The organism is Pseudoalteromonas sp. DY56-GL79 (assembly GCF_041414765.1).
GTDB lineage: Bacteria > Pseudomonadota > Gammaproteobacteria > Enterobacterales > Alteromonadaceae > Pseudoalteromonas > Pseudoalteromonas piscicida.
Window position 1 is genome coordinate 1 of record NZ_JANHZS010000034.1, and the last position, 57,671, is coordinate 57,671.

Here is a 57,671-nt window from a genome sequence, read left to right on the forward strand (position 1 = left end):
ACATTTCGTTGTTTCGAGGGATGTGCATTCTAAGCATTCCCGATTTTTTGTCAACACTTAATTTTGAATTTCTTTAGAAGAAGTTTCGAACTTAAGTTTTACTTGACGCTAACTTGTTGCTGCTTTGCTTTTCAGCGTAGCGCCCCGTGTCAGTGGGGTCGCATTATAGGGAGATCCAATTTTAGTGCAACTCTTTTTTTTAAGAAAGTTGCGAAAAAACGTTTGTTCGAGCAAAAATAAAGCGAAACGTCCATAAACCGCACTAAATGATGATTAAATGGACTTTCACAATGTCATTTTATGGCTGCTTTATACAGTTAACGCATTATCTCACGCTAGCACCTCTATATACGTAGCACTGGTTCTCCTTAGATGTTTACGTGATTGGCTCATCCACACTCACCATAATCGTTAACTAAGAGACCCTCGTAACCAGAGGAGTTTATTCACCAAGTTTTAGCTAATCTGCACATTTAAATATGCCCAGTCAAAAGCTTGAACTTAGATAGTGCTTGATGGGAGGTTAATTTTGTAGAGTTTGAGTATTATGGTGTGGATCTATTTGCTTATGTTCATCTACATCTTTACTACAATAAGCTGTGGTTTAAATCTAAGACTAGAGGTTGTACTGTGCGGGTTATGAAAAAGAAAAAGCCGAGCTATGCTCGGCTTTTTTTGTGTCTTTAATAAGACTAATTACTCTGCAGACTGCGCGTCTTCTTGAACTTCTTCAGTCGCTGGGCGATCTAGTAGTTCAATGTAAGCCATTGGCGCGTTGTCACCTGCACGGAAGCCACACTTAAGAATACGAGTGTAACCACCTGGACGATCCGCGAAACGAGGACCGATCTCAGTGAACAATTTACCAACTACTTCTTTATCACGCGTGCGAGCAAACGCTAAACGACGGTTTGCTACGCTGTCAGTCTTAGCCAGTGTGATTAAAGGTTCAATTACACGGCGCAGCTCTTTTGCTTTAGGCAAAGTAGTTTTGATGATTTCGTGCTTCACCAAAGAACCAGCCATGTTGCTAAACATCGCTTTGCGATGGCTGCTGTTACGGTTTAATTGACGACCACTCTTACGATGGCGCATGACCCTATCCTTCTAACTAAACTAATATAGTAACTTAGATTACTCAGCTAGACTTGCAGGCGGCCAGTTTTCTAGGCGCATACCTAGAGATAGACCACGTGAAGCTAGCACGTCTTTAATTTCAGTTAGAGACTTCTTACCAAGGTTTGGTGTTTTCAGAAGCTCAACTTCAGTACGCTGTACTAAGTCACCGATATATTGAATTTGCTCGGCTTTCAGACAGTTTGCAGAACGTACAGTTAGTTCTAAGTCATCAACTGGACGAAGTAGAATCGGATCAAACTCCGGCTTCTCTTCTTTCTCTTCTGGCTCAGAAACATCACGTAGGTCTACGAATGCATCTAATTGCTCAGCAAGGATAGTTGACGCACGGCGGATCGCTTCTTCAGGATCTAAAGTGCCGTTCGTTTCCATATCGATGATTAGTTTATCTAAGTCTGTACGCTGCTCAACACGAGCTGACTCAACCGAGTACGCAATACGCTCAACCGGGCTGAATGATGCATCTAGCAACAAACGGCCGATTGGGCGCTCATCGTCATCAGAGGATAAACGACTAGACGCCGGTACATAACCGCGACCACGCTCAACACGAATGCGCATGCTGATTTCGCTATTGTCAGCAGTTAAGTGACAAATGACATGCTCAGGGTTGGCGATAGTCACATCTCCGTCGTGCTGGATATCAGCCGCAGTCACAGGGCCTACACCAGACTTAGTCAGGGTAAGGAAAACTTCATCTTTACCTTCTAGAGATACCGCTAGACCTTTAAGGTTTAACAGAATTTCAATGATGTCTTCTTGTACGCCTTCTTTCGCGCTGTACTCGTGCAATACGCCGTCAATTTCAACTTCTGTCACAGCACAACCAGGCATAGATGAAAGAAGTATACGACGTAGAGCATTACCTAGTGTGTGGCCAAAACCACGCTCTAGAGGCTCTAAAACTACTTTAGAACGCGTTGAGCTTACAGCGTCGATATCGACTAATCTTGGTTTTAGGAATTCGGTTACAGAACCCTGCATTTTATCCTCTCTTAACTCTTAACTTTACTTCGAGTAAAGTTCGACGATTAGTTGTTCGTTAATGTCCGCAGACAGATCAGAACGCTCTGGTAGACGCTTGAAAGTGCCTTCCATTTTCTTACCGTCAACTTCAATCCAAGTTGGCTTTTCACGTTGCTCAGCCAACTCTAGAGCAGCGATGATACGCGCTTGCTTTTTAGACTTCTCGCGAATTACTACTACATCTTCAGGAGTAACTACGAAAGAAGGGATATTAACAACACGACCATTAACCATAACCGCTTTGTGGCTTACTAGCTGACGCGCTTCAGCACGTGTGCTCGCAAAACCCATGCGATATACAACATTGTCTAGACGTTGCTCTAGAAGCTGTAACAAGTTTTCACCTGTGTTACCTTTAAGGCGAGCAGCTTCTTTGTAGTAGTTACGGAATTGCTTTTCTAGTACACCGTAGATACGACGAACTTTTTGCTTTTCACGTAGCTGTAAACCGTAATCAGATAGGCGACCTTTACGTGCGCCGTGCTGACCAGGTGCTGTTTCTAGTTTACACTTAGAGTCAATTGCTCTTACGCCGCTTTTAAGGAACAGGTCAGTACCTTCACGACGACTCAGCTTGAGCTTAGGGCCCAAATATCTTGCCATGTTCTTTCTCCTAACCTATTGTTATACGCGACGTTTCTTCGGTGGACGACAACCATTGTGTGGAATTGGCGTCACGTCAGTGATGTTAGTGATACGGTAACCAGCAGCATTCAATGCACGAACAGCAGACTCACGGCCTGGACCTGGACCTTTGATGAATACTTCTAGGTTCTTAAGACCGTACTCTTGTGCAGCAACACCTGCACGCTCCGCAGCAACCTGTGCAGCGAATGGAGTAGACTTACGAGAACCACGGAAACCTGAACCACCCGCAGTCGCCCAAGAAAGAGCATTACCTTGACGGTCAGTGATGGTCACAATCGTGTTGTTGAAAGATGCATGAACGTGAGCCATGCCGTCAACAACCTGCTTTTTGACCTTTTTACGACGAATTGGTGCTTTTGCCATAACTTACCCCACCTTATTTCTTGATAGGCTTGCGAGGACCCTTACGAGTACGCGCGTTAGTCTTAGTACGCTGACCACGTAGTGGTAGCGAACGACGGTGACGTAAGCCACGGAAACAACCAAGGTCCATAAGACGCTTGATGTTTAGTGTAACTTCACGACGAAGATCACCTTCAACAGTGTACTTGCCAACTTCTTCACGAAGGATGTCAAGTGTTTCGTCATTTAACTCGCCGATTTTAGTAGTTTCAGCGATACCTGTCGCAGCTAAGATCGCCTTAGCGCGAGTTTTACCTACACCATAGATGCTTGTTAAACCGATAACAGCATGCTTATGATCAGGAACGTTAATGCCTGCGATACGGGCCACTAACATATCTCCTATAAATAAACTTGATTATCATCTTGCTGGAAAGCCCGTATAGGATACCCAACCGACATTCAAGTTTTACCAAAGAAACAGGCTAAGTAAAGTTACTCAGCCTGCACGACTTAATTTGCTTAGCCTTGCCTTTGCTTGTGCTTTGGCTCACTGCAGATCACACGTACAACACCTGCACGCTTGATTACTTTGCAGTTACGGCAAATTTTCTTAACGGAAGCACGTACTTTCATTACTCAACTCCGTAAACTGACCTTAACGGCCGTAGCCTTTAAGGTTCGCTTTTTTCAGCACAGAATCATATTGATGTGACATCATATGAGTCTGTACTTGTGCCATAAAGTCCATGATGACAACAACGATAATCAGAATCGATGTACCGCCGAAGTAGAATGGCGTTTGCCATGCCATAGTCATAAACTCGGGCACCAGACAGATAAAGGTTATATACAAAGCACCTGCCAATGTCAGGCGTGTCATCACTTTATCAATGTATTTAGATGTCTGCTCACCTGGACGAATGCCTGGAATAAAAGCGCCAGATTTTTTCAGGTTATCTGCTGTCTCACGCGGGTTAAACACCAACGCAGTGTAGAAGAAGCAGAAGAAGATAATAGCCGCAGCTAATACCATCGCATACAGTGGTTGACCTGGAGTCAATACTGCTGAGATAGCTTGTAGCACATCAGCGACCGGACCTTCACCTTGGCCAAACCAGCTTGCTATTGTACCAGGGAACAAAATGATACTGCTAGCAAAGATTGGTGGAATAACACCCGCCATGTTAACTTTTAGTGGTAAGTGCGTGCTTTGAGCAGCAAATACCTGACGACCTTGTTGACGCTTCGCATAGTTTACAACGATACGACGTTGACCACGCTCGAAGAACACAACTAGATAAGTTACAGCGAATACGATTACCGCAATCAATAACAATGCTAAAATATGCAGATCACCTTGGCGCGCCATTTCTGCTGTCGAACCAATTGCAGACGGCAGGTTAGCTACAATACCAACAAATATTAGAACTGAGATACCGTTACCGATACCACGCTCAGTGATTTGTTCGCCCAACCACATAAGGAACATAGTTCCTGTGACTAAGCTCACTACAGCTGTGAAATAAAAGCCGAAGCCTGGATTCACAACTAGGCCTTCCATCATGTTAGGTAGACCAGTAGCGATACCTATCGATTGGAATGTAGCAAGCACAAGCGTACCATAACGCGTATACTGGCTGATTTTCTTACGCCCTTGCTCACCTTCTTTCTTAAGCTCTATCATCGCAGGATGTATGTGCGTTAATAGCTGCATAATAATCGAAGCCGAGATGTACGGCATAATACCTAGCGCCAATACCGATGCACGCTCAAGCGCACCACCGCTGAACATGTTGAACATCTCAACAATGGTGCCCTTTTGTTGCTCGAAGAATTCGGCAAGTACAGCGGCGTCAATCCCAGGGATTGGCACAAAAGAGCCCAGACGGTAAATAATGATAGCACCCAATACGAATAGTAATCGGCGCTTCAGTTCCGCAAGCCCACTTTGTGCACTTTGCATATCTTGACCTGGTTTAGCCATAGCGTACTTCCTTAGTCTTCTACCTTGCCTCCGGCAGCTTCGATAGCTTCGCGTGCACCTTTAGACACTTTCATGCCTTTAACGGTAACAGCGCGTGAAACTTCGCCAGATTTTACAACTTTTACGAACTGGATGTTCTTTTTAACGATACCAGCTGCCTGTAACGCGTTTAGATCTACCACATCGCCTTCAACTTTAGCGATTTCGAATAGATTCACTTCTTTAGACACAAGAGACTTGCGTGAAGTGAAACCAAACTTAGGTAGACGACGTTGCATAGGCATTTGACCGCCTTCGAAACCAACGCGTACTTTACCGCCAGAGCGTGACTTTTGACCTTTGTGACCACGGCCACCAGTCTTACCAAGACCAGAACCGATACCACGGCCAAGACGCTTACCAGCTGTTTTTGAACCTGCAGCAGGTGAAAGTGTATTCAAGTTCATCGAATTACCCCTCAACCTTAACCATGTAAGAAACTTGGTTGATCATACCGCGAACTGCTGGCGTATCTTCTAGCTCAACAGTGTGGTTGATACGACGTAAACCAAGGCCACGTAATGTAGCTTTATGCTTCGGTAAACGACCGATTGAGCTACGTACTTGAGTTACTTTTACTGTGTTTGCCATGGTGTCTTACCCCAAGATTTCGTCAACGCTAAGACCACGCTTCGCAGCAATACCTTCTGGAGAATTCATATTCTCTAGAGCTGCGATAGTTGCGCGAACGATGTTGATCGGGTTAGTTGAACCGTATGCTTTAGATAGTACGTTCTGTACGCCAGTTACTTCTAGTACTGCACGCATCGCACCACCTGCAATGATACCTGTACCTTCAGATGCAGGCTGCATGTAAACTTTAGAACCCGCGTGGCGACCCTTGATTGGGTGCTGTAGCGTGTTACCTTTAAGTTCAACAGTGATCATGTTACGACGTGCTTTTTCCATTGCTTTTTGAATAGCAGCAGGAACTTCACGTGCTTTACCATAACCAAAACCTACTTTACCAGCGCCATCACCAACTACTGTTAGTGCAGTGAAGCTAAAGATACGACCACCTTTAACCACTTTAGACACACGGTTTACCGCGATTAGCTTTTCAGCCAATTCAGGCTGTTGTGCTTTTGCTTCTACGTTAGCCATTGTCTACTCCTAGAATTGCAGACCGGCTTCGCGCGCAGCATCAGCTAGCGCCTTCACACGGCCGTGATATTTAAAGCCACTGCGATCAAAAGCGATTTTTTCAACGCCTTTGTCAGCTACGCGCTCAGCGATTGCTTTACCAACTGCTTGAGCCGCTTCGATGTTGCCTGTGCCTTTAACTGTTTCAACAATTGCTTTTTCAACAGTAGAAGCAGCAGCCAGTACATTACCCTCAGCATTGATTACTTGAGCGTAAATGTGACGTGGCGTGCGGTGGATAACAAGACGTGTTGTGCCTTGTTCGATAATATTTCTACGAGTGCGCTTAGCACGACGTAGACGAGCTGTTTTCTTATCCATCGTCTTACCTTACTTCTTCTTAGCCTCTTTACGACGCACGTGCTCATCAGCGTAACGTACACCTTTACCTTTATAAGGCTCTGGTTCACGGTATGAGCGGATGTTAGCAGCTGTTTGACCAACTAACTGCTTGTCTGCGCCTTTAACAACAATTTCAGTCTGGCTTGGAGCTTCGATAGTGATACCTGTTGGGATCTCGAAGTTCACTGGGTGAGAAAAGCCAAGGGTTAAATCTAATGAATTGCCCTTAACTGCCGCACGGTAACCAACACCTACTAGCTGTAGTTTCTTCTCATAACCATCGTTAACACCAACAATCATGTTGTTGATTAGCGCACGTGCAGTACCAGCTTGAGCCCAAGCATTAGCAACTTCACGAGGAGCTGTAGTGATAACGTTGTCGTTTAGTGAAACTTCAACCGCATCGTTGATTGTGCGAGTTAATTCACCGTTCTTGCCTTTAACTTTGATGTCCTGGCCGTTAATTGTAACTTCAACACCGGCAGGAACATTGATTGGAGCCTTCGCTATACGAGACATAGTTCCCCTCCGATTAAGCTACAAAGCCAATGATTTCACCACCAACGCCAGCGGTACGCGCAGCGCGGTCTGTCATCAGGCCTTTAGAAGTTGATACGATAGCGATACCTAGACCACCCATTACCTTAGGTAATTCGTCACGTCTCTTATAGATACGTAGACCAGGGCGGCTAACACGCTGGATGTTTTCGATTACAGCTTTGCCTTCGAAGTACTTAAGTTCGATAGTCAATTCTGCTTTTACGTCACCAGATACTGCGAAGTCAGTGATATAACCTTCGTCTTTAAGTACCTTAGCTACAGCTACTTTCAGCTTTGAAGTTGGCATTGAAACAGATACCTTCTTCGCAGACTGACCGTTACGGATACGTGTGAACAAATCCGCAATTGGATCTTGCAAGCTCATGTCTTACTCCCGTGATTCTATTACCAGCTAGCCTTTTTAAGGCCAGGAATTTCACCGCGCATCGCTGCTTCGCGAACTTTAATACGGCTTAAGCCGAACTTGCGAAGGTAACCATGAGGGCGGCCCGTGATGTTACAACGATTACGTTGACGTGAAGGGCTAGAATCGCGTGGTAAAGACTGTAGCTTTAACACTGCATCCCAACGCTCATCATCAGATGCATTAACATCGCTGATGATAGCTTTTAACGCAGCACGCTTTTCAGCATACTGAGTAACTAATTTAGCACGTTTTACGTCACGTGCTTTCATTGAATTCTTTGCCATAACCCTACCCTTACTTTTTGAATGGGAAGTTGAACGCTTCTAACAACGCACGGCCTTCGTCATCTGTTTTCGCAGAAGTAGTGATTGTGATATCCATACCGCGAACGCGGTCTACTTTATCATAATCGATTTCTGGGAAGATGATTTGTTCACGTACGCCCATAGAGTAGTTACCGCGACCGTCAAAAGACTTTGCGCTAACACCGCGGAAGTCACGAATACGTGGCATCGCGATAGAGACTAAACGCTCTAGGAAATCCCACATACGCTCGCCGCGTAGGGTTACTTTACAGCCAATTGGGTAACCTTCACGGATCTTAAAGCCAGCAACTGATTTGCGTGCTTTAGTCACTAGAGGCTTCTGACCAGAGATTGATTCTAGGTCTGCTACTGCGTTTTCTAGAATTTTCTTGTCAGCTAGGGCTTCGCCCACACCCATGTTAAGTGTGATCTTTTCGATCTGAGGGACTTGCATGACAGAGCTGTAACCGAACTTCTCTTGAAGCTCTTTTACCACTTTGTCTTTGTACACTTCATGCAGTTTCGCCATCGTCTACTCCAACTATTAAATAGTTTTACCGGTAGACTTGAAGAAACGGACTTTTTTACCGTCTTCAAATCTAAAACCTACACGATCCGCTTTGCCAGTTTCGGCATTGAAAATCGCTACGTTTGATACGTCGACTGACGCTTCTTTCTCAACAACACCGCCAGCTTGCTGTAGTTGTGGTACAGGCTTCTGGTGTTTCTTGATGATGTTAACGCCTTCAACAAATACTCGGCCAGTTTCAGTAACAACTGAAAGCACTTTACCGCGCTTACCTTTGTCTTTACCGGCTAGTACGATTACTTCGTCATCACGACGGATTTTTGCTGCCATGATCGACTCCTTATAGTACTTCTGGTGCTAGTGAAACGATCTTCATGAACTTTTCAGTACGAAGTTCACGAGTCACAGGGCCGAAGATACGAGTACCAATAGGCTGTAAGTTATCATTTAAGATAACAGCCGCATTGCTATCGAAACGGATTAAAGAGCCGTCTGGACGACGTACGCCTTTTTTAGTACGCACTACTACTGCGTTTTTAACATCACCTTTCTTCACTTTGCCGCGAGGAATCGCTTCTTTAACAGAAACTTTAATGATGTCGCCAACCGCTGCGTAGCGACGGTGCGAACCACCAAGGACTTTTATACACTGCACTTTGCGAGCGCCGCTGTTATCAGCAACGTCCAGCTGAGTTTGCATTTGGATCATCTTAATGACCTCCGGTGTAGTTACAACTCGCCTAGATTTCGTTCAAAATCAAGGCATTTAGGTTAAATTCCACTCAAAAAACTGTGATTATGTCTTTCAAGGGCGGGCAATTGTATCAGCAATGTCGCATCAAAGATAGTTCAATTTTTAATTAATTTAACGCGTTAACATGACGTACCGATTATAGTTTGAGGATATGGCGGCAAGCAATCGAGAATTCAACCACTTGCGCAAATATTAAACAAAGTTTACAGCGGAAATTTTATTTTGATTATTGTTTAGGCATATCGCTTAGTAGGCTGTGAACAAGAATTTATCACCCTTTTCTCACAAACAAGCTCAAGCTTTGAGCAAACAACCATATAGAGCGACGAGAAGATCTTAGAAAAAGTGAAGTCGAGATAAATCTCGACCTACGGCTCTCTTTTGCTTTTGATGTAATCACCCACATTGCTTACGGTGTCTAACCAATAACCATTTTTCGGGTCCTGTAAGTAAGGAATAAGCTGGTCTAACATTTTGGTATCGACGGTGTACATGCCTTTTTCGCCCACCTCATGTCCAGCAAGAATTATCCAACTGTTATTTGCCCTAAGGTGCTCCAGTAATCCTTTTAGCTCTTCAAAACTAACACCGTCCATTCTCACTCCTGTGAGTTGCGCAAAGTCAGTATAAGTTGGGTGATTAGCGGTTTCATCTAACCACGTGCGGCCACTGTCAAAATGCGTCGCAATCACCGGCACATAACTTTTAACTTCAGCGCCGCGACCAACAAAGGTATTACCGCAAGGGTAAGCAAAGCTTCTGGGGGTTACGCCCAAATGCTTTTCAATATATTTTGTGGTGCTTACCACATCGCGTTCTATGTAAGCCAAATCAACCTGTTCCAGCCCTTTGTCCTTTTCCCTTAGCCATGCAAAGTTGCCCGTACATAAATGTTCGCTGGTGTGATTACCTATTTCATGCCCCTGCTTCACCGCGGCTTGCCACAATGCGAGCTTTTCCTTCACCTGTGGTGGCATAACATAAAATGTGCCTTTCACCTTATGGCGATTGAGTAGCGGCACTCCCACATCAACTTGGCTTGGCCTTGCATCATCAAACGTAAGGCTTATTGCGTTACGAGCGTTATTGGGGTAACTAAAGATTTGGTTGCTATCAGCCGCTATACTAGACGTATTCACGAACAGAGCGCTTACCATCATGGCAGCCAATCTGAAGTGAGAAACTAAATTAGAAGATAACTTTGCCATTTGCTTTTCCTTATTGTTATTTATCCTTATAACCTATATGAGGCTGTGAGTATGACAAAGTGTTAAATTTTCAACTTGTTATTTGCGACTAAGTCCAACGCAAATGGTACTAATTTAATATTTTTAGCGATACACTAACCCCAATAACTAAAGAGAAAGACAGCGCTGTGTTGAAGTTAGAAGAATACTATCAGGACGTGATCTTGCTCGCCGAAGGCGGAATGAGCAAAGTGTACCTTGCTACCGACAAAAAATTAGGCCGCCGAGTGGCGGTAAAGGTGATATCACTAACTCAGCACACGCAATCAGATGCACTCAACGAAGCCCGCCTGTTAGCGCGTTTTAACCATCCAAACATAGTACAAATTTATGATGTCTTTGAAAGCGATGGCCAAATGGCTTTGGAAATGGAGTATGTGCAAGGTGCAACTCTACAGCACTACACAAAAACACACATATTAACTACTGAGCAAAAAGTCGAACTATTAAGCCATATTGCCGATGGCCTGGCCTCAGCTCATAGCCAGAATATTCTTCATTTAGACTTAAAACCTGGCAATATACTGGTTAATGAACAGAGCATAGCCAAAATTGCCGATTTTGGTATTTCACAATTAGAAGACAACCAAGCCTCTCGTCCACATACCAGTTACGGTAGCCTCACAGCAATGTCACCAGAGCAACTTCGTGATGAAACACTAGACAGCCGCAGTGACTTATTCTCATTTGGAATAATTGCTTATCAACTGTTAGCAGGACATCACCCTTACTTCGAACAAGCTGACGATGGCAGTGACAAGTCTATTGCTGAACAGATCAAGTTCCAGCCATTAAAAGCCAGTGCTAAACGTATTTTAGATATCCCCCCTGCACTGGCACAGCTTATTGATCGCTTATTGCAATACGACAAAAACGCTCGCCCAAGTAGCACCAATGAAGTCAGTCAGCAGCTAAAGCAAATTTTACACGCCTTTAGCTACGATAATAGCGAAGCGACTCTGTCGCTTGAACAAATCGAACTACGAGATAGAGCCAGAGAGAAAGCCAAAGCACGTAAAAAGCAACTAGGTATTGCAGCACTTTTCACCTTTTTAGTGTGCCTAGCCGTAGGTGGATACTGGTATTGGCAGGAAACCAAACCCAAGGTTTATATTGCAGCGCTACCGATAGAGTTTATTGGACAAGGTGGTATACCAAACTCACACAAACAGATAGTAAAGCAAGCAGTTGAAGACGCCATCTATCAGTTTCTCATTACCAGTAAAGACTATGAACCTGTGTCAAAGAAAGAAGTAGAGCAAACGCTCGCGTCTTTAGGCCAAACAGCGAAACCATCTGATATTTCTAGGTCTTTACAAATAGATAAGTTATTCATTCCAACAGGTGAATGTAATAACTACAGCTGTACCATCCAACTAGAATTGATAGGCAAATCGGGGAAAGTCGTTGAGTTTTCAGAGCGGATCACTGTGATAAATACGCAAATTTCTGCAACGTTTATTTCGGTCTCGCAAACGTTATCCAAAGCGCTCAAAACCACTGATACCTCAGAGCAATTAATAGACGACAATTTTAATAAGGCATATTCAGCCCTGATAGAACAATTACATCAAGAAAACTCTGTCAATATCAAATTAATCGATCAACTTAGGGAATTCATTAGAACATACCCTAAGCACTTTTCCCTCTACACAACTTATACCAAAGGTAGCCTCAGATTATACAATCGAACTTTAGAAATGAAGATTATAAATGAGTTGCAAGAAGTCTTAGATTCAAGCCCTAAAGAATATAAAAAGACTTTAGACTACCTAGCAAATAGAACCTCGCTACTTCTGTTGCTAAACAAGAAGGATGATATTGAGAAACTGTTGAGCAGCTACGAAGGTGGCAATAGTAACTCATATGAATTACTAAACCTAAAAGGTAGCATATATCAAAAATTAGGCCGCTATGACCAAGCGAAAACAGCATTTAATAAAGCATATCAGCTCAAACCTACCTTGGTTGTGCTAAGGAACCTAGTGAAAATACATGCTATATCTGGAAGCTTCACTGAAGCCCTTCATTTCGCAGATAAAGCACTATCAATAACTCAAAAAGATCATCAGCTCATCAAAATTACCGCAGATATTTCACTAATCACAGGTAATCTTAATAGGTCAATTGAACTCTACGAGACGCTAGTAAAATCTGATAGTAATAACGCAAACTATTTAACAAACTTGAGCACGGCCTTGAGTTTAATAAAGGAACAAGACTTATCCCTAGATTACGCAACTAAGGCATATCAGATAAATGAGCGAAGAGCTGATATTGTACTCAACTATGCTGATGCCTTAGCTCTAGCTAACAAAAATGCAGATCTCACCTACATGAAAGTGATAGAACTTTTAGACACCCCAAATAAACCAATTGATAAGTTAATAAAAGCCCAGGCTCTGGCGCATCTCGGTTATAGTATTGAGGCGCTAAAATTGATTCAACTCGTAGAATTAGAAGCTCCAGAGTTATATGAGCTGCCTTTTGTAAGCGCCCTTATCATGACCTTAATTGGGGATGAGAGTTCAGCAATTATACAAATAGAAGCTAGCTTGGATTCAGGCTGGGCAGTACAGTTTTTTAATTTGAAGTGGTTTGATCCGTTGTGCGGAATAGTTGAGTTCCATAACCTGCTGGAGAAGCACAACTATTCAGAGCGCTGTAGCGCTCTGAATTAGAGTTTTAGTTTGGCTCTGTATCTTCGATAACAATCGTTGGATCTTGAGAGAAATAACGCACAGCACCATTTGCGGAATCATATTGAGCAACAAGTCTGAACTCAATTTTCGAGTTGTTATTCTCTACGAGTGTAACAACTCTCGCATCAGGGTTAGCTGAAAGCGCTTCGATATCATCTTCACTTAGCGTATTCGCAACATTCAATGCTTCAATCTTCACCTCAACCGTAAACTCATCTTTTAATTTGCTTTTAAGGTTATAATTGAAATTGTCTTGCGCCTCAGTAAAAAAAGTACCATTTTCAGCAAAGCTCCAGCCAGCTGTATCAGGCTCGATCTTATAGGTTAGAACAGCAATGTCACCCTCGGCTAATTTAAGCTTGACTGGCTCATCGTCATTTGAAAATATCCAGTTACCCTCAGCTTTTGGTGTCACCGTGTATTCGAGTTCGAGTAAAGTAGGTGTACTCATTCTTTTATCCTTCGTTTGTTTGTAGAGCTATTTGCATATATCTAAGCATATGAATAGCAATAATTCTATTACAGTTGGTTACAGCTTATAGGCGTAAGACAGTTATAAGCTCTCTATAACTACATATAGATAATTAACTCGGACAAATATAGAACAAGGGCTGCCATCGGCAAGCCCTTGTTAAGCTGAAATTGATTTAAAACAAACAGATGAGCTGTTTATTGAAACGTCATAAAGATCTATCCACCAAACAAACCTTTAAGTTTGTCTTTTACCTTATCCTTAACCTTGTCTTTGGCTTTGTCTTTTGCCGCTTCTTTTAGGTCTAGGCTAGTTTCAACTTTGTGGAATGGACCTTTGATCCGCACCGGAATTTTAAAACCGGTACTGTCATCGCTACTGGCTTGCCCCTCAATGGTATCAACAATTCCAGTCACCACACGGTAATCAACTAAAGTTTGTGGTAAATCAACGGTGCCCTTGCCTGTCACTCGTAGTAACGGGCTTGCCAACGAGAAGTCATCGTTTTGACCTACGCCTTTGGTAAAGACAAAGGTGCCAGTCATGGCTGAGAAGTCGGTTTTTTGATCCGGATCGAAATTGGCATTGAGTCCTTGCGATACCGAAGAGAAATCGCCTTTGAGCATCTCTTTGCCCTTACGGATCATCTCAGCAAGGTTTGCGCCTTTTACGCCACCATCTTTGAACTCAAAACCTAATTTACCACCTAGAGCATTCACAAATTGCTTTTGACTAACGCCTTGTGTGTTTAACGTCCAATTAAGACTACCTTTACCCAATACTTTGTCAAAGCCAATGGCATCAGTCAGTAGTGGCTCGGCATTAATTGCCGTTAACGCAAAGTCAGTACTGATGCCATAAGGTTTTGTTGCCGCATTTACAACAACCTTACCTTTACCCTGACCTTCATAGGCTTGGAATTTATCTAGGCTCAGTGTCGCCTTACCTGAGTTAAGTACTAAGCTGATTTGGTTTTCGCCAAGCTTAATTTCTCTCGCACGTAGCCCTGTTGAGGTGATCTTCACATTCGCATTGAGGCTATTAAGTGCTGACAAATCAATTGCAGTGTCATCCCACACGATAGGCTGTGCTGGTGCGCCTTCTGATTCAGGTTGCGTTTGTGGTTTTTCCACAGGTTCTGGCAAATAAGGGTTAAGATCTAACATGCCAAGGTCAACACTCGCGGTAATATCAGGCTTACCTGAGAGGGTGACTTTGCTTTGACCTTTTATTACCAATTCGTCCAAGGTCGCTTCTAAGGCATTGAGAGTAAAGACTTGCCCTTGCATCGTCATTTTAGCGTTTAGGCCAAAGTCGTTGAACGCATTTTCTTTGGCTTTTAGGTCAACGCCCTGCCACTTAGCTAGCGCTTTTACCGAGTCGCCAGTCAAGGCTAATTGACCGCGAATGGTTTTACCTTGCTCTGCAATTTCACCTTTATAGTCAAGGTTGAACAGCGCTGATTTTACTTGTTGTTCAACATTAAAGGTTTCACCTTCTACCGCCTTTGCTGGATTATCGAGTGTAGTAACTAGGTTAAAAGTTTGACCTTGAAAAGTCAGCTTACCGTCGACTTCTAGTGGTTGGTACAGTGACGATAGCATCACGCTAATGTCTAAATCAGTTACCTGATATTCAGCGCCTGTCACACCATCAAGGTAAGTCACCGAGCCACCATAAATCGCCACTTCGCCAAGGCTAACATCTAAGCCTTCCGGTAACTGCATATTACCTTGTGAACTGGTTTGCGCCGTTGGCGCGTTTTCTGCACTGGTGGGTAGCAACTGCCAGTTAGCATTACCTTGTTTGTCGGTTTCTAGAATAATTTTAGGATTATTGATCACAAAGCGCTCAAGCTTAGCTTCACCAGACAGCGCACTTAACCACGGAATATGCACGGCAAGTTGCTCCATGGCAAACATATCTGGGCGACTGCCCGTTGCCATGTTGGCAAATCGCACTTGGTTTAGCTCAATGTGTAGCGTTGGGAAAATACCGATGTCAGAGTCGCCATCGATCGACAGTTTTCTACCTGTCACTGACTCAACCTGTGACGTGACTTGGTCAATAATTGCCTGTTTGGGGATTAAAAACGGGGCTGCGATAACAAGAATAATAATAAGCGCGACAATGGCGCCTACGATTTTAACTAGCCGGTTCATTGCTTTTCCTTCGTAAGGCTTGGTTCTCTTTATGATAACGGCTGTAGTCGAATATACCATGAATAAAGGCAAATAATTTGTACTGAGCGATTGCAACCTTTTGACTAATCGGTATGATCCTCGCCCTTGCCAGTTTTTAGCGTCATTAGCTATATTTTACTGGTTGGTTTATTAATCAAACTTGGAGTATCTAACCCGCATGAAGAAACTGCTCATATCACCGTCAAACATGGCCTTGGGCGAACAAGAAAGTCAGATTTATCAAAATATCCTCAAACAGGCCACAGAGATCAGCCTTAATCTGATGGCGGTTAAGGTGGAAAATCACCCTGAAGATTTTCTTGGTTGGTGTTATGAACTGCTTGATGTGGCGAAAAATCGTATCAATTTTGATTTACTGGATGACCATCAATTACCCACAGTGAAAAAGCTACAAGATCTGCTCATCGCAGCGATTAGCTTTTTACAACTCAAAACGTTACGCATTGCGCCTTGGCCTATGGTGGCCGCATTTATTGCCAGTCACAAAGAAGTGATTGCACTAGATGAGCAATTAAAACTGATTGAATACCTTAAACCAATGCGCAGTACTCCACTTAAAGACATGATCAAAGAAGATCGCCTTGCCTTTAGCGGTAAGCATGCTGCAAATTTAGATACCAGCGTGTATCAGTTTGACGTAGAGTGGTTTGCCTCCACCAAAAGTGCAAAAGGCTTTCACCAGTTATTAGACGACCTTCCGGGTGCTTTTGATGAAGCGCTAGCCGCAATCCCGGCAGAAGGTGACGTGACGCTCGAGCATTACCAATCATTTATGGTCGGGTATTTAAGTGCCTTTGCTGGCAGCGAGGAAAAGCCAACGCTTGCACCTGCCACTCGCCTATTAGCAATGCGTCGCCCTGATGTGTTCACGCCAATAACCTCGAGCAAGCTTGACGCTTTATGCCAAGCGCTTGGTGTTGCTAAACTTAACAATCGCGATTTTGAGCGTTACTGGACCGATGTCGTCAGCACCATTAAAGCAATGCCATGGTATACGATGGCCGCTCCTGTGGATGAGTTTGAAACGCAACTTGCTGAAATTAAAGCGCTGCTACCATGCCTGTTTTATTACGCGGATAAAGATACCGCCACTAACTCCAATTACTTTAAGCTACTGCATAAACCTCAGCGCAGCGGCACCAGTGGTGGCAAAAAAACAGTACGCCGCGGTAAAGAGTCAGCAGAAGTGTTAGTCGACCGCGCACTCGCGGATGAGTCTATTCCAAAGCATATTCGCACCAAACGTGACTCGATAGTCGCTGAAGTGGAAAAAGGCCGCAGTGTTGATGAAACCATCAGCCTAATGCGCACCATCTTTGGATAACTAACCTAAACTTCAATAACGGCTAGCGCAATCCATAGCTTGCATTAATATCGTGCAAGCTGTGGTACTTTGCACCAGCTATGTGCAACATTTATGCAAATCACTCTGTCCTATTTTCGAAACTTAGAAATTAAATTCCTATATTTTTAATAACATAGAATAAATTCTCCGCTATTTCCTGACATTGGCCTCCCCCTTGCACTTACTCTTTGCAGAAAATGCAATGACAACAACCGAATAATAACTCTGCGCTCAATGGGGAAAACAGAATGAAAAACAAACCTTTACTTATGCTACTCGGCGGCCTGACTGCGTGCTTTTGTGTCTCTGCTCAGGCGGAAGTAACAGCAAATATTGCGGCAAGCTCAAATTATTACTGGCGTGGTATCACCCAGACTGATGACGGTGCAGCGGTGTCTGGCGGCTTGGATTATAGCAATGAGTCAGGGTTTTATGCGGGCACTTGGGTCTCTAACATCGACTTTGGCGACTCCGCTAGTTACGAAATGGATCTCTACGCAGGTTACGCTGGCGAAATCAAGGGCATGAGTTTTGATTTTGGTTATATCCACTACGCCTATCCCGATGCCAGTGGAGATATTGATTTTGGCGAGATTTACGCCGCGCTTGGCTGGCAATACTTTACGTTTAAACTCAGCCACCTAGCCACAGCGCAAAGCGACTCAAGCACAGAAGAAGACATGCTATATGCCGAAGTGTCGGCCAGCTTCCCCATTTTTAAAGACAGTGAATTAACTCTACATATTGGTCGCTCCAGCGGAGACACAGTGCTTGAGTGGACAGGTGAAGACGACGCTTATATGGATTACGGGGTGAGTTTATCTACGCAAGGCTTTACCTTTGGATTAGTAAAAACCGACTTAGACGGTGGCGATGATATAAAAGCATACGTAAGTTATGGATTAGATTTTAATCTGTGATGACCAAAGGTGAGCGGTCCTGTGACAGCCGCATCACCTTATTTTTTACTTGCTGCAACACGTGGGGCCGAAAGGCCCTTTTTTATACTTTATATTATTAGTAATTCAAAAGTTTCCAAGCAAGGCTTTCACCGTCTCCCTCAGTACTCAGCAGCTTGTTTTATAAATCAAAACAGGAACTTAATCCTTTTGCTCGATTGAACTAAATTCTAACCACACCTAATAAAGACTTAAGATAAGTGAAGCGCGAATAAGCTGTTCAGCAGTGAAGAAAACAAAAAGTTTACACTTAAAAAAACAAGCGATAACATTCAGACCCCATTTTAGGAAAAAGGATATTAATTAAATGAAATCATTAATAGCTACCGCTTTTGTGACTCTCGCATTAACGTTTGCCCATAGTGCACTTGCAATGTCGTGTCATTGCAAGTCAGGGTCATGACAGTTGATCATGGCTCTGATGGCTCTATCAGCTTCTCGTGTTCAGGTGGTGGCCAAATTCAGTGTGTTTTAAATCCTCCAATGAATATAGACTAAAACTATCCCATATAGCGCTGCTATATGGCATATAAGGATTATGATGAAAGTAAAATTAACCTTAGTATTGTCTCTTGCTATTGCTATCAGTGCAGGTGTTTATGTCTTGAGCTCTGAGACAAACTCCCCCATGACGTCAATTAGCCAAAATACTGAAATAGCACCCTGCCTAAACTATTCACCAAGTGTATCCAGTACAAAAATAGCAGTCTCCAGTACTCAAGAAAATAAGATTAAAAATGATCCCCTTGATTCAGCTACACAAACAGAAGTAGCAGTTCAAGAAAATATCACGGAACGCGCAGCCCAACCACTAAGTCTAGTCAATTTCAATGCGCAATTTATCAATAATAACACACAGCAAGAAAGTCTTTATCGGTCTCGCTTAGAATCTTTCTTTAGGGCTGATACCAATGAAATACTCAAACAGATGAGCCTTGTCGAGTACTCAGATTTAGCAAATGACCGTGAAGCGAAACTTCAAACTTTTATACAAGCACGGTTAGAAGCAGTTCATATACTAGATGAAACATTCAAATGTGCAGCAAGAGTTTGTATGTTAGAGCTTGTGGTCAGTTCTGATAGCAATACTGATGTGCTCAGCAATATGTCTGAGTTCGATAAAAACTATTCATTTCAGAGCAAACAAACAAACGAGTATGGAGAAACGATTTTTAAAGGGCTATACATTGCAACCGATGATCCCAGCAAATTGACATTAACAGACTAACCTGGGATTCGGGTTACTACTGTTTTTAATAAAAAGTTTTAGTCCTAACAGCAATGAATTCACTTTCAAAAAGTTTTAAGCATTTTTCAGAATGTGTATTCACATCAACGATCCGGTGTTGGTGAGATTAATTAACGATCTGTCAACTTTATCGCCAACACCTATTTTCCAACGTTTACTGTTCTACCCTCTATCAACAGCGGCATTTGAGTATAGCTGTACTTGCTTAATCGTACAGTCTATCCTCAATAATTCTTAAGGCGCTGATTTATGGTACGCTATGCCCGGTAGACGCCGACCAAATGCGATACCACTGCTCGCGACTCATGCTAAGTGACTGTGCAGCAAACGCGCTGGCAACTCGAGTAATATTTCCCGTTCCAAGCACAGTGGCAGGTTTCGATGGATGCATGGCAAGCCATGCGTAGATCACTTGATCAATTTCAGTGCTACCAATCTCTTCACCCACTTGCTGTAGCACCGCACGCAGGCGTTTGGCTTTTTCATCTTCACTGGAGAATATTCTGCCCCCTGCCAGCGGCGACCACAGCATAGGATTCATGCCTAGTTGTTGGCACTGATCAAGCGTGCCATCGTCAAGCGCTTTCATCTCATAAGGTGAAAACTCAATTTGGTTGGTCACTAAAGCGAAATCGAGTCTCGATTGCAATAAACCAAGCTGGCTGGGTGTAAAGTTCGAGACCCCAAAATGCAGCACATCGCCGTTTTGTTTGAGGGTATGAAACGCATCGGCAACTTCATCAGCATCCATCAGATAATCCGGGCGATGGATCAACAGCACATCTAGCCTATCCGTGCCGAAATGCTTTAGTGACTGCTGCGCTTGGGCAATGATATGCGCTTTACTCGAATCATAGTGGTTCGCCTTTCCTGCTAATCCCAAGCTCGGAAATGCGGGCTTAATGCCACATTTAGTGATGATCCGAATGTGCTCTCGAATACTGGGCTCAAGCGCTAAGGCTTTGCCAAACTCCGCCTCACACTGATACTCACCGTAAATATCAGCATGATCAGTATCGCGTATTCCAAGCTCAATCGCTTGCTTTAAAAAGCGTAAGTTTTCTTGCGGCGTAATTTGCCAATCTAATAGCCGCCAAAACCCCAATACTAATGGGTCAAGTACGCGGGTGTTTGCGTTCATAACGTAATTCCTACTTGTGCAACCACTTGCTTGGCTTTCTCGACAGCACTTTCAGCCGAGTCTGAGCGCGCTAACGCCACACCCATTCTGCGCTTGCCACTCACCTCTGGTTTACCAAACAAACGAATATCCGTTAGTGGCTCTGCAAGCGCCTGTGCAAGATTGTTGAACTGTAATTGTGTTGATTCCCCTTCGACAAGGATCACGCTAGATGCTGATGGCCCATTGAAATGAATAGTGGGAATAGGCAAACCTAAAATTGCCCGAGCATGCAGCGCAAACTCACTTAAATCTTGCGAGATAAGCGTGACCATACCGGTATCATGTGGCCTTGGTGAGACTTCGCTGAAGTAAACTTCATCACCCTTAATAAAGAGTTCAACGCCAAACAGACCCCGACCGCCCAGTGCTGCCGTGACTTTTTCAGCCATCGCTTTGCTGCGCTCTAGCGCGAGTGCTGACATCTGCTGCGGCTGCCAGCTTTGCTGATAATCACCGTCTTGTTGCACATGTCCAATTGGCTCACAAAAACTCGTACCATCGATATGGCGTACGGTTAGCAGCGTAATTTCGTAGTCAAAATCAACAAAACCTTCCACAATCACTCTGCCCTGACCTGCACGCCCACCTTCTTGAGCATAGTGCCAAGCCGCTTCGATATCCGCGGCACTTTTAATCACACTTTGCCCTTTACCTGACGAGCTCATGATAGGCTTAACCACACATGGCATACCGATACGCGCGACAGCAGCATTAAAGTCTGCCAAGGTGTCAACAAACTGATAGGGTGAAGTAGCAAGCCCAAGCGTTTCAGCGGCAAGACGGCGGATCCCTTCACGGTTCATGGTCAGTTGAGTCGCTTTAGCGGTTGGCACCACCGTGTAACCTTCAGCCTCTAATTCCACCAACTTATCCGTCGCAATGGCTTCGATTTCCGGCACGATATAATCAGGTTGCTCTTGTTCAATAATCGCTTTGAGTTTTTCACCATCCAACATAGACAAGGTATAGCTGCGATCTGCCACTTGCATCGCTGGCGCATTGTCGTAGCGATCTAAGACAACCACTTCAGCACCTAAGCGCTTAAATTCGATAACGACTTCCTTTCCTAACTCACCGCCACCGCAGAGTAATACTTTGCAAGCAGTTGCCGAAAAGGGCGTGCCCAGAGGTTTGATTTTCATGATGATTCCTTGGTTGGTTTGATGCCCCATGGTAGCGACTTTTTGTCATATGCAAAAGCTGAGAAGACGGTAATCCAACTCAAAATCACAAAATACACATTTCAAACACATTCTTTACATATTGTACACAAAGAGCATTTTTATATTTAAAGGATTACTTCAATGACCGCCCAGTCTCCTATTGATTACAGCACTCAGCCGCAGATCTTATTAACGCAAGCATTCAGCCAATATGCCAATAAAGTTGCACTGGTATTTAACGGCACGCAAGTCACCTATAAAGCACTTGAAGAGCAGGTAACACGAGTCGCCGCGAATATTCAGCAACAAGCGAATCTGAGCCAATCTCAATCGCCTTATGTGGCACTATATCTCGAGCGCGGCATTGATATGGTCGTGGGGATCTTAGCGGCAATCAAATCAGGATTGGGTTATATCCCTATTTCCACTGAGGCACCCAAAGCTCGCTGCGAGTTTATTCTTGAAGATAGCCAACCGGCGCTTATCGTCACCCATGGGCATTATCAAGCGCTGCCACAATTTGGCCATACACCTCAAGTGTTGATCGAATCTCCTGCAACGCAAGCCTTTGTTACTCCTGATTATAAAATGAGTGATATTGCCTATGTGATCTACACCTCGGGCACCACTGGCACGCCAAAAGGCGTAGAAGTACCTTACCAAAATTTACTTTATTTAGCCGAGTCACAAATTGGCCGCTTTGAACTAGACCAACTTGACCGCGTTATGATGTTTGCCTCTTATATTTTCGATGCCAGTGTATTTGAGCTGCTCGTGCATATCATGTTGGGCCAAACTGTATTTGTAACGACAGAAACCGAGCGACGTGATGCCAAAGCGCTAAGCCAATTGATCTCAAAAAATGCCATTCAATTTGGCGCTATTCCTCCTGCATTGCTGGCTTTGATGGACCCCCAAGATTTGCGCTCTATGCGCAAATTAATCGTCGCAGGAGAAACCCCAAATCTAGAAATGCTTTCTCGACTTTCAGAAGTCACGCGAGTGTTTAACGGTTATGGTCCTACCGAATATACCGTGTGCACCTGCGCCAATGAATATACCAATGCCGACTCCGAATTTAATATTGGTCAACCTTTTGTGAATACCAGACTTTATGTGCTAGATGAGCAATTGCAACAAGTAGCCAATGGCGCTATCGGTGAGCTCTATATTAGTGGTGCAGGTTTAGCAAAAGGATACTTAAACCGTCCTGAGCTCACAAAATCTCGATTTATCGCAAACCCCTATTATCAAGCAGAAGTCGACCCTCTGCACTTCGCTAGACTTTATAAAACTGGCGACTTAGTAAGTTTTGACGGTGATAATTATCATTTTGTTGGTCGTAATGACAACCAAATTAAGCTACGTGGATTTCGTATTGAGTTAGGTGAAATAGAAAAAGTTGTTGCCCAACATGAGGCAGTAAAACTTGCAAGCTGCCAAGTAGTACAACGAGGTAATGCTAAGTTCTTGGTGGCATTTATCGTTCCTCATAGTGAACCTACAGCAGACCTTGGACAACACATCAGCCAGTTAGCAGAAAAGCTACTGCCAGACTATATGCTGCCTGATCACTATCAATGTTTAGACGCATTACCCATGACCGAAAACGGGAAGGTAGATAGCCGCGCACTCGCTAATTACGAATTAAGTAGCCAACAAGACCAACCGCAAGATCAGCTTAGCCAAGAACAACAAGCTTTTTTAGCGCAGTTTCAAGGTTTCTGTTTGCCAGGTCTTGGCTGGCAACAAGATTTTTTCCAACAAGGTGGAGACTCCATCTCCGCAATCAACCTTAGCAACCAGTTATTTCAGCAGCTCGGCTTAAGCGTGCCAACACATCTAATCTATCGCTATCGTAGTGCTGGACAAGTATGGCAAGCAATGCAAACTCAACACTTTGAAACCATTGCGATTCCAAAGCGCGGTGCTGATTTTGAGGAAGTCGCCCCGCTATCACTGCAACAACGCGCGATTTGGTTTTTAGCCAAAGCCGATCCAAGCGATAAAGCCTATCATGCAAAGTGTACGATCACATTCAGTGGCGATTTAAATGTACCTGCACTACAAGGTGCATTACAAGATATCGTTGATAACCATGCGATTTTCCGTACTAGCTACGACTTACATGAGCCGCTGCAGTATATTGCAAAGCACTACCAGCAAGATGTGCCTTACTTTGACTTTAGTGAGTATCAAGAAGCACAAGCATTAGCTGAGGTCGACAAACTCGTTAATGGTCATATGAATGATATTTTTGCGATTGACCAATTACCGCTGGCACGCTGGGCAATTGTAAAAATTAGCGAATCTAAACATGTACTTATTCATATTGAACATCACTTAGTACATGATGGTTGGTCTTCTAACATCTTCCTTGATCACCTATTTAGTTGTTATAAACAGCGCTTGAATGGCGCAAGCCAAGGTACTTTGCCAGAAATCACACAATACGCCGATTACGCAGCCTATCAGCATCAATGGTTGGGAACAGAGCAAGCCGAGCTGCAACGTCAATTTTGGAAAGCACAACTTCAAGACGCACCGAGCCGTATTAACTTGCCTGTTTCTCGTCTCGGCGAAACCGCAACCGAACGTGGTCGCGCACACCGGGTTAAACTGCCTCGTTCGCTATGGAACAATTTAAAAGCCTACAGCCAAGCGCATCAGATCACGCCATTCGCCGTTGCCCTTGCGGCATTAAATATTGTCCTTTCGCGCTTTAGTGGCGATGAGGATATTTGTATTGGTTCTGGCGTTGCAAACCGAGGCTACACCAATGTGGATGATACCATTGGGATGCTCGTCAGCACCGTAGTGGCGCGAGTTCAGCAAACACCAGAAATGTCTGTTGAACAACTGGTACAGCATTGTTTTGAAGTCAGTAACGATATGCTGGCCAATCAAACCCTACCATTTACTGAAGTCGTCGCGGATGTAAACCCTGAGCGCATCAAAGGCGTTAACCCGTTATTCCAGATCTGTTTTAGCTTCCATGATTCACCACTGCCAGAGCTTACGCTTCCGGGGTTAGATGGTATTGAGTATTTCGAGGCGATCAGCAGTCAAGCGGCGAAGTTTGAGATTAATATCGTGGTGCTTACCCGTATGGGGCAAGATCAGGATGATTCGGTCACTATGTTATGGGAGTTTGACCTAAATCGCTACGATCCTTGGTTTATCGATGCCTTAAGTGACAACTTTAGTCATATTCTCGCGCAACTTATCAGCGTTGATGGGCAATTACCACTTGAGCAGTTGAGTTTACAAAACCATATTGAGCGCGATGTTCAAATAGCGCAGCACCAAAGCCAAGATTTGCTGTCACTATTTACGCATCACGCGCAGTCTCGCAACCAGCAAACTGCACTTATCACCAGTCAAACGGAGTTAAGCTATCAGGAGTTAAGTACTCGATCAGACAGCCTTGCTGCACATATTCTTAAGCAGTATGGCAAGCTTGAGTATATCGGCCTATATCTGCAGCTCGGCATTGACACAGTTGTTGCTATGCTTGCCATCATGAAAGCTGGCGCCGCTTATGTGCCGCTATCGCCAAGAGCGCCAGCTGCCCGCAATGCTTTTATTATTGACGATGCTCAGCTCAAGTTAGTATTAACCAACACCATAAGTCAGCAAAGCTTGAGCGAAAATGAGCAATCAAATTGGCCACTGTTAAACTTGGATAATACATTCGCGCCTTGCGATATTGCACTTTGCCAACCGTCGCCTGATTCTGCAGCCTACATCATTTACACCTCAGGTACGACGGGACAACCTAAAGGCGTTATTCAAAGCCATAAAAATGTTGCGCGCTTGCTATCTGCCAGTCAACCGCTTTACCACTTTAATAGCGAAGATACTTGGGTGCTTTATCACGATACGATTTTTGACTTTAGTGTTTGGGAAATATGGGGAGCACTGTGTCATGGCGGTCGGTTGTTTATTCCAAGCTACGAAGAAGCAAGAGACAGTTTTGGTTTTGTAAAGCAGTGTGAGCAATTTGCTGTCACCGTGCTTAACCAAACTCCCAGTGCATTCTATAATTTTAGTGACGTTGCCATTTCTGCGGCGGCGTCGCTCGATAGCCTTAGCACTGTGATCTTTGGTGGTGAGCAGCTCAACTACGATAAACTGGGTCCTTGGTGGCAACGCTTTGGTCAGCGTATTCAATTGGTCAATATGTACGGTATTACTGAAACCACGGTACATGTCACCTATCAACCTTTGCACCCTAACATGAATACCCAGATTGCTGACATTGGCGTGCCGCTCAATGATATGCAGGCTTGGGTGCTGGATAGTCAGCTACGTCCCGTACCTGTGGGTTGTCCTGGAGAGCTGTTTATCTCTGGTGCAGGTTTGGCGATTGGGTATTTGAACCAACCAGAGCTGAGCGCCACTCGCTTTTTCGAGCTAACGCTCAATGGCAAACTCACCCGCGTTTACAAAACCGGTGATAACGCCAGATTATTGCCAAGCGGTCATTTAGAATACCTAGGTCGTTTGGATAACCAAGTGAAGATCAGGGGTCATCGTATCGAGCTTGGTGAAGTCGAATCCCAATTGCTAAGCTGTAGCGGTGTTAAAGAAGCCGCAGTGATCACCTATACACGCCAAAATCAAACGGCGCTAAGTGGCTATGCTGTGATGGAAAGTCATGCTTATTTTGACGCCGAGCAATTACTTAACCATCTACGAACGCAGCTGCCAGCATATATGGTACCGGATAGCATCACCCAACTCACGGCGATGCCACTCACCGTAAACGGTAAACTAGATAGCAAAGCACTACCGCTACCGCAGATGTCATCATCAAACCAATACGCCGCGCCGCGCACAGTGCTTGAGCAGACGCTTTGCCAAATTTGGCAAACCACATTAGAACTGGAACAAGTCGGTATCCATGATAATTTCTATCGTCTAGGTGGAAACTCCATCTTAGCGGTGCAGCTCGTGCGCAATGCCCATAAATGGCATCAGATTGCCATCCCGCTATCAGCGATCATTGCCAACCCATCGGTTGCAGCTCTGGCACAATACCTAGACACCATAGAGTTGAGTGATATCACCCAATCTCAAGACGCACCTGCCACCACCTCTTCACAGGTGATGGAGCTATAGTCATGGAGTTAACATCTTTACTAAACGACCTTCACGCGCAGCAGTTGCGCGTGTGGGTGTCTGAGCAAAATACCTTGGCACTGGGATATGAGGGTAACGTAGCGCCAACTTTGCTCACGGCACTCAAAGCGCATAAAGCTGAATTATTGGCGCTACTAAGCGCCCACCAGATCTGCTCCGAAGCAGCCTTTTTAAGTTGGCCATTATTAAAACCAGTGCCGCTTTCCAATGCCCAGGCAAGGTTGCTGTATGTAGACAAACGTGCACCAAAGTCCTGTGCTTATCATATTCCAATGTTGGTTGAGCTGAATGATCCAGCGCAGCAACAAGACATAATCTCGGCACTAGCACAGCTGCTTGTCCATCACCCTATACTCACGAGTGTGATTGAAACCGATGCTGAGCATTTTAACTGCCGAGCAACCTTACAACCTCTTGCGGTCGAGTATCACTGTGCAACCACTATGGCTCATGTACAAACACTGGTAAGAGAGCACATTCACACGCCGTTTGATCTCCATACTCAAGCTCCCTTTAGAGTCTGTATTATTGAGCTTGAGCAAAGGCATTTTATGCTTTTCCTTTGGCATCATATCGTCTTTGATGCTTGGTCAATGCGAGTCATGTTGCGCGATCTGGTTAGCTTGCTACAAGGAGAAAGCATTAAGCCATTAAGTTATTTTGACTTTGCCAAGTGGCAACAAAAGCAAGAGCAAAGCGCTGCACACAGTTATTGGCAAACGCAACTTGCAGGCGCTCATGCCACACAAATTGCACCGCTGTTCGCTACACAAACACACGAAACCGAATCGCTCACGCACTATTTTGCACTTTCACCACAGCAAAGTCAGGCATTGCGTGCCCTAGCAAAATCATTAAATACCACAGTGTACAGCGTGTTGCTTGCCCATTACTGTTATATTTTGGCACTGCATAGCGGTGAAACAGACATCGTGATTGGTGCGCCATCGGATAATCGAGATCACCCGCAAACGCAAGAAATGATTGGCTTTTTTGTCAACACCATAGTGCTTAGAGTGAAGCTAGATTATCGCCAAAATTTTGCCAGTCTCGTGCAGCAAGTTCATGAGACTGTGCGCGCCGCAAAACAATACCAAAGTTATCCTTATGATCAACAAGTTGCCTGTTTGAGTGAGGGCAAACACTCACCTCAGCCAAGCCTGATGTTTAGTGTACAGAGATTTGCCAGCGAGCTTATGGACGAGTTTGCGTTACCATTTTCAGCGGTTGATGCTTTTACTAACGAGTCTTTATATAACCCGATTAAATGTGATTTCCGTCTGGCATTTGATGATAGCAATACAAATCTGCAAGGACAGATAAGTCTTGATCCCAATAAGTTTGATGATGCATTTGCACAGCAATTTGCCCACACCTATCAGCAATTATTGGTACAGCAGGTAGAGCACAGCGACGTCGCTCTTGAGCAATTATCAACTTCTCACACTGGTACAACACCACCAGCGACCACCCTTAAGCAAACTCCAACCCTATCGCTATATCAACAATTTTTAGCCTGCGCCTCAGCAGCTCCAGATGCACCAGCATTACAAAGCAACGATGAGGTTATTACTTACCAAACACTCGCTGCGCGTGTTCAGCACCTGATTGTGCAACTCCAAGCACAGTTAACCCACGAGCAAAGCCCTGTGGTCGCGCTGATGTTTGAGCGCAGTCCAGAGATGATAGTCGCCATATTAGCAACACTTGGAGCGGGTGCTGGATATCTACCGCTCAATCCAGAGCAAGGCCAAGCACGTAGTGAGTTTATGTTGCAAGACAGTGGTGCCAACCTGCTACTTTGTCATCAAGCAACCTTGAATACGGCTATGTGTTTTAGCGCAATCACAAATGTGCAAAACATTGACGAGTTAGCACAACAACCAGCTCCTGTTTTCAATTCAGCTCAAGCACACTCACCGTGCCATTCATCACTTGCATATATTATTTATACTTCTGGAAGTACCGGCAAACCAAAAGGCGTTATGGTAGAACAGCGGCAAGTTCAGGCTTTGGTTCAAAGCGCAACTGCGGCTTACAATTTTAACTCAAGTGAAAAAACACTGAGTCTGGCTCCGTACTTTTTCGACGCGTCCGTAGAGCCACTCTTTTTAACACTGCTCAACGGCGCTTGCTGGGTGATCATGAATGAGGCAAGTGCAAACTCGCCAGCTATGATAAGCGATACGCTCGTTAACCAACGGGTCAGTCACTTAGTTACAGTTCCGGCATTTTTAAGTGCCATCGGCACGCCGCCCCAGCATCATGCACTACAGCGTGTGATCACCGGTGGCGAGCCTTGTGACCGCAATCTCATGGAGGCATGGACGCCTCTTCTTCATATTGAATATGGTCCGACCGAAACCACGGTAACCGCAACAGCAAACCACCAGCCGCTACAATCACGCTATTTCAATAATATTGGCGCACCGCTGGCTCATGTTGATATTCAGATCGTTGATGCCAACCTCAAGGCGCTGCCACCCTTTTGTCAAGGAGAGATCCTGATTGGTGGCGCGAGTGTCGCACGAGGCTATGTTAACCTTGCAGAGCAGACGGCATCGCGCTTTATTAACTGGCACGGAACACGTATGTATCGCACGGGCGATCAGGCGCGGTATCTGACAAACGGCGAGATCCAATTTTTAGGACGTGCCGATGAGCAGGTAAAAATTCGTGGCTATCGCATCGAGCTACAAGAAATAGAACACTTACTTAACCTGCACCCGCAAATCAACCAAGCTTGCGTCAAAGTACAGCAAAACAACCATCTCATTGCTTATTTCACTGGTGAGCAAACCCTCTCTCACACCGAGATTGTGAAGTGGCTACAACCACAATTACCAGATTATATGCTGCCAAGTGCCACGTGTTGGCTCGAACAATTGCCTGTGCTCGCCTCTGGTAAAGTGGACAGCCGCAGCTTACCAAGCGTCGCACTAGTATCACAGACACCATACCGAGCACCACGCACGCCATTAGAGCAGCAGCTTTGTGCTCTATGGCAGACGCAGCTTGAGGTTGAGCTAATAGGTATTGATGATGACTTTTTTGCCCTGGGCGGCCATTCTCTAAGTGCAATGACATTGGTCGCTAAAATGCACACTATCTGTAACGTTAACATTAGTTTGAGTCAGTTTTTGCAAAGCAAAACGATAGCGCAACTATTATCACAACAAGCTAGCAACGCCTGCAAGCCTTTACCGATCGCATCAACATCGCAATCACTTGATGAAATCATCGTGCCCGCGCAGCAGCAAGCGATGCTCACCAGCGAGCAATTAGCAACACAATCTGGCGCTTTTCATATCCCCTTACAGCTAAAATGCCAAAGTGGGCTACAACAGCAAGCCTTACAACACGCAATCTATCAACTGGTTGAGCGTCATGCTATTTTGCGCACCCGCTATACTCAACAGCAACAAGGTCGCTGGGCATATAAAGATGAGCAAGGCGTGCCAACATGCGAAACTCTAATAAACACGCCGCATAGTGAATTTATCGCTCAGACATTTGACCTTGAAAATGATGCGCCGCTGCGGCTCGGACTGTATCACCAAGATGATGAATTTGGCGTGTTACTGGTATTTCATCACATAGCCTTCGACGGCTGGTCTACACAAGTATTGTTGGATGAGCTGAACACGCTGCTATCGGGACACACGCTTACCCCAACCTCACTGCAATTTCGCGACTATGCATATTGGCAATCAACACAACAATACGACGAAGCCGCAGCATTTTGGCAGCAACACTTGATTGATATTGATGTCACCCCATGGCCAACCGATGAGCCAAGACAGGCTTTGTTTGATCATCAAGGTGAAACATTCCCCTTTACCCTCTCAGCAACACTAACTGCTGAGTTAAGGGGGCTGGCAAAATCACATCAGGTATCTATGTACAACATACTACTGTGTGCTTTTCAGCTCGCATTATGTGCTTGGGATAGTCGTGAAAGTATTGTCGTTGGCTCCCCCACTGATAACCGCGACTCGGCATTTAAAGATACACTCGGTTACTTTGTTAATACCTTACCGATGCCGCTGCGTGTCGACTTAAATAAGAGTTTTTCTGACTACCTAAGACAAAGCCAAACGCTGTTACTTGCGGCAAAATCTCACCAACAATTGCCATTAGAGTCAATTGCCGCGCAACTTGGGTTGATCCGAGAGGTGGGTGTATCGCCACTGTTCCAAGTGTTTTTTACCTTTGATCAGTTCTCACTACCAACAGCGCAATATCAACATTTTGAAGTCGCCAGCGACACCGCCCAGCAAAACCAATATCACCCAGCCAAGTTTGACTGGAATTTGGTGATTAAAGATATGCCAGACCAACTGATTGGTCAGCTTATTGTTGCTCGCAGTCGTTATCACTCTTCCCGCTGCCAACAATTTGTGCACTTTTTCTGCCGTTATCTTGAAAATCTCTGTCAGTACAACGAGAAACCTTTACTGCAATGTCCTTTAGTTAGTACTGAGTATCTACAGCAAGTCATCTCAGAAACTCGATTATCACAACCAAATGACGCTTTTTTAGTGCAATTTACGAAGACAGTAGCAGCATATCCAGAACGCACTGCATTAAGCTTCGCCGAGCAAACCGTGAGTTACCGCGAGCTAGACTTGTTTTCTGATCACTTAGCAGCACAGTTGGTTGCAACCAATGACGAAGGCTCGCCAGTTGCACTTTATTTTGATAAAGGTATAGAAGCCCCCATAGCAATGCTAGCGGCGCTAAAAGCGGGCATGCCCTTTGTCTCACTCTCAGCCAATCATCCAGTTGCTCGTCGCCAAGAAATTATGGCAAAAGCGCAGGCAAAACTGCTCCTTAGTCGCACACCACTCAGCTGGAATACATTGCCAACACTGACTTTTGATGTACAGACACTACTGCAAAGTGATCAACTACGGCCATTCTCAGCCAACAATCATGCAACAGACAAACTGGCTTACCTCATTTTTACTTCGGGGACGACGGGAGAACCAAAAGGGGCGATGCTGTCTTATCAAGGCCTTGCTAACCTCTGCACCGAGAAGCGCAACACCCATAAATTAGAGGGAAATACTCAGGTAGTCACCAGTCAATATGCTGAATATGTTTTTGATGCCTGTATTTGCGAAATATTCCCAGCCCTAGCAGCCGGCGCCAAACTGGAAATCATTCCAGAGCCAATACGCAAAGATCCACAACAGCTGTGCCGCTATCTCAAAGCTAAGCAGGTCAACGTTGCGTTTATTCCTACGGTATTTATCAATCAGTTTCCAAAGTGGATTGCGGATATTAACTTAACCGTATTGTATGCCGGTGGTTCTCGTTTAGACCCAGTCAGCCACAAGTTGGCAGAGCATCATTTCAATGAATATGGATTAAGTGAAACAAGTGTCACCGCAACACTTAGTGAAGTACACCCCAATACACCTATCACTATTGGTAAGCCTATTCGTAACACTCGATGCTACGTGTTGGACCCTTTTATGCGGATTTTACCGGACGGCGCGTTGGGTGAGTTATACATCGCCGGTGATTGTGTCGGTTTGGGATATTGGCAGTCACCAAAGCAAACAGCAAAACACTATATTGACTATCACCTTCGCTGTGACAACAACCACTTTTCTGACGAAAAGCTCTACCGCAGCGGAGACTTAGTGCGTAAAAATCAGCAAGGTGAATTCGAGTTTGTTGCCAGAGCTGACAAACAGTGGGATTTACACGGTCACCGCGTCGAGCCAGGCGAAATCGAGTATAAACTCAAAGCGCACCCAGATGTTGACCATGCCGTTGCACACTTACATTTAAGTGAAACAGGCAAAGTGCTGTTGGGTTATGTCGTACTTAACGCCAACACTGAGTGTGATGTAAACGACCTTCGCCAATGGTTGAATCAACAGCTCCCAAGCTATATGCAGCTCGCTGCGATATCACAGATTGACGCACTTCCAATGACAGTAAATGGCAAACTTGATACCACACAGCTCATCATTCCAACGCTGCAAGATAGTATTACCTATATCGCGCCAGAGACGGAACTACAACAACAACTCGCCAATGCTTGGCAACAAGTACTTGAAATCTCTGAGATTGGCCTACAACACGACTTTTTTGCTTTGGGTGGCTCATCCATACAGGCAGCACAAGTTACCGCTCTGTGTAGTCAAGCGCTCGGCAACGAAATTGCCGTTGCGACCTTACTGACTTACCCACAACTTGACGCATTTGCCACGCAAGTAGAACAACAGCTAAACGCGCTCGCCAGTAGCGAAGACTGCGAATTTGAAATGGAGTTATAACGCATGATCGAATCATTTATTTATGAACTAAAACAAAGTGGGATAAGCGTTTGGCAGCAAGAGGATAAATTAAAAATTGCTAGCAACGTGAATTTACAAGGCCAAGCAATTGTTGAGCAGTTAAAACAGAATAAGCCACAATTGTTACGCTACCTCACAAGGCAAGGCATAGATAGCAAAACTCGTTTTGATGAACTGTCTATCTTGCCATTGGAAACCCGATGCGCTCCGCTTACGCTTGGGCAGCAACAACTATTGTTTACGCAAGAAGTGAGCAACGCGGCAAGTACTTATCATATTCCATGCCTACTCAAAATCGCCAAGCACTGCGATATTGAAAAACTCACAGCAGCAATAGAACAGCTGGTGATCCGCCACAGTGCGCTAGATATGGTTGTGGCCTATGATCACCAAGGAAAGACGATACAACAGCCTGCCAATGAGGCGTTTGTCGTGACGCATCATGAGCTTGGTAATCTAAACTTGTTTGAGCAGTGCGAGCATTTCTTTAACGAGCCGTTTAGCTTACAGCATTCTCGACCATTTCGTGCCTATGTCATCACCTCAAAGGAGCAGCAACATGTGTTTTTTGTCTGGCATCATATTGCCTTTGACGGATGGTCTTTGGGATTGTTTTTACAGGAATTGACGTCACTCTATGAGGGAGAGAATCGACCTCTGAGTCTACAATTTAGTGATTATGCTTATTACATGGCAACACCCGGCCAGCGTGAACGACAAGCAACAAGTCAACGTTACTGGCAAACTCAGTTGGCTGATTACGAACCATTAAAACTTGCGCAAACTCAGTCGCGCCCAGCCACCTTTGATCATCGCGGCGCGATACAGAGCATTGTGCTAGATGAAAGTACGACGCTAAAGTTACAACAAACAGCGAAAACGCACCGCATTAGTATTAATACACTTGGGCTTGCGGCTTGGTATCACACCCTTGCGCTACTCAGTCATCAACGTCAATTTGTTGTTGGTATTCCAAGCGAGAACCGTCCAACGGCACTGCAGCAAAACATACTTGGATATTTTGTTAACTCATTGCCGATTAAAGCGGATATCGATATGACGATGTTACTTGAGCGCTGGTTCACTCAAGTTAATCAAGTCGTTAATCAAGCCAAGCAACATCAAGCCTTGCCGTTTGAGGCCATTAAGAATAGCTTAGACGTGCCGCTCGACACTAGCATGCACCCGATATTTCAAACGTTGTTTAGCAGTAGTCAGTTTGCCCCTGAGCAACATCATACCTTATGGCAAAGCGTTGACCTTGATCTAACCCAGCAATGCCAAGCGAAGTTTGATTTAACATTACACTTGAGTGCAGGGAAGACCACAGAGTTAGGGTTAACTTATGCCACGGCACTTTTTTCCAGCTCATACGCGCAGCAGATCCTCGAGTTATATCAAACGGTTTTACAGGCTTATCTAACAGTTGAAAACGCCCAACAGCCTCTTTATAGCCTACCTTTATTGAGTAACACGGCGCAGCAAAAACAATATCAATTAAGTGGAATGCAACACGCTTATCCGAGCGTGGCAAGTATCACCGACCGGTTTGCTGAAGTAGTAGCGCGCCATCCAGATAAAGCCGCTATCAGTAATCGCCATCAAACCTTGAGCTACCAAGAGCTTGATAACCAAGCCAAGCAACTTGCCAATGCAATCTTGGCAGTCTGCCCTGAACCCAAAGTCGTTGCACTCTACATGCGAAACGACATTGAATTTGTGATTGCCATGTTGGCGGCACTAAAAATCGGCGCGGCATACACAACGCTATCGCTCAAAGACCCAGTGGCGCGTCATCAATATCAACTGAGTGATAGTAATGCTGACGTAATAGTCTCCTTGCATGAACATAGCCAAACATTGGCAACACTCAACCACACCAATATCGCTGAAGTTTTCTGTGATACAAGTCTGGCAGATACTGATATCACGGCGGGTTTTGAGCCTATGTGCATCGCACCTAGCGAAGTCGCGACGATTATTTATACCTCAGGTACGACAGGAAATCCTAAAGGCACATTGCTCTCTCACGCCGCAATTAGCTCTTTGGCACTCGATAATCATAGTTACCAGCATCAGCCCCAAGATAGCTTTATTCAACTCGCAAACCCAGCTTTTGATGCCACTCTATTTGAGATATGGAGCGCATTACTCAACGGTGCTGAGGTGCACTTAGGCTATCAGGACAGCCTTAATTCTGCAGCGCAGCTCCGTGCAACATTGCAGACGTTGAATATCACTTCGATGTTTCTAACCCGCTCACTGTTCGACACTTTGTTGCTGCAAGACGAGCATATTTTCGCTTCTCTGACTCATTTACTCGTGGGTGGTGAAGCATTAACAGAGTCGATAGTAAATAAATTGCTGGCGTCCACATCTTGTCCAAAACACTTTATCAATGGTTATGGTCCGACTGAGTGCACCACATTTACCACAGTGCAAACGATGTCTAAACAGCAGTCTGAGATAGCAATCGGCAAGCCAATCCCAGGGCGCGCGGTAGCTGTAGTCGGTCGCAATAACGAATTACTGCCACTTGGTTGCCCTGGCGAGTTAGTGGTCTGTGGGCATGGCGTGGCTGCACGTTACCTCAATAACCCAACACTCAACAGCGAAAAGTTTGTATCCCTAAATCTGTTTGGCTCTATGCAAAAGTACTATCGCACGGGCGACTTAGTGTATTGGAATGCACAACAGCAACTGTGTTATATCAACCGTGGCGATCAACAAGTCAAAGTGCGAGGCTTTAGAATTGAGTTGGCAGAGATTGAACATCACCTTAATCAGCTGGCGGATATAGATAGCTGTGCGGTTATTGCTAAAAAACAGCAGGCTCAAACCTTGCTACATGCTTATTTGGTCATCAAACCCGCGGCCAATCAAGCTGCGGTACTCAGCCACTGTAAAACTCAGCTTACCAAGTTACTTCCAAGTTATATGATGCCACATAGCTTCACTGTCCTTTCGGCGTTACCGTTAACGCTCAACGGCAAACTCGACAAAACTAAGCTGCCAGAACCTGAGCTAAAGCAGCATCAACTCGTTGTGCCACAAACCAACACAGAGAAGGAAGTGCTGACCATTTGGCAGGATGTTTTAGGCCAGAATCCACTTTGTTGTGCGACGGCAGTAACTGAGCAAGGTGCCGACTCCATTAGTTTATTAAGCTTTTGTGGGGCTGCAAGCAAGCGTAATTGGCAGCTAACGCCACAACTTATCCTTGAACACCTATCAGTGCAGCAACTGGCAAGATTTATTGATAATCAGACCCGACTTGATTTTGCCACCATGAGTGAAAGTCAAGCAATTGACGCTGCGCTTGCCCATGAGCATTTCGCTCCTTCACGTTTTTTCAATGCACCGCAGAGTGAGTTTCTGCTTCATCTCATGCCCGCAGCAGCAACCGCTGATAGCTTTGCACCTCTGTGTGAAAAACTCGCGCCCGACCTGCGCATTCACGCATTAGAAAATATCAAACTGTTCACAGGCAAACATATCAGCTTGCATACTATGGTGCGCTATTATGCTCAGCGTATTACAGAGGTATCGCCAACTGGCCCACTTTACTTGGGCGGCTTTTGTGAAGGTGCGGCATTGTCACTGGAAGTGGCGCGTTACTTGGCCGAAATGGGTAGAGAAATTGTCCACTGCTTTTTGATTGACCCCGTCTTACCAAGACTTACTTCAGCAGCGCGTCAGGCCGCCGAAGAAGAGTATATCCGTTCGCAAGACGATGACGCTAAACCTATCGCCCGAGCATTTTTAGACTTTACTCAATACTTTCAAAGCGCGACGGCGTTTACCTTCCCTGTGAGCTTCTTTATCGCCGATCATGTCAGTGATGAGGCCATTCCACTTCCGGCACTGAGGTTGATCCATCAAGTGGAAGACATACCTTCACTGTATAAGCGGACGTTTGCAAGTGACAGAAATGGTTTTGAAAATTTACTTGCCAATGCAGACTATATTGCGCTTGAAAGTGCACACGATGAAATCATGACTGACGCTAAAGACTTATCCATCATCGCGTCACACATTAATGCGTTAATGCAGCAAACGAATAGCGCCGCACCCACTGTGGAGCAACGCGCATGACTCGTTCACAATTTGCTACACGATACGGCATCCACCTTGGGTTAACTATGTTTGCCAGTATGCTGGTGCTCCCTATTTTTACGCCTTATATGCTGAACTTAGGCCTAGCATTGCAAGATGTGGCCTTAGCTATGGTGGTCATGGCTATCACTATCGTGGTGTTTGAAGTACCAAGTGGTATTGCGGCAGATGCCATTGGTCGCCGCAAAGTATTTTTAGCTTCTTTGGTGTTTGCCGCTGTATGCAACTTACTTTTATTGTTGAGTGAAGACTTTTGGCACGTCAGCTTAGCCATGGCATGTTGGGGATTAAGTCAGGCATCGTTAACTGGCACGCTCAACGCATGGTTTGTTGAAACTTATCAAAAGCTTGAAGGAGATGAACCACTGAATAAAGGGTTCGGTAAAGTGTATGGTATTGGCTATCTTATCGGCGCCAGTGCCGCTTTATTTGCCGCCCTCTTTTTGGCGTTTGCGACTAGCCCAACACAACAGCTCAACCACTTGTATCAAGCCTTAATCCTGATTTCGATAGCGGTATTGTGTGTGGTATTTGCATGTACTTTTGTCGTGGTGAAAGAGTCAACGAGACCTCAGCAAGACGTGGTTGAGAAAGGACTGATTAGCCAAACTAAGTCCATGCTGGCAACTTGTAAGCAAAGTGGTATGCAAAGGCTGTTGTTGGTGATTGTTTTTGCAATCCCTGTTGCCAGCAGCATAGAGAAGTTTTGGCCTGCCCTAGCAGAGCGCTATAGTAGTGCACCCGTTGACTCTATTGCGTGGATATTCCCAGCAATGATGGCAGCTGGATTTGTATTAAATGGCGTCGCTGCTGCGATCAGCGCTCCAATCTGTTCTCTATTTGGTCAACGCTTAGGGTATGTCATGGCATTCGCTCATTTCGCCAAATTAGTCTTTGTGTTGTTACTTGCTTGGGTTACGTCACTACCATTGCTGATTGTAGCCTTGCTGTGCTTTTATCTTTGTATGGGACTAGCACAACCGGCACAACTGCAACTACAACATCAACTGAGTAGCGATAACGTGCGAGCCAGTGTGGAGTCTATCATGTCACTGACCACTCGCTTTGGTGGCTTGCTCGGCTCTGCGTTAACCGCTTTACTTTTGGGCTACGTCAGCCTGACTATCAGCTGGATAATATTAGGCGCAATTTCACTCGTTGCTATCATGCTGTGCTGCTCGAGCACAATCAATCAACCGGAAGCAGAGCTCGTTGCTGCGCAGTCGTAACAGACTACGCAGCGATGCACATAAAAGCGAGAATCTAATCTATCGCAACTTTGCCATGCCAAGGAGTATGGCTTTTCAGCTGCAGCGTAAGTTCATCGCCATGTGCTAGGCTCCCTACCCCTTTTGGCGTTCCTGTTAAGACAATATCTCCTGGCTGAAGCGTAAAGTAACGAGCAATGTCCATTAGCAACTCAGTGATTGGAAAAATCATTAAGCTAGAGTCGCCATGCTGTTTAAGCTCTCCATTTTGCCAAAAACGATATTCAATACTCTCAGCAAAGGTGTTTTCATCACATGGTACAAAAGGCGTCGTTGGGCAACTATTATCATAGGCCTTTGCCCGCTCCCATGGGTGTCCTTGTGCTTTTAGCTCACTTTGTAAGTCTCGTAATGTCAAGTCGAGTGCCAGCCCAATTCCAGCGATATGCTTGAGAGGCTCAGGGGTTTTTGCATCAATTTTGGTGCCTACCAATAGTGCAAGCTCGGCCTCATAATGATGTTCGCCAAGTGCGGCGTCCAACATCACTTCATTATTAAATGGTACTAAGCTCGTTGCTGGTTTGATAAACAACAGCGGACTGCTTGGAATGGGATTATCTAGCTCTTTGGCATGCGCTACGTAGTTTCTCCCAACACAAACGATTTTTCCCGCTGGTAGACTTATTTTATTGTTTTCATTATCAATATGTTGATACATTTCACCCTCTCTGTACGGCCATAAGCTCCGGTTATGGAGCGTACCATAACCAAAGCGTTGTGCTAGCAAGTTATCATATAAACGGTATTATTCCGGTTTACAGACCCAGCGCACCATATCCTTAATTGAGGGTTCCTTGCCATACATCACCATACCCGCTTTAAACAATCGTCCCGCAGCAACACGGATAAGGTAGCAACCAAGTAATGCGCTGACCAACGCACATAACACTTGCCAAATGGGTACTTCAATTAACGCCATTTTTACTGGCATCACCACAAATGCGGTAAGCGGAAAAAGACTCAAAATATCCACAGCAAGGCTGCTTGGACTATCAACAATCATAAACGCGATAACAATTGGCAATATAGGGATCATCATAAATCCTGTCTTGCCACTATGGTTAGGATCGTCAATAGCTGCGGCTATTGCTGCCATAAAGGCTGTTGCCATATAAAGGCCTACTATCGCAAACAGGGTAAACCAAGGCAACATTGCAAAGTCTATCATCGTAAAGTCTAAGGCTTCGTTTTTTACAACGACTTGTATGAAAGCCATCGCCAACAAAAATGAAAATAACGTACTTAACATAGCCTTTAGACAATGGAGCATTTGACCAAATATTTTGCCGTCAATCCAAGTTTGCGCATTCATACAAGAATATAATTGCTCGGTAACACGCTGCTGCTTTTCTCCGGTGATAGACACGAAGATCTGTCCAAATGACGTAAAAATACCGATGAGCATCAATAGCATCACGCCAAATGCTGTCATCGAAGACTGGTTGTGTGCCTCCTTAACCGCATCCTTGGTATATTGATTGGAAACGGTCACAGGTTGCTGTAACAAGGCGAGCTGAGCGGCAGATAAATTAAAGCTCTGTGCGAGTTCGTTGCTGTAAAACTGCGTAAGCGCTACCTCAACTTCATTCTGCCAAGACATTTTACCTGTGGTAATCAGTTCAAACTGTAACGCCTCACCCGCTTGGGCTTGAAGTATCAAAATACCGTCAATTTCCTCTTGTTCTAACTGAATCAGAAGTTCAGCTTTTGAAGCATCAACTCGCTTTAGCAGCAAAGGCTCAGGTAACTGAGTTAAGTTCATGGCGGATGGTGTCGCGATAACATATTGCTCAGGTTCAAAAAACGAAGTGCTTTGCCAAAAATAGATAAGCAAACCTATCGCCAGCATAATTGCTTTACCGATCAGCTCCTGCTTGAGTTTAAAAAAGTACATAAACTCCCATTTGGTCACTTGCAGTATCTGTTGCAGCTTATGAGACATGGGCATGCTCCTGAGATTGCACTTTGCCTTGATGAGACTCGATTGCTTTAAGATAGAGTTGATGCAAGTCCATCGTTTTGGTTTCTATTCCTTGCAAAGTCGTTGATTTAGACAAATCGGCGAGCAACAAATTAAGTTCTGAGGAGTTACTCAACTCAAACTTAATCTTATTCTGACTTAATTGAGTACACGCGACCCTGTAGTTACCTAAATTGAGCTCTGCGTAGTTCGTTGCCTCACTGAAACTCACTGTGATGTCGATGCCAACACCAACGTCCTGTTTTATTTCGGCTAATGTACCATAAAGCACGGCTTGCCCGTGATTCATTAACAGCATTCGATCGGCAAGCTTTTCTACCATCGCCATCTGATGTGCGCTTAAAATAACGGTCATGCCTTGTGCTTTTAACGCTTCTAAAAACACCACCACCTTTTCTTGGTTGATGGGGTCAAGACCAGAGAAAGGCTCATCGAGCAATACAACCTTGGGCTTGTGCAATACAGCCGATATTAACTGTACTTTTTGCTGATTGCCTTTTGACAACGATTTCAACCGCTCATGCGCTCTGTCACTTAAGTCAAACTGCGTTAGCCAAGACTCTATCTGTGCTAGCGCTGCGTTTTTCTCAACACCGCGTAGCTTGGCAAAATAGAGCAAATTCTGCTGCACGGTTTTTTCAGCGTACAGCCCTCTATCTTCAGGGAGATAACCTAAACTTTGATGAGGGATTGATTGATATGCTTGCCCATCAATATTGACGGAGATTGTGCCGCTATCTGGATAGGTAAATCCAACCAGCATTCTCACGAGGGATGATTTACCCGCACCATTGGGGCCCAGTAGTGCAAAGATCTCACCTTGTTTAACGCTAAAACTTAGATTATCTACTGCTTTTACCGAAACATATTGCTTCGACACCCCTGTTACTTGCAATAAATCTGGCATAACTTTCCTTTAAAAACGATTGAGGGCTTTCGAAAAAGCCCTCGTCTACCAATGTATCGATTAGAGTGACTTGATGTTATCGGCGGTTTTCTTATCAATCAGTTTTACAAACGGATCAACTCCCGCAAATTTCGGTAACTCTGTTACTTTCAACTCAATCTTATTTTCACCCGATGTGATCGCGTGTTTTTGTAGATATAGCAGTGTTTCGTCACTTTGAATGTTGTTCGGATCGGCAGAGAATAAGGCTATATCAATCTCTTGATTAAGCGGAATTTCTTCTTCGTTACCTTCTCCATCTGCATGCTTTTTCGCAGCCTCAACCGTTAAGGTCACTGTATGAAGTTCTCCCGCTTGCGTCGCTTCTTGCACTTCAACACCTGCAAGCTTAAGCTCATACAACGTAATCGCATTGAACTGATCTTCGATAAATACTTGTTCTTGCTCTGAAGCCCCCGCTTTTAAGTAAGTCAAAAAGTCGAGTGTTGTTGGATAGATATCAGTTCTAAAGCGATAGTCATTTAAGAAGCTTCTTAGTGCGCTATTGAGTCGCGTTTCTCCAAGTAAATCGTGCAGCGCTAACATCACGACAGAACCTTTATTGTAGTGAATGTACTGCTGACCGATTGTTCTGGATAACGCCCGCTCTTCATACGGATCAGAACCTCGTCCACTTAAATAGGTGTCTAGTTCATACTTCAAGAATTTACGGAGATTATGCTCGCCGTACTTTTCTTTCATCACCATAATGGCTGAATATTGCGACAACATTTCCGACAGGATATTTGACCCCTCCACATTAGCACCAATCACCTGATGCGCCCACCATTGGTGCGCCAGCTCATGTGACGTCACATAGTAAGGTACATTGATATTGTCTGGGTTACGGGTGTCCGTCAAAAAGCCAATATTTTCCGAGTAAGGCACTGTATTGGCAAAGCTTTGCGCAAAGTCTCGGTAACGAGGAAACTCAATAATACGCATTTGCTTATGTTGGTAAGGTCCAAACTCTCGCGTGAAATAATCAATAGAGTCTTTAGTCGACTGCAGCATAGTGTCGACATTCCAGGCATGATCTTTATGGTAGTAAACCTCGAGCGCAATGCCTTTATACTCTTCCTGTTTCACCTCAAGATCCATTGACAAGATGTTATAGAAGTGCAGCATTGGCGCATCCATTTCATAGACATAGGTCGTACGGCCGTCTTTGCTGTATTTTGATTGCAAATAGCCCGGCACCATCGCAACTTGCGATTCATCCGTCGTCACCGTTGCGGCGAATGTGACGAAATTTTCCGCAAATAATGGTTCATGATGATAGTGTGTTTCTTCAATCTTATTACCACGTTTTAGTGGTTCAAGGCCGCGCTGGCGACGCTCACTTTTGTCTTGAATTTGCTTATAGATGCTGTAACCAAATGTCGGGAACAACGTCGTGTTATCGATGAAAGTACCATTGTTCACCAAGGTTTCATCATTGCCTCTATCTACAAAGCCAAGTGTTTGCCGTACAACTGACATCGTAATTTCACGCTGCTCACCCGGTGTCATTGGTTGTGAGAGCTCAAGCCAAGCATGCTTAAAGGTTTTATCCTCTTCACAAAGCGTAGCGCCAGCCATTTCAACTTGCCACTCTAATGTATGATCAGGTTTATTGACCAAGAAGCGAGTAATCTCTTTATCTGAGCGGTTTTCAACCAACAGCTTTACCTGCGCTTCAATACGACGTGTCTTTGGAAATACCTCAGCATTGAGCTGTACATCTAACGTGACTGGTACAGGGTCATCTCGATACTGGGCAAATTGTTGCTCATATTGCTCTGCGATATCTTCAGCTTCATCTTGCGTAATAAACTCATTGACCACTTGCGTGTTGTAGTAAATGTAACTACCACTACCCACGAAGATTAAAGCACCACAAGCCAATAACGCTTTACCAGCGTTACCTAACTGATAGCCCATCAGTGCAATACGTGCTTTCAGCGTTTGCCCCGCACCACGAGGCCAAAGTGCATAGCTTAGTGTCGCTAACATAATGCTAAAACCAAACCAGTACATATTGTACCAATGTGCCGCACTGAGGAAATGACCATAACCATTAATATCTGAGTACGGCACTGGGGAAGTTTCGCCTAAGTGATACATGTTGTGCTCAAAACCAAAGTTGGTCAGGACTATCGAAATAATGAAATAAACGACATATATTCCCATACCCATGTATTTGCTCGGACTCATCACCTGTATCAAAAATGCTAAGGTGGTTTGGAAAGCAAAACCTAACACATACAAATAACCCAAGCGCACAATATACTGGGCAAGATCTATCTGTGTCACACCTGACAATAGTTGATAGCTAATGGTTATCAAGCTACCAAATACACATAGCAGCGTCATCACCGCAACTAAGGCTATGTATTTAGAGCCCCAAAATACCCAGTTTGCAACAGGATAAGAGTCAACAATGTCTCCCATTCGCGAATCACGATCATGCCATACCAGCTCAGCGCTGTAGTACACCAACACAATGACCAATAATTGCCAGAAGCTGCCGTGGATAAGCTCTACCATTCTAAAGGTCACTGGCCATACTTCTGTGCCATACCAATTAAATGAACCAACCAATGCAGGTATTAAGGTTGCCACCGCCAAAATTAATAGCACTAAGAATGGATAGCTTTTAAGCACTTGCTTTACTTCAAAAGTGGTTCTGGTACAAAAGTGCACCCAACTACTACCTACGCTCGCTTTAAAATCAAAACGATTCAGCAATGCCGACGCTTGACTACCATCTTCTTTGGCTTTGCTCTTGGTTTTTTGTTTTTGCGGTAAATAATGAGAAGTATTTAAGGCTAAAGCACCTAAACTGAGCAGTGCAACTGACATCCAAATTAAGCGGTTATAGAGCAGTTCATCAACTAGGCTTATGACTGACGTATTACGATCTGCAATGGTCCAATATTCTGATTGCGCCGAAATAGCTGATAGGCCAAACATGTCTAAATACGCAGCAATAGTACGGTATTCAATATCTGAAAAAATACTATTTGCCACAAGGTAAGTCACAAACAAACCCACGGCAACCAAGTACATTGCTATCATGGTTCTAAATTTTTGCGCCACCAGTGCAAATAAGCTCGCCATAAAGAACAGTGAAGGGGCCGCGATGACAAATAGTGGCGTTAGGTAATAGCTGAGTTTATTAGGCCCGATCAGTTCGGTATCCAACCAACCGACTAACCCGCCGATACCAGAACCTACCCAGATCCCCACTAAACACATTGAAAATACCAACAAGGTGACAAGATATGCACCGAAAAATCGACCCAATCGATACTGAGCTAAGTGCAAGGGCTTACTCAAAATAAGTTCACTGAACTTACTTTGATCATCTCTTATTGCCGCACTACCAACAAAGTTAACCACCAAAAAGATGGAAAAAATGGTCATGATGGCAATGGTTTGCAAGATGGCGTAGGGCGAGTTTACATTGACGTTACTGCCACCACCAATCTGTACTGAGTCCGAAACTGAAGCAAAAAAGGTGAGTAAAAATAGAATCAGAGAAGTCACATAAAAGGAAGGCTGACGGACAAAATACCGTAGCTCAAAACGCATCATTTTAAATAGCATCTGCCTACTCCTTACGCTGCTTGATTATTTCGATGAGTATGCAGAGTAGAAAAATAAACGTCCTCTAAATCGGCAGGCACCGCTTCAAACCCTTCAGGTGCTTGATCAGCAAATACGTTAAGTAAAGTCTGACCCGCGAATAAGCGCTTAGAAATAACCGGTAGGTTTTGCTCTACTTCTTTCGCTTCCGCAAGAGTGACCGACTTACGCCAGATTTTCCCCTGTAGCTGCTCAGTGAGTGCAATAGGATTACCTTCAAGTAAAATTTGTCCGCTCGCCAGCACGGCCATATTCGGACATAGCTCAGATACATCCTCCACGATATGCGTTGATAAGATAACCACTTTACTCTCACCTAAGCCAACGAGTAGGTTGTGAAAACGATTACGTTCTTCTGGGTCTAATCCCGCAGTCGGTTCATCTACAATAAGTAAATCAGGATCGCCAAGTAATGCCTGTGCAATACCAAAGCGTTGACGCATACCTCCAGAAAATCCGCTGACCGCATTTTTACGGTGATCATATAAGTTCGTTTGTGCGAGCAACCCGTCAACGGCTTCTTTACGCTCTTTTTTATTATTCAACCCTTTTAAAATTGCCATATGATCCAATAAATCATACGCACTAACGCGTTGATAAACACCAAAATCTTGCGGCAGATAGCCTAGACGAGCGCGGAGTGCCTTGGGCTCTTTTAAGACATTCACACCATCGAACTGTATGGTGCCAGCATCCGCTGACTGTAATGTGGCAATCGTGCGCATCAACGATGATTTTCCAGCGCCATTGGGTCCAAGTAAACCAAACATTCCCTTTGGAATAGTCAGGTTTACACCTCTCAAAGCATGAACACCATTATCATAGGTTTTTGAAAGTCCTGATATTTCGAGCATTTTTATTTCCTTTTCGGATTTTTATTATTGTCCTTTTTATAACATTTACCTAGGTTAGTGACAATTAACATAAACATATCAATTGCAAATAAAAGTAAACACTGAAACACTAAGAAACGTTCTTAGTTTACAAAACTCAAGGAAAACTAACATGCAAGATCACGCCAACCACCCACTGACGGATTTTATTGAATACCCTCACGAAGAAATGCTAAGTCGCGCGGAAGCATTCTTGGAAAACAGTAAGAGACGTCATAGTATCCGTGCTTTTAGCGACCGCCCAGTACCGCAAGAAATCATCGAAACCTGTATCAAAGCAGCGGGCACAGCCCCCAGTGGTGCAAATCATCAACCATGGCATTTCGTGGCGATTGGCAGCGCAGAAAAGAAAAAGCAGATCCGAGCTGCAGCCGAGGACCTCGAGCGCTCGTTTTACCAAGGCCGTGCCGGAGATGAGTGGTTGGATGCGTTAAAACCTTTGGGCACAGATGCACAAAAACCCTACTTAGAACATGCACCTTGGCTTATCGCTATTTTTAGTCAGAAAAAAGGTGGGATCCACGCGGAAGACAAAAATACCAACTACTATGTCCATGAATCGGTTGGGATAGCTACTGGGTTTCTTATCCAAGCCCTGCATAATGCAGGACTAGCCACACTGACCCATACACCTAAACCGATGAGCTTTTTAAGCGAGTTGTGCGGTAGAGATAAAGATAACGAACGTCCTTATATGTTATTGATTGCGGGCTATCCCAGTGAAGATGCAACTATTCCAGAGCACGCAACAGTGAAAAAATCACTCGCCGAAATCGCTTCGTTTATTTAATAGTTCAGATCAGCTAACTATCGCTGCACAGCTAGCTGATCGCCTTCGTTTAGGCCACTGATAACAATCGTTTTATTACCAGTCTCTTCGCCCAACCTGAGGTAGCGTTTGTGAAGCTGGCCACTTTCTATTACCTCAACCATCGCCAATTGACCATACTTGCTGATCATATTGGTAGGAATTTGGATAACCGCCTGCTCGCCAAGCACAAGTTCAACCAGCGCGTACATGCCAGGCACCACATTTTTCAGCAAAGGCATATCCAATTTAATCATCAAGCTGCGCGCTTGGCTGTCGGCAATTGGCACCATTTCCGACACTCGCGCGGTTTGGCTTATATCTAGCGCAGGTATGCGCACCTTAATCTCGCTTCCTAACTGAATATGCTTAACTTGGCTCTCGCGAATTGGCGCTTCAATCTGTAATTGTAATGGATTGAATAGCGATATAATGGCGCCACCGGGGCTAACCATGCTGCCCGGCTCTTGTAAACGCGCCACCACTTTACCCGAAATAGGGGCTGTGATTTGCGTGTAACCCAGCGCGACTTCAGCACTGCGATACGCTTCTTGCAATGCCTTATCTTGTGCTTGTAACTCGTTCACAGTGGCTTGCCATTCATCCACTTGGTTAATCGCGATAAGCCCTTTTTCATTAAGAGATTTGTTGCGTACTAATTGCTTAGTTGCTTGCTCTAGCTTGGCTGAATTCGCCGCTTGCTGCGCCGCCACTCTTTGCAGCTCAGCTTTAAGCTCGGCATCATCGAGTGTTGCTATCAGCTGTCCCGCAGTGACTTTATCACCGGCTCTGACGTTAAGCGTTTTAAGCTCCGCCAATAACCGACTGGACACTAACGTATTTTCTTTTGCGACCACACTCGCAGGTACTTGTTCAATCATCGCAATCAGCGACTTTTGAACGGTATAACGTGCTCCTTGATAAGCTGGAAGTTCGGACTTATTACCCGGAGCTAGCTTATTTTGGAATCCACCAGCAAGCCATACGACCATCAATAATAGGCAAAAAATAGCAAGAACAGGAATAAAGATTTTATTACGAGACATGAGAAGGCTCCTGAACTGATGAGGTATTAAGGGATTGATTAGATGTCGATGATTCTTTGAATACTAAGTAATAAACGATAGGCACGACTAACAGTGAAAATAACGTTGAAGCAATGATCCCGAAGATAATAGCAAGGGCGAGGCCACTAAAAACGGGATCTAAGATAATCACCAAGTTGCCTAATAACGTCGTACCTGCTGTAAGTAATACTGGTCGCATTCTTACACTTCCCGCCGCAATCAATGCGTCGATAAGTGCCATACCAGCCGCGCGAGACTGATTAATAAATTCCACCAAAATCAGAGAATTTCTCACCACAATTCCGGCCAGCGCTATCATCCCTATCATCGCGGTCGCTGTAAATAACACGGGCTCTGGCGCACCTGCAATCACACGCTCACCAAATTGATTGAGCAACCAAAAGCCCGGCATAATCCCTATCATGGTGAGGGGAATAGCCGACATAATGATAAGTGATAAGCTACTAGATGCCGTTTGTATCCGCAGGATGATAAATATCGCCACCAGTGCAAATGCAAATGCGATCCCCATATCCCTAAATACATCTATGGTAATGCGCCACTCACCTTCGCCTTTAAAGGTATAGTGGGTTCCTTCTAACATCGACCAAATGACTCCACCGCCACTTTGTAGAAAGGTACGAGACGTCCAATTGCTCGGCGTTACCTGTTGGTTTTCATCCGCAACCACATCGGCAATCACCTCAGCTGGCGTGCGGCCATTTAGCTCCGCAAACACATAAATCACCTCTTGTAGGTCTTTTCGAAGGATCACGGGAGCCGTAGGGATAGATGTTAATTCGCCAAGTTCACCAATCGCCACAAGGGGCCTAGCAGCCTGCTCTAAGCCATATTCTTGAGTGGTTTTAGCCAACTCCTGACGACCACGAACTTGCATCGCCAATACGTTTTGCCACTGATTACGCTGCGCGTAACTCACACCTAACTCGATGGGCACCGTTGCGACCTCACCTTGAGTATATAAAAAGCCTGCTGACATGCCGCGGCTTGCAACTACTAGAGATTGATTAATATCCCCTGTGGCCACACCTGATAACGCGGCCTTTTGTTTATCAACCACAAACCGCTTTAACCATGTTGGCGAAGCCATTGAGGTGTCAACCTCAACCACATGTGGCTCCTGCCTTAAACGATGCGCTAACCTCTGGGCTGCTTGCTCTTGCGTATCACGAGCAACAAACGGATCTGCATAAACCTCAGCAACGAGTGTACTTAATACCGGAGGTCCCGGTGGCACTTCCACCACTTTTACTTGCGTCAAAGTTTGGTTAAAAGGCTGAAGCTTTTCACGCAGTCGCATGACGATGGCGTGAGATTGATGTTCGCGTTCACGCTTATCCACCAGTAAAACTCTAAGTTCGGCAAGATGCGTACCACTACGACGATAATAGCCTCGCACCATACCATTAAAATCCATACTGGAAGGCTTACCGACAAAAGCGGCGATGTCGGTCACTTCAGCTTCTGACCAAACGATTTGCTGTACTTGCCTCGTCATTGCGGCCGTTTGCTCAAGGCTGGTGCCCTCAGGCATATCTATCAGTACTTGGATTTCACTTTTATTGTCAAACGGCAGTAATTTCAGTGGTACGGCTCTAAAAATAGGGAGGCTCACACTCGCAACAAATAACCCTAACACGCCCCATAATAACCACTTGGCTTTGCGTGGGTTTTGTAAAATTGGCAGCATGATTTTGCTGTAGTACGAGTCTTGAGGCGCGACTTCACTTGTTTTTGAATCCGCTTTGAGTAACTTTTTAGACAGCCAAGGCGTCACTAAAAAAGCCACCAACGTCGAGGCAATGACACTAATGGGAACATTAAATGCCATGGGTGCCATATATGGGCCCATCATGCCAGTAATAAACGCCAATGGAATAAACGCCATGATGATAGTTAACGTTGACATCAAAAGCGCAGATTTGATCTCGAGCATAGCAGCGACAATGTTATGATCTGTATCAGCCGCCGCGCCGCGATGAATAAAGCGGCTAATATTATCAATCCCAGTGATTGGGTCATCAACTAACAATCCCAGCGACAAAATAAGCGCAAACAAGGTGACCCGATTAATGGTGTAACCAAACGCAAAGTCCAACCCAAGTGTAATGCCATAGCAAATTGGCACTGCAAGACCAACAACGATGGCAGGCCGCCAACCTAAAAATACACCGACAAATACCACAACGGTAAATACCGCAAAGGCCAAGCTAGAGGTAAGATTATTGACTTTGTCATTGGCCGTCTCACCATAGTTTCTTAGTACTTTTACCGATACCTCAGCGGGAAGGATCTCCTGTTGTAGCTGGGTTACAAGCGCTAAACTTTGCTCTGCAACCGTTACCGCATTACTTCCCTTTTGCTTCGCCACACCAATCGTCACTAATGGTGCATCAGCCTGACTGTCGCTGCTTGCTAACCACTGATAGCTATCGGGTTCACTAGGACCATCAATAACCCGAGCAACTTCTTTTAAAACTATGGCACGGCCATTGATTACATTCACCGTGAGACCTTCAAGTGCTGACTTATTACGAAGGACATCACCAGATTCAAAGGCAATCGTGTTACTGCCTGCCGTCACTTGTCCCACTCGTGTCACTAGATTACTACTTTGGATAGCACCTAAAACATCCATAGGTGTTGTTTGATGTGCGGCAAGCGCAGCTAAGTTCAACTCCACCCTAAGTGCTCTCGTGCGCCCGGTAATAACCGAAACCTCGCTGGTATCTGCGATACTCTGTAACTGGATAGCTAGTTCTTGTGCAAAGCGCGTTAGCGCGTAGTCATCATATAGTTGCGGTTTTGAACTTGTCAGTCCGAGCATAAGAATCGGAACGTCATCGACTTCTATTGGACGGATCTGCCACTGAGTGACAATTCCCGGCATAGTATGCTGGTTGGCAAACAGCTTAGTGTAGGTGTTGAGAATGGCTTTCTCTCTGTCTTCACCCACATGGAACCTTAACGTGACAACCGTACCACCGGTTTGGGTTGTAGAATAGACGTGTTCAACACCTGGAATTTGCAGCAGTAACTTTTCAAGTGGAGTGGTGACCAATCGTGCCACTTCTGGTGAGGCAGTATTTGGTACCGACACATGAATATCCAGCATAGGCACCACTATTTGTGGTTCTTCCTCTCTTGGTGTCATTTGCAATGCAAATAATCCAAGTACCACAGCGCACAAGAAGATAATCGTTGGCAAACTGCCTTGTAGAGCATACCGAATGACACCATCTAACTTTTGCATCTTAATCGTTCCTGTTACTCTGCACTTGAGGCGCAGAACAGCTGATATAAACTCTCGAGTAGTACAGCGACTCGGCTATCTTTAACATGATAATAAATCGTCGCCCCCTCACGCCTAGTCGCCACGATTTGTGCCTTTCTCATGCTGGCTAAATGTTGTGATAAGGCAGACTGCGCTAACGGCACCATTTCATTAAGCTGGCTAACACTGAGCTCTTGCTTTTGCAATGCACACAAAATCATCAAGCGATTTTTATTCGCCATAAGCTTTAACAAGGCTTCTGCCTGTTCGGCATTTTGCGCCATTTGCTGAAGATCCATGTTGACTCCCAAAAAATAAATGCGCTTAAAGTATAGACACAAATATTAGTAATGTCTAATATTAGAAATATCTAATATTAAAGGTGACACTCATTATGACCTTACATCCTCGTTAACCTGAGGTTTGGATAAGAAATGGCTAATTCATTATTTTTAGTCAAAAAGGCTTTTCTTCTTGTCTAGCCAGCAAGATTTAGGGAAAACAAGGCGAATTTACGCACCAATAGCGAGCTATTGGAAGTGAATTCAACGCAGTTAGCGCTAAAACTGGCTGCTAGAAAGGCATTAATTATCCGAAGTTCAGGTTATTTAGATTAATCGCTGGTGTTATGTTTGCCATTTCTTTACTGCTCACACATTTTGTCAGCCCACATTGGGTTTGGTTTAGTGTGTTTATTTGTGTCAATTTAGTGCAGTCTGCTTTTACTAACTGGTGCCCTATGATCGTTATATTGAAGAAACTTGGCATTCAGGAAAGGTGAGTCATAATGAAACCGATAACCCAATAAGGAGCTATATATGCTGATATCTGCCCAAGATGTATTAAAGACAGTTAAGCCTAATCAACGCTGCATTGACGCGGTACAAGCAAAATCAGAGATTGCACAAAACAATGGTCTGGTTATCGACGTGAGAGAGCCGGCTGAACATAGTCAAAAAGCAGCCAGCGGCGCGGTAAATATCCCAAGAGGACTGCTAGAATTTAAGCTTCCAGAGCTAGAAAAAGACGCAGACAGGCCAATTTATTTACACTGTGCTGCTGGTGGCCGTGCTATTTTTGCCGCAGAGCAACTAACACGTATCGGTTATACAAATGTCAGCGTAATTACCTGCAAAGCTGAAGTGGTGTGTGACACTTTATAAAAAAGGAGTGCTGTGCAGCACTCCTTGATTTTTCCTACGCGCGGTTTGGAATAATTTTAATTTCTACTCGGCGATTTTGTGCCTTACCTTGCTCGGTGCTATTGCTCGCGATTGGCTGAGACTCACCCATGCCCTCTGCGTACAAACGCGCAGGAAGTACCTGCTGCGATAATAAATACTGCTTTACGCTATTCGCGCGCTGTTCAGACAAAGTCTGATTGAAGCTCGCTGAACCAGTAGAGTCTGTATGCCCGACAATCGTTAAGAATGTCTTATCGTACTGCTGCATCACACGCGCGATGCCTTGAAGCGTATTGTAAAAGCCTGGGCTGATAGCTGACTTACCTGTCGCAAAGGTTATGTTTGATGGCAACACTAAGCGCATTTGGTCACCCTCACGAACAACCTCAACCCCCGTGCCCGCGAGCTCTTGGTTAAAAGCGGCTTCCTGCTTGTCCATATAGTTACCAATTGCGGCACCTGCAATTGCACCAACCGCAGCACCAATGGCAAGACGCTTATCTTTGTGGTTACCAGTAGCCTTACCTAACACCGCGCCGGTTGCAGCACCAATCGCCGCACCTTTACCTGTGTTATTCATTTCACATCCAGACAAAGCAACCACAACGGCTGCACCAATTAACATATTTCTTGCAATCATCTTCCCACCTGAGTTCGTTTCAACTTGATTGTCTATATTGTTGCAATAAACAATTAACTCTGGCTGAAGCCTTGCCGGTTTTTTTAAGGATGAGCAGGGACTAAGTCGCTTATATGCTCAGAAACTGGTGGCAGTTTATATTTTGCAACCACAGCATCAAGCTGCTTTCTCTCAGCCAATTGCTTCATCGTTAAACGAATGGTTTGCGCAAGCTCGGTGCCGCTGAAGCGTTTGCTCATTGCCATATGGCCATAAATCGGCTGAGCGTGGTGATAGGAGATTTTTTTCAACTTTTCAATGGGCTGACCAAGCACTTCCATCGCCACCTCAGCGGTGTCTTCAACTGCGATCACAAGGTCAACACGTCCTTTAAGCAATAAATCAAACGCCACTTGCTCACTAAACACAGGGACTTTATTGAGTTGACGGTCTTCGTCAAAGCGAGGGTAAAAAACGCCGCCACGCATCACTGCAATCCGCTTGGTATAAAGATCCGTATATTGCTCCACCCGAATATCGCTGTCTTGCTTAGCGTAAAACACGAACGAAGATGTCAGCGCCATGTAGGCGGGTTCGACAAAGTCGATTAACTTTTCTCGTTGCGGCGTACGGATCAAACCACCCATGACGTCTACCTCACCTTGCGCTATCATCCGCATACAGCGTGAGAAAGGACAGGGAACGGCATTTATTTGATAATCAACACCAGCTTGAGCCTGTACTGTTGCCAATATATCTAAGATTAAACCTTGCACTTCACCACTGTCTTCAATAATGCTATATGGTGGCGCGTGATCAACAGCGACATTAATTTGCTGAGCAAAACAAGAGAAGTTCGCCAACAAAAAAAGTAAACACGGCGATAAAAAAGTCATTCGCATAATACTTATCCAACTGAGGCGCACTCGCGCCAAAAGTCATAAATATGTCATATAAAATTGTGAAGATATAAGGTTAACAATATCACAAGGTACACTATGTTTCTGAAAATATTTTACCAGTTTTTGTTATTAGGATGTACGAGCTTTGGGGGGCCTGCGGCTCATCTTGGATTCTTTAAAAAACACTTTGTCGATAACTTAAAATGGCTGAGTAACGAGCGCTATGCCAGTATGATCAGTCTGTCACAAATACTGCCAGGACCAGGTTCTAGCCAAGTAGGATTCGCGATTGGTTTAGAAAAAGCTGGAATACTAGGAGGGATCGCCGCCTTCTTAGGGTTTACGCTACCATCTTTTTTGCTCATGGTCATGCTGGCATTAACCGCTGAGCAGCTTTCGGGCACTGCGTTGAATGTCATCGATGGGTTGAAATTGTTTGCTGTTGTTATCGTTGCCGATGCAGTACTGAGTATGGCGAAAAGCTTTTGTAAAACCACAGCACTCAAATTCGTCGCATTCTTCGCCACATTCACGCTGTTGATGCTGCCGAATTTAAGCGCGCAATTGGGTGTACTTATGGTGCTTGTCGTCGCGGGTTACTTTTACTCATTCAGCAATGCGCCAAGTAAACCGAGTCAATCAAAAAGCCAAATCAATTGGTCTGTATTTGCGCTATTTATTGGCCTATTTACGTTAACCTTTGCCGCGCTACCAAATCAACTATTTGCCGAGTTTTATCAAGCAGGTTCCTTGGTTTTTGGCGGCGGTCATGTCGTGCTACCGCTACTACAAACCAGTGTAGAGGGAGTCGCGCAAGAAACCTTCTTAACGGCTTATGCTACCGCGCAAGCCATTCCAGGGCCGATGTTTACCATCGCAAGCTTTTTAGGCGCCGTTGTCGACAATACCCATCCCATTTTGGGCGCAGCAATTGCAACGCTCGCTATTTTCTTGCCGGGCCTACTGTTAATGTGGGCGTTTAACCAACAGTGGCAATCACTTATTACATTGCCAAGGTTTGCCAGCATTAGCGCGGCCTTAAATGCCGGTGTTGTGGGGATTTTAGCCGCTGCGTTTTATCAACCAATTTGGCTTTCTGCGGTGCATAGCTGGCTCGATATCATCGCTGTGGTATTAGGCTTTGTAGCACTTAAATGGTTAAAGCCCGCGATATGGCAGTTGCTTATCGCCTTTATGGTGTTTGGGGTTATCGCTGGAAGTGTGTAGGCCACGTTTGAGTGGCCTTGGTGATTATTCTGAAGTTGCGTCAGGTTTGCTACCGGCGCGCACCTTCACGCGGTGTGCACCGAAGTAATCACTCACACTTTGGTATGGACGTAACCCAAATGCAGGCATTACGCTTAGCATGTAGTCCAGAATATCGGCTTGTAGGTGCTCATAAAACACCCAGCGCTTATCGCGACTAAAACAGTAAAACTCCAAAGGCAAACCATGTTGCGTGGGGGCAAGTTCCCTGACCATACATAAACAATCTTGATTAATGGCATCATGCTGCTTCAAGTAGGCCTCTGCATAGCGTCTAAATAAGCCTAAATTGGTGATATCGCTTGGTACATCTTCAAGCTTTTCCAGCAGTGGATACTGCTCGGTTAGCAACGCTTGCTTTTGCTCAGGCAACGGCTCAATGCTAGTAAAATCAATGTGAATAGCGCGTTTGATACGGCGTCCTGCTGACTCTTGCATGGCACGCCAGTTTTTAAATGAATCAGAGATCAGCATATAGGTTGGTATGGTGGTGACGGTGTTATCCCAGTTACGTACCCTAACGGTATTTAAACCCAGATCAATCACCTCCCCGTCTGCACCAAATGCGTCAACTTGGATCCAGTCGCCAGTGGTTACCAGTCGATTGGCTGCGATTTGAATACTCGCAACCAATCCCAAAATCGTATCTTTAAATACCAAAATAATGACTGCCGCAATCGCACCAAAACCGGAGAGAATATAAGTCGGTGATTTATCCACCAAGATACTGACCACCAATATAGAACAAACTATAAATATCAGTAGCTTAATTACTTGAATAATCCCTTGGATCGGCACTTCTTTGGCGAATGGAAAGAGGTTATAAACGCCATTACCTAAATTGACTAAACTACTAAATAAAAACCCAGATGCCACCACCAACATGACATACACCAGTGTTTCCAGCACGATAAACACCCAAGCAGGCGCGACAAATAGACGCTCGTGGTAGGCGGAAAAGACCAGTAAACACAATACAAAGGCAAAGCGGCCGCTAAATTTACTTAACTGAGGGGCAAGGTGACCAATTTTACGCGGTGAAATATGCCGCGCGAGGTTTTCAACATTGGGTAGCACTAAACGGCGGATCACCCAATATAAAAACAATAACCCAACAACCGCAACACCGTTGGTGAATAAAGCACTGATCACAGTGCCTTGCGGTAACTCTTTTAACCACGGTTGAACGACGTCATGAAGGTGATCAAACTTCATAGCTGTTTTAGCTCCTCATTGAGCGTGTCATTTGGCTCAGTCGAATGCAGCCAATGCGCTTCGAGTTGGCAATCTTTGCGTTGCCAAACTTCATTCATAAAAGATTGAAACTGTACACGATAAGCTTTATCGGCTTGATAGTTACCAAGCGGCACTTGCTCCATCGCGATGTAGTCTATTTTTACATCAATTGCGTCCAAGCGTCCAAGCGTAAATGCACGGCAAATATGCTCACCTTCTAACTCATAAGCCAAAGTCGCGTTGAGCATGCCGTCAAGTTGCTCAGATAACACTTCTAGGGCAAACGCTACACCTCCCGCCTTTGGTTTGAGCAGATGCTTGAACGGGCTATTTTGATGCGCATGTTTGGCTTTAGTATGACGAGTACCTTCCACAAAATTAATTACCGTTGTGGGATGATCACGAAAATTGCGACAACTGGCTTTGGTACGCTCTACATCCATCCCTTTAAGCTTAGGGTTTTTGGCGATCTGCGCTTTACTCGCACGTTTCATAAATGGCATGCCCATTGCCCATGCACCGGTGCCAATAAAAGGCACGTATTTCAATTCATCTTTTAGAAAAAATTTAGGTGCAGGTAGTACCTCCATGGCACTAAGCACAACGATATCAAGCCAGCTAAGATGATTGGAAATTAACAAATACCACCCTTGAGCGTGTAATTCTTTTGGCAAGCTCACTTGGATTTTGTCGCACGCGATGCGCAAACCAAGGTAATTGCCTTTACACCACATACCGTAAAAAAAGTGCAGTGCTGTAGAGATAAACTTAACTGGCACAAGCAATTTTATGATGCCAAACAATAGCACCAATAAACCACACACAAAGGTATTCACCAGCAGCCACACACTGGCCGATAGTCCGAGAAACCACTTAGGTAGTATTTGTTTTAACATCACAACATCCTTCTACTACTTTTTATCGGCAAGCTCCACAAGTTGTGCGTCTTTAGCTTGCCACAAGGCGTTTAATTCGGATTGGAAACGCACTCTAAATTCGGGATCGTTCGTGTAGTCGCCGACCAAGTTTGCACTGACCGGCATTACTTCCACCTGAACATCTACTGACTTCACTTTACCAGCGATAAAGTCTGCAAAAGTTGGTACACCACCGGGATAATGTATGGTGACATTCACCACTTTGCTGATTTGCTCACCCATGGCCTGCATCACAAATGCGATGCCTCCCGCTTTTGGTTTAAGCAGGTGTGTAAATGGGCTTTTTTGCTTACTATGCTTGGACTCAGTGTAACGCGTAC

Annotated in this window: 47 protein-coding genes (1 of these 47 running past the window's edge); 12 read left to right on the forward strand and 35 right to left on the reverse strand. The window is 44.8% G+C overall.

All coding sequences use genetic code 11. From position 1 onward, the window contains the following. Positions 1-696: 696 nt before the first annotated feature. From rplQ to NO992_RS20820, 18 genes are all read right to left on the reverse strand, one after another. Positions 697-1,095 carry a 50S ribosomal protein L17 gene (gene rplQ, locus NO992_RS20735; RefSeq protein WP_010378290.1) on the reverse strand — a complete coding sequence of 133 codons (399 nt, stop codon included), beginning with the start codon at positions 1,093-1,095 and terminating at the stop codon, positions 697-699. 39 nt (positions 1,096-1,134) lie between these two features. Next, positions 1,135-2,121, reverse strand: coding sequence for a DNA-directed RNA polymerase subunit alpha (gene rpoA / locus NO992_RS20740; RefSeq protein WP_010378288.1), 987 nt, complete (start codon positions 2,119-2,121; stop codon positions 1,135-1,137). Between the two features lie 24 nt (positions 2,122-2,145). After that, complete coding sequence (rpsD, locus tag NO992_RS20745; RefSeq protein ID WP_010378286.1) at positions 2,146-2,766, reverse strand: 30S ribosomal protein S4; 621 nt, start codon at positions 2,764-2,766, stop codon at positions 2,146-2,148. A gap of 21 nt (positions 2,767-2,787) precedes the next feature. Next, positions 2,788-3,174, reverse strand: a complete 387-nt coding sequence (gene rpsK, locus NO992_RS20750; protein WP_010378285.1) for a 30S ribosomal protein S11 — start codon at positions 3,172-3,174, stop codon at positions 2,788-2,790. A 13-nt stretch (positions 3,175-3,187) separates the two neighbouring features. Further along, positions 3,188-3,544: a 30S ribosomal protein S13 gene (gene rpsM / locus NO992_RS20755; RefSeq protein WP_010378282.1), complete on the reverse strand. Its 357-nt coding sequence runs from the start codon at positions 3,542-3,544 to the stop codon at positions 3,188-3,190. A 131-nt stretch (positions 3,545-3,675) separates the two neighbouring features. Next, complete coding sequence (gene rpmJ / locus NO992_RS20760) at positions 3,676-3,789, reverse strand: 50S ribosomal protein L36 (protein WP_002959476.1); 114 nt, start codon at positions 3,787-3,789, stop codon at positions 3,676-3,678. A gap of 22 nt (positions 3,790-3,811) precedes the next feature. After that, positions 3,812-5,140 (reverse strand): preprotein translocase subunit SecY, encoded by a 1,329-nt coding sequence (secY, locus tag NO992_RS20765; protein ID WP_010606805.1) that lies wholly within the window; start codon positions 5,138-5,140, stop codon positions 3,812-3,814. A gap of 11 nt (positions 5,141-5,151) precedes the next feature. Beyond that, a complete protein-coding gene (gene rplO / locus NO992_RS20770; protein ID WP_010378278.1) occupies positions 5,152-5,586 on the reverse strand; it encodes a 50S ribosomal protein L15 in 435 nt (144 codons plus the stop codon). 4 nt (positions 5,587-5,590) lie between these two features. After that, the gene (gene rpmD / locus NO992_RS20775; protein ID WP_010378276.1) at positions 5,591-5,770 is read right to left on the reverse strand and encodes a 50S ribosomal protein L30; all 180 of its coding nucleotides are present in this window, start codon (positions 5,768-5,770) and stop codon (positions 5,591-5,593) included. A 6-nt stretch (positions 5,771-5,776) separates the two neighbouring features. Further along, entirely contained in the window at positions 5,777-6,283 is a 507-nt protein-coding gene (gene rpsE, locus NO992_RS20780) for a 30S ribosomal protein S5 (protein ID WP_010606806.1), read from the reverse strand. A gap of 9 nt (positions 6,284-6,292) precedes the next feature. Next, positions 6,293-6,643: a 50S ribosomal protein L18 gene (gene rplR / locus NO992_RS20785; RefSeq protein ID WP_010378271.1), complete on the reverse strand. Its 351-nt coding sequence runs from the start codon at positions 6,641-6,643 to the stop codon at positions 6,293-6,295. 9 nt (positions 6,644-6,652) lie between these two features. Beyond that, the gene (rplF, locus tag NO992_RS20790; RefSeq protein WP_010378268.1) at positions 6,653-7,183 is read right to left on the reverse strand and encodes a 50S ribosomal protein L6; all 531 of its coding nucleotides are present in this window, start codon (positions 7,181-7,183) and stop codon (positions 6,653-6,655) included. A gap of 13 nt (positions 7,184-7,196) precedes the next feature. Continuing rightward, the gene (gene rpsH / locus NO992_RS20795) at positions 7,197-7,589 is read right to left on the reverse strand and encodes a 30S ribosomal protein S8 (protein WP_010378266.1); all 393 of its coding nucleotides are present in this window, start codon (positions 7,587-7,589) and stop codon (positions 7,197-7,199) included. Positions 7,590-7,609: 20 nt separating this feature from the next. Next, complete coding sequence (gene rpsN / locus NO992_RS20800) at positions 7,610-7,915, reverse strand: 30S ribosomal protein S14 (protein ID WP_010378264.1); 306 nt, start codon at positions 7,913-7,915, stop codon at positions 7,610-7,612. Between the two features lie 10 nt (positions 7,916-7,925). Then, positions 7,926-8,465 (reverse strand): 50S ribosomal protein L5, encoded by a 540-nt coding sequence (gene rplE, locus NO992_RS20805; RefSeq protein WP_010378262.1) that lies wholly within the window; start codon positions 8,463-8,465, stop codon positions 7,926-7,928. Positions 8,466-8,480: 15 nt separating this feature from the next. Further along, positions 8,481-8,795 (reverse strand): 50S ribosomal protein L24, encoded by a 315-nt coding sequence (gene rplX / locus NO992_RS20810; RefSeq protein WP_010378260.1) that lies wholly within the window; start codon positions 8,793-8,795, stop codon positions 8,481-8,483. A 10-nt stretch (positions 8,796-8,805) separates the two neighbouring features. After that, positions 8,806-9,174 carry a 50S ribosomal protein L14 gene (gene rplN / locus NO992_RS20815; protein WP_010378257.1) on the reverse strand — a complete coding sequence of 123 codons (369 nt, stop codon included), beginning with the start codon at positions 9,172-9,174 and terminating at the stop codon, positions 8,806-8,808. 413 nt (positions 9,175-9,587) lie between these two features. Beyond that, positions 9,588-10,427, reverse strand: a complete 840-nt coding sequence (locus NO992_RS20820; protein WP_371380265.1) for a polysaccharide deacetylase family protein — start codon at positions 10,425-10,427, stop codon at positions 9,588-9,590. A gap of 167 nt (positions 10,428-10,594) precedes the next feature. Here NO992_RS20820 and NO992_RS20825 point away from each other — a divergent pair, with 167 nt between their 5' ends. Next, on the forward strand, positions 10,595-13,147 hold the full coding sequence (locus NO992_RS20825) for a protein kinase (protein WP_371380267.1): 2,553 nt from the start codon (positions 10,595-10,597) through the stop codon (positions 13,145-13,147). A 4-nt stretch (positions 13,148-13,151) separates the two neighbouring features. Here NO992_RS20825 and NO992_RS20830 read toward each other — a convergent pair whose 3' ends face one another. Continuing rightward, on the reverse strand, positions 13,152-13,619 hold the full coding sequence (locus NO992_RS20830; RefSeq protein WP_371380269.1) for a hypothetical protein: 468 nt from the start codon (positions 13,617-13,619) through the stop codon (positions 13,152-13,154). 239 nt (positions 13,620-13,858) lie between these two features. Then, entirely contained in the window at positions 13,859-15,802 is a 1,944-nt protein-coding gene (locus NO992_RS20835; RefSeq protein ID WP_371380271.1) for an AsmA family protein, read from the reverse strand. Between the two features lie 199 nt (positions 15,803-16,001). Between NO992_RS20835 and NO992_RS20840 the strand changes: the two genes are divergently transcribed. The 3 genes from NO992_RS20840 to NO992_RS20850 all read left to right on the forward strand — a co-directional run bounded on the left by NO992_RS20840 (position 16,002) and on the right by NO992_RS20850 (position 19,376). Then, positions 16,002-17,168 carry a hypothetical protein gene (locus NO992_RS20840; protein ID WP_371380273.1) on the forward strand — a complete coding sequence of 389 codons (1,167 nt, stop codon included), beginning with the start codon at positions 16,002-16,004 and terminating at the stop codon, positions 17,166-17,168. 269 nt (positions 17,169-17,437) lie between these two features. Then, entirely contained in the window at positions 17,438-18,109 is a 672-nt protein-coding gene (locus NO992_RS20845; protein ID WP_371380275.1) for a TorF family putative porin, read from the forward strand. A gap of 580 nt (positions 18,110-18,689) precedes the next feature. Further along, positions 18,690-19,376 (forward strand): hypothetical protein, encoded by a 687-nt coding sequence (locus NO992_RS20850; protein ID WP_371380277.1) that lies wholly within the window; start codon positions 18,690-18,692, stop codon positions 19,374-19,376. 268 nt (positions 19,377-19,644) lie between these two features. Here NO992_RS20850 and NO992_RS20855 read toward each other — a convergent pair whose 3' ends face one another. Beyond that, positions 19,645-20,538, reverse strand: coding sequence for an aldo/keto reductase family oxidoreductase (locus NO992_RS20855; RefSeq protein WP_371380279.1), 894 nt, complete (start codon positions 20,536-20,538; stop codon positions 19,645-19,647). Next, a complete protein-coding gene (purT, locus tag NO992_RS20860; protein WP_017218380.1) occupies positions 20,535-21,722 on the reverse strand; it encodes a formate-dependent phosphoribosylglycinamide formyltransferase in 1,188 nt (395 codons plus the stop codon). The genes NO992_RS20855 and purT overlap by 4 nt, the downstream gene beginning before the upstream one ends. A 162-nt stretch (positions 21,723-21,884) precedes the next feature. On the opposite strand from purT, the gene NO992_RS20865 reads away from it, so the two are divergent. From NO992_RS20865 to NO992_RS20880, 4 genes are read left to right on the forward strand one after another with little or no spacing between them, the layout of a single operon-like run. Beyond that, positions 21,885-26,867, forward strand: coding sequence for an amino acid adenylation domain-containing protein (locus tag NO992_RS20865; protein WP_371380281.1), 4,983 nt, complete (start codon positions 21,885-21,887; stop codon positions 26,865-26,867). Between the two features lie 2 nt (positions 26,868-26,869). Further along, entirely contained in the window at positions 26,870-33,181 is a 6,312-nt protein-coding gene (locus NO992_RS20870) for an amino acid adenylation domain-containing protein (RefSeq protein ID WP_371380283.1), read from the forward strand. Between the two features lie 3 nt (positions 33,182-33,184). Then, positions 33,185-37,297, forward strand: coding sequence for an amino acid adenylation domain-containing protein (locus NO992_RS20875; RefSeq protein WP_371380285.1), 4,113 nt, complete (start codon positions 33,185-33,187; stop codon positions 37,295-37,297). Beyond that, positions 37,294-38,547 (forward strand): MFS transporter, encoded by a 1,254-nt coding sequence (locus NO992_RS20880; RefSeq protein ID WP_371380287.1) that lies wholly within the window; start codon positions 37,294-37,296, stop codon positions 38,545-38,547. The genes NO992_RS20875 and NO992_RS20880 overlap by 4 nt, the downstream gene beginning before the upstream one ends. 34 nt (positions 38,548-38,581) lie before the next feature. Here NO992_RS20880 and NO992_RS20885 read toward each other — a convergent pair whose 3' ends face one another. From NO992_RS20885 to NO992_RS20905, 5 genes are all read right to left on the reverse strand, one after another. Continuing rightward, on the reverse strand, positions 38,582-39,244 hold the full coding sequence (locus NO992_RS20885) for a fumarylacetoacetate hydrolase family protein (protein WP_371380289.1): 663 nt from the start codon (positions 39,242-39,244) through the stop codon (positions 38,582-38,584). Between the two features lie 87 nt (positions 39,245-39,331). Further along, positions 39,332-40,528, reverse strand: a complete 1,197-nt coding sequence (locus NO992_RS20890; RefSeq protein WP_371380291.1) for an ABC transporter permease — start codon at positions 40,526-40,528, stop codon at positions 39,332-39,334. Next, on the reverse strand, positions 40,518-41,474 hold the full coding sequence (locus NO992_RS20895) for an ABC transporter ATP-binding protein (protein WP_371380293.1): 957 nt from the start codon (positions 41,472-41,474) through the stop codon (positions 40,518-40,520). The genes NO992_RS20890 and NO992_RS20895 overlap by 11 nt, the downstream gene beginning before the upstream one ends. Positions 41,475-41,534: 60 nt before the next feature. Then, the gene (locus NO992_RS20900) at positions 41,535-45,104 is read right to left on the reverse strand and encodes an ABC transporter permease/M1 family aminopeptidase (protein ID WP_371380295.1); all 3,570 of its coding nucleotides are present in this window, start codon (positions 45,102-45,104) and stop codon (positions 41,535-41,537) included. Between the two features lie 11 nt (positions 45,105-45,115). Then, positions 45,116-45,997, reverse strand: a complete 882-nt coding sequence (locus tag NO992_RS20905; RefSeq protein ID WP_010378221.1) for an ABC transporter ATP-binding protein — start codon at positions 45,995-45,997, stop codon at positions 45,116-45,118. 151 nt (positions 45,998-46,148) lie between these two features. Between NO992_RS20905 and NO992_RS20910 the strand changes: the two genes are divergently transcribed. Beyond that, positions 46,149-46,826, forward strand: a complete 678-nt coding sequence (locus NO992_RS20910; RefSeq protein WP_017218372.1) for a nitroreductase family protein — start codon at positions 46,149-46,151, stop codon at positions 46,824-46,826. A 17-nt stretch (positions 46,827-46,843) separates the two neighbouring features. On the opposite strand, the gene NO992_RS20915 is transcribed toward NO992_RS20910, so the two are convergent. The 3 genes from NO992_RS20915 to NO992_RS20925 are packed head-to-tail and all read right to left on the reverse strand — an operon-like array spanning position 46,844 to position 51,505. Continuing rightward, complete coding sequence (locus NO992_RS20915) at positions 46,844-47,890, reverse strand: efflux RND transporter periplasmic adaptor subunit (RefSeq protein ID WP_371380297.1); 1,047 nt, start codon at positions 47,888-47,890, stop codon at positions 46,844-46,846. Further along, entirely contained in the window at positions 47,880-51,185 is a 3,306-nt protein-coding gene (locus NO992_RS20920; RefSeq protein ID WP_371380299.1) for an efflux RND transporter permease subunit, read from the reverse strand. Before NO992_RS20920 ends, NO992_RS20915 begins: the two co-directional genes overlap by 11 nt. Positions 51,186-51,199: 14 nt before the next feature. Beyond that, positions 51,200-51,505 (reverse strand): helix-turn-helix transcriptional regulator, encoded by a 306-nt coding sequence (locus tag NO992_RS20925; RefSeq protein WP_017218369.1) that lies wholly within the window; start codon positions 51,503-51,505, stop codon positions 51,200-51,202. A gap of 329 nt (positions 51,506-51,834) precedes the next feature. On the opposite strand from NO992_RS20925, the gene NO992_RS20930 reads away from it, so the two are divergent. Next, complete coding sequence (locus tag NO992_RS20930; protein ID WP_010378208.1) at positions 51,835-51,987, forward strand: DUF2892 domain-containing protein; 153 nt, start codon at positions 51,835-51,837, stop codon at positions 51,985-51,987. 37 nt (positions 51,988-52,024) lie between these two features. Beyond that, positions 52,025-52,369 (forward strand): rhodanese-like domain-containing protein, encoded by a 345-nt coding sequence (locus tag NO992_RS20935; RefSeq protein ID WP_371380302.1) that lies wholly within the window; start codon positions 52,025-52,027, stop codon positions 52,367-52,369. Positions 52,370-52,403: 34 nt separating this feature from the next. Here NO992_RS20935 and NO992_RS20940 read toward each other — a convergent pair whose 3' ends face one another. Together NO992_RS20940 and NO992_RS20945 are read right to left on the reverse strand one after the other, a co-directional pair. Further along, positions 52,404-53,030 carry an OmpA family protein gene (locus NO992_RS20940; RefSeq protein WP_010378204.1) on the reverse strand — a complete coding sequence of 209 codons (627 nt, stop codon included), beginning with the start codon at positions 53,028-53,030 and terminating at the stop codon, positions 52,404-52,406. A gap of 83 nt (positions 53,031-53,113) precedes the next feature. Next, entirely contained in the window at positions 53,114-53,911 is a 798-nt protein-coding gene (locus NO992_RS20945; protein ID WP_371380304.1) for a substrate-binding periplasmic protein, read from the reverse strand. Between the two features lie 96 nt (positions 53,912-54,007). On the opposite strand from NO992_RS20945, the gene chrA reads away from it, so the two are divergent. Then, positions 54,008-55,138 (forward strand): chromate efflux transporter, encoded by a 1,131-nt coding sequence (gene chrA, locus NO992_RS20950; protein WP_371380306.1) that lies wholly within the window; start codon positions 54,008-54,010, stop codon positions 55,136-55,138. Positions 55,139-55,162: 24 nt separating this feature from the next. Here chrA and NO992_RS20955 read toward each other — a convergent pair whose 3' ends face one another. The 3 genes in view from NO992_RS20955 to NO992_RS20965 are tightly spaced (at most 15 nt apart) and all read right to left on the reverse strand, a layout consistent with a single transcriptional unit that may run on beyond the window. Further along, positions 55,163-56,392: a mechanosensitive ion channel family protein gene (locus tag NO992_RS20955; protein WP_010378197.1), complete on the reverse strand. Its 1,230-nt coding sequence runs from the start codon at positions 56,390-56,392 to the stop codon at positions 55,163-55,165. Next, positions 56,389-57,309: an acetyltransferase gene (locus tag NO992_RS20960; RefSeq protein ID WP_305777378.1), complete on the reverse strand. Its 921-nt coding sequence runs from the start codon at positions 57,307-57,309 to the stop codon at positions 56,389-56,391. Before NO992_RS20960 ends, NO992_RS20955 begins: the two co-directional genes overlap by 4 nt. Positions 57,310-57,324: 15 nt before the next feature. Beyond that, positions 57,325-57,671, reverse strand: the final stretch of a protein-coding gene (locus NO992_RS20965; protein WP_010378193.1) for an acyltransferase. Its footprint extends 529 nt past the window's final position; only the last 347 of its 876 coding nucleotides appear in the window; the start codon falls outside the window, past its right edge — the gene reads right to left on this strand; the stop codon is at positions 57,325-57,327.

What these genes read in the sequence shown, in the direction of transcription:
- NO992_RS20930 (WP_010378208.1), top strand. Translation starts at nt 51,835, where the DNA reads ATGTTTGCCATTTCTTTACTGCTCACACATTTTGTCAGCCCACATTGG.
- NO992_RS20875 (WP_371380285.1), top strand. Translation starts at nt 33,185, where the DNA reads ATGATCGAATCATTTATTTATGAACTAAAACAAAGTGGGATAAGCGTT.
- NO992_RS20905 (WP_010378221.1), bottom strand. Translation starts at nt 45,997, where the DNA reads ATGCTCGAAATATCAGGACTTTCAAAAACCTATGATAATGGTGTTCAT.
- NO992_RS20845 (WP_371380275.1), top strand. Translation starts at nt 17,438, where the DNA reads ATGAAAAACAAACCTTTACTTATGCTACTCGGCGGCCTGACTGCGTGC.
- secY (WP_010606805.1), bottom strand. Translation starts at nt 5,140, where the DNA reads ATGGCTAAACCAGGTCAAGATATGCAAAGTGCACAAAGTGGGCTTGCG.
- NO992_RS20870 (WP_371380283.1), top strand. Translation starts at nt 26,870, where the DNA reads ATGGAGTTAACATCTTTACTAAACGACCTTCACGCGCAGCAGTTGCGC.
- rpsK (WP_010378285.1), bottom strand. Translation starts at nt 3,174, where the DNA reads ATGGCAAAAGCACCAATTCGTCGTAAAAAGGTCAAAAAGCAGGTTGTT.
- rpsD (WP_010378286.1), bottom strand. Translation starts at nt 2,766, where the DNA reads ATGGCAAGATATTTGGGCCCTAAGCTCAAGCTGAGTCGTCGTGAAGGT.
- rplQ (WP_010378290.1), bottom strand. Translation starts at nt 1,095, where the DNA reads ATGCGCCATCGTAAGAGTGGTCGTCAATTAAACCGTAACAGCAGCCAT.
- rplF (WP_010378268.1), bottom strand. Translation starts at nt 7,183, where the DNA reads ATGTCTCGTATAGCGAAGGCTCCAATCAATGTTCCTGCCGGTGTTGAA.
- NO992_RS20855 (WP_371380279.1), bottom strand. Translation starts at nt 20,538, where the DNA reads ATGAACGCAAACACCCGCGTACTTGACCCATTAGTATTGGGGTTTTGG.
- rpsN (WP_010378264.1), bottom strand. Translation starts at nt 7,915, where the DNA reads ATGGCAAAGAATTCAATGAAAGCACGTGACGTAAAACGTGCTAAATTA.
- NO992_RS20960 (WP_305777378.1), bottom strand. Translation starts at nt 57,309, where the DNA reads ATGTTAAAACAAATACTACCTAAGTGGTTTCTCGGACTATCGGCCAGT.
- NO992_RS20840 (WP_371380273.1), top strand. Translation starts at nt 16,002, where the DNA reads ATGAAGAAACTGCTCATATCACCGTCAAACATGGCCTTGGGCGAACAA.
- NO992_RS20885 (WP_371380289.1), bottom strand. Translation starts at nt 39,244, where the DNA reads ATGTATCAACATATTGATAATGAAAACAATAAAATAAGTCTACCAGCG.
- NO992_RS20820 (WP_371380265.1), bottom strand. Translation starts at nt 10,427, where the DNA reads ATGGCAAAGTTATCTTCTAATTTAGTTTCTCACTTCAGATTGGCTGCC.
- NO992_RS20890 (WP_371380291.1), bottom strand. Translation starts at nt 40,528, where the DNA reads ATGTCTCATAAGCTGCAACAGATACTGCAAGTGACCAAATGGGAGTTT.
- NO992_RS20850 (WP_371380277.1), top strand. Translation starts at nt 18,690, where the DNA reads ATGAAAGTAAAATTAACCTTAGTATTGTCTCTTGCTATTGCTATCAGT.
- NO992_RS20865 (WP_371380281.1), top strand. Translation starts at nt 21,885, where the DNA reads ATGACCGCCCAGTCTCCTATTGATTACAGCACTCAGCCGCAGATCTTA.
- rplX (WP_010378260.1), bottom strand. Translation starts at nt 8,795, where the DNA reads ATGGCAGCAAAAATCCGTCGTGATGACGAAGTAATCGTACTAGCCGGT.
- NO992_RS20935 (WP_371380302.1), top strand. Translation starts at nt 52,025, where the DNA reads ATGCTGATATCTGCCCAAGATGTATTAAAGACAGTTAAGCCTAATCAA.
- rpmD (WP_010378276.1), bottom strand. Translation starts at nt 5,770, where the DNA reads ATGGCAAACACAGTAAAAGTAACTCAAGTACGTAGCTCAATCGGTCGT.
- rpsH (WP_010378266.1), bottom strand. Translation starts at nt 7,589, where the DNA reads ATGAGCTTGCAAGATCCAATTGCGGATTTGTTCACACGTATCCGTAAC.
- NO992_RS20945 (WP_371380304.1), bottom strand. Translation starts at nt 53,911, where the DNA reads ATGCGAATGACTTTTTTATCGCCGTGTTTACTTTTTTTGTTGGCGAAC.
- NO992_RS20910 (WP_017218372.1), top strand. Translation starts at nt 46,149, where the DNA reads ATGCAAGATCACGCCAACCACCCACTGACGGATTTTATTGAATACCCT.
- NO992_RS20880 (WP_371380287.1), top strand. Translation starts at nt 37,294, where the DNA reads ATGACTCGTTCACAATTTGCTACACGATACGGCATCCACCTTGGGTTA.
- rplN (WP_010378257.1), bottom strand. Translation starts at nt 9,174, where the DNA reads ATGATCCAAATGCAAACTCAGCTGGACGTTGCTGATAACAGCGGCGCT.
- NO992_RS20895 (WP_371380293.1), bottom strand. Translation starts at nt 41,474, where the DNA reads ATGCCAGATTTATTGCAAGTAACAGGGGTGTCGAAGCAATATGTTTCG.
- NO992_RS20915 (WP_371380297.1), bottom strand. Translation starts at nt 47,890, where the DNA reads ATGTCTCGTAATAAAATCTTTATTCCTGTTCTTGCTATTTTTTGCCTA.
- chrA (WP_371380306.1), top strand. Translation starts at nt 54,008, where the DNA reads ATGTTTCTGAAAATATTTTACCAGTTTTTGTTATTAGGATGTACGAGC.
- rplO (WP_010378278.1), bottom strand. Translation starts at nt 5,586, where the DNA reads ATGAACTTGAATACACTTTCACCTGCTGCAGGTTCAAAAACAGCTGGT.
- rpoA (WP_010378288.1), bottom strand. Translation starts at nt 2,121, where the DNA reads ATGCAGGGTTCTGTAACCGAATTCCTAAAACCAAGATTAGTCGATATC.
- NO992_RS20920 (WP_371380299.1), bottom strand. Translation starts at nt 51,185, where the DNA reads ATGCAAAAGTTAGATGGTGTCATTCGGTATGCTCTACAAGGCAGTTTG.
- NO992_RS20830 (WP_371380269.1), bottom strand. Translation starts at nt 13,619, where the DNA reads ATGAGTACACCTACTTTACTCGAACTCGAATACACGGTGACACCAAAA.
- NO992_RS20955 (WP_010378197.1), bottom strand. Translation starts at nt 56,392, where the DNA reads ATGAAGTTTGATCACCTTCATGACGTCGTTCAACCGTGGTTAAAAGAG.
- NO992_RS20925 (WP_017218369.1), bottom strand. Translation starts at nt 51,505, where the DNA reads ATGGATCTTCAGCAAATGGCGCAAAATGCCGAACAGGCAGAAGCCTTG.
- purT (WP_017218380.1), bottom strand. Translation starts at nt 21,722, where the DNA reads ATGAAAATCAAACCTCTGGGCACGCCCTTTTCGGCAACTGCTTGCAAA.
- NO992_RS20940 (WP_010378204.1), bottom strand. Translation starts at nt 53,030, where the DNA reads ATGATTGCAAGAAATATGTTAATTGGTGCAGCCGTTGTGGTTGCTTTG.
- rplR (WP_010378271.1), bottom strand. Translation starts at nt 6,643, where the DNA reads ATGGATAAGAAAACAGCTCGTCTACGTCGTGCTAAGCGCACTCGTAGA.
- rpsE (WP_010606806.1), bottom strand. Translation starts at nt 6,283, where the DNA reads ATGGCTAACGTAGAAGCAAAAGCACAACAGCCTGAATTGGCTGAAAAG.
- NO992_RS20900 (WP_371380295.1), bottom strand. Translation starts at nt 45,104, where the DNA reads ATGCTATTTAAAATGATGCGTTTTGAGCTACGGTATTTTGTCCGTCAG.
- rpmJ (WP_002959476.1), bottom strand. Translation starts at nt 3,789, where the DNA reads ATGAAAGTACGTGCTTCCGTTAAGAAAATTTGCCGTAACTGCAAAGTA.
- NO992_RS20835 (WP_371380271.1), bottom strand. Translation starts at nt 15,802, where the DNA reads ATGAACCGGCTAGTTAAAATCGTAGGCGCCATTGTCGCGCTTATTATT.
- rplE (WP_010378262.1), bottom strand. Translation starts at nt 8,465, where the DNA reads ATGGCGAAACTGCATGAAGTGTACAAAGACAAAGTGGTAAAAGAGCTT.